At 48.2% G+C, this 55,452-nt stretch carries 40 protein-coding genes; 18 read left to right on the forward strand and 22 right to left on the reverse strand.

Annotated features, from left to right (window positions below; translation table 11 throughout):
* Window positions 1–670: 670 nt before the first annotated feature.
* Window positions 671–1,069 carry a MerR family transcriptional regulator gene (locus IQ256_RS10300; protein ID WP_193855464.1) on the forward strand — a complete coding sequence of 133 codons (399 nt, stop codon included), beginning with the start codon at window positions 671–673 and terminating at the stop codon, window positions 1,067–1,069.
* Window positions 1,044–1,436 (forward strand): carboxymuconolactone decarboxylase family protein, encoded by a 393-nt coding sequence (locus tag IQ256_RS10305; RefSeq protein WP_193855465.1) that lies wholly within the window; start codon window positions 1,044–1,046, stop codon window positions 1,434–1,436. Before IQ256_RS10300 ends, IQ256_RS10305 begins: the two co-directional genes overlap by 26 nt.
* A 213-nt stretch (window positions 1,437–1,649) precedes the next feature.
* Here the strand turns inward: IQ256_RS10305 and IQ256_RS10315 are convergent, their stop codons facing one another.
* The 11 genes from IQ256_RS10315 to IQ256_RS10365 all read right to left on the reverse strand — a co-directional run bounded on the left by IQ256_RS10315 (window position 1,650) and on the right by IQ256_RS10365 (window position 10,268).
* Entirely contained in the window at window positions 1,650–2,348 is a 699-nt protein-coding gene (locus IQ256_RS10315; RefSeq protein WP_193855466.1) for a nitrile hydratase subunit alpha, read from the reverse strand.
* A gap of 85 nt (window positions 2,349–2,433) precedes the next feature.
* Window positions 2,434–3,171, reverse strand: coding sequence for an SH3-like domain-containing protein (locus IQ256_RS10320; RefSeq protein ID WP_193855467.1), 738 nt, complete (start codon window positions 3,169–3,171; stop codon window positions 2,434–2,436).
* Between the two features lie 29 nt (window positions 3,172–3,200).
* The gene (locus IQ256_RS10325; RefSeq protein ID WP_193855468.1) at window positions 3,201–4,313 is read right to left on the reverse strand and encodes an ABC transporter substrate-binding protein; all 1,113 of its coding nucleotides are present in this window, start codon (window positions 4,311–4,313) and stop codon (window positions 3,201–3,203) included.
* Between the two features lie 4 nt (window positions 4,314–4,317).
* Window positions 4,318–5,142, reverse strand: coding sequence for an ABC transporter permease (locus IQ256_RS10330; RefSeq protein WP_193855469.1), 825 nt, complete (start codon window positions 5,140–5,142; stop codon window positions 4,318–4,320).
* A gap of 4 nt (window positions 5,143–5,146) precedes the next feature.
* Window positions 5,147–5,980: an ABC transporter ATP-binding protein gene (locus tag IQ256_RS10335; protein ID WP_193855470.1), complete on the reverse strand. Its 834-nt coding sequence runs from the start codon at window positions 5,978–5,980 to the stop codon at window positions 5,147–5,149.
* 3 nt (window positions 5,981–5,983) lie between these two features.
* Entirely contained in the window at window positions 5,984–6,643 is a 660-nt protein-coding gene (locus IQ256_RS10340) for a HupE/UreJ family protein (RefSeq protein WP_193855471.1), read from the reverse strand.
* A 40-nt stretch (window positions 6,644–6,683) separates the two neighbouring features.
* A complete protein-coding gene (locus tag IQ256_RS10345) occupies window positions 6,684–7,037 on the reverse strand; it encodes a nitrile hydratase accessory protein (RefSeq protein ID WP_193855472.1) in 354 nt (117 codons plus the stop codon).
* Window positions 7,038–7,071: 34 nt separating this feature from the next.
* Window positions 7,072–7,695, reverse strand: coding sequence for a nitrile hydratase subunit alpha (nthA, locus tag IQ256_RS10350; RefSeq protein ID WP_193855473.1), 624 nt, complete (start codon window positions 7,693–7,695; stop codon window positions 7,072–7,074).
* 100 nt (window positions 7,696–7,795) lie between these two features.
* On the reverse strand, window positions 7,796–8,551 hold the full coding sequence (nthB, locus tag IQ256_RS10355) for a nitrile hydratase subunit beta (RefSeq protein WP_193855474.1): 756 nt from the start codon (window positions 8,549–8,551) through the stop codon (window positions 7,796–7,798).
* A gap of 87 nt (window positions 8,552–8,638) precedes the next feature.
* Window positions 8,639–9,619: a GTP-binding protein gene (locus IQ256_RS10360; protein ID WP_193855475.1), complete on the reverse strand. Its 981-nt coding sequence runs from the start codon at window positions 9,617–9,619 to the stop codon at window positions 8,639–8,641.
* 142 nt (window positions 9,620–9,761) lie between these two features.
* Complete coding sequence (locus tag IQ256_RS10365; RefSeq protein ID WP_193855476.1) at window positions 9,762–10,268, reverse strand: DUF1097 domain-containing protein; 507 nt, start codon at window positions 10,266–10,268, stop codon at window positions 9,762–9,764.
* 575 nt (window positions 10,269–10,843) lie between these two features.
* Here IQ256_RS10365 and IQ256_RS10370 point away from each other — a divergent pair.
* The gene (locus IQ256_RS10370; RefSeq protein ID WP_228024751.1) at window positions 10,844–11,428 is read left to right on the forward strand and encodes an Lrp/AsnC family transcriptional regulator; all 585 of its coding nucleotides are present in this window, start codon (window positions 10,844–10,846) and stop codon (window positions 11,426–11,428) included.
* 33 nt (window positions 11,429–11,461) lie between these two features.
* Here IQ256_RS10370 and IQ256_RS10375 read toward each other — a convergent pair whose 3' ends face one another.
* From IQ256_RS10375 to IQ256_RS10390, 4 genes are all read right to left on the reverse strand, one after another.
* Complete coding sequence (locus IQ256_RS10375; RefSeq protein ID WP_193855477.1) at window positions 11,462–12,352, reverse strand: ABC transporter ATP-binding protein; 891 nt, start codon at window positions 12,350–12,352, stop codon at window positions 11,462–11,464.
* Between the two features lie 58 nt (window positions 12,353–12,410).
* The gene (locus tag IQ256_RS10380) at window positions 12,411–13,208 is read right to left on the reverse strand and encodes an ABC transporter permease (protein WP_193855478.1); all 798 of its coding nucleotides are present in this window, start codon (window positions 13,206–13,208) and stop codon (window positions 12,411–12,413) included.
* Between the two features lies 1 nt (window position 13,209).
* Window positions 13,210–14,256 carry an ABC transporter substrate-binding protein gene (locus tag IQ256_RS10385; protein WP_193855479.1) on the reverse strand — a complete coding sequence of 349 codons (1,047 nt, stop codon included), beginning with the start codon at window positions 14,254–14,256 and terminating at the stop codon, window positions 13,210–13,212.
* 332 nt (window positions 14,257–14,588) lie between these two features.
* Window positions 14,589–15,272 (reverse strand): cysteine hydrolase family protein, encoded by a 684-nt coding sequence (locus IQ256_RS10390; protein WP_193855480.1) that lies wholly within the window; start codon window positions 15,270–15,272, stop codon window positions 14,589–14,591.
* Window positions 15,273–15,434: 162 nt separating this feature from the next.
* Here IQ256_RS10390 and nthA (IQ256_RS10395) point away from each other — a divergent pair, with 162 nt between their 5' ends.
* From nthA (IQ256_RS10395) to IQ256_RS10410, 4 genes are all read left to right on the forward strand, one after another.
* Window positions 15,435–16,091 (forward strand): nitrile hydratase subunit alpha, encoded by a 657-nt coding sequence (gene nthA, locus IQ256_RS10395; protein WP_193855481.1) that lies wholly within the window; start codon window positions 15,435–15,437, stop codon window positions 16,089–16,091.
* Window positions 16,088–16,402 (forward strand): SH3-like domain-containing protein, encoded by a 315-nt coding sequence (locus IQ256_RS30355; RefSeq protein ID WP_193855482.1) that lies wholly within the window; start codon window positions 16,088–16,090, stop codon window positions 16,400–16,402. The genes nthA (IQ256_RS10395) and IQ256_RS30355 overlap by 4 nt, the downstream gene beginning before the upstream one ends.
* A 66-nt stretch (window positions 16,403–16,468) precedes the next feature.
* Window positions 16,469–16,837, forward strand: a complete 369-nt coding sequence (locus IQ256_RS30360) for an SH3-like domain-containing protein (protein ID WP_193855483.1) — start codon at window positions 16,469–16,471, stop codon at window positions 16,835–16,837.
* Window positions 16,838–16,840: 3 nt separating this feature from the next.
* The gene (locus tag IQ256_RS10410; RefSeq protein WP_193855484.1) at window positions 16,841–17,173 is read left to right on the forward strand and encodes a nitrile hydratase accessory protein; all 333 of its coding nucleotides are present in this window, start codon (window positions 16,841–16,843) and stop codon (window positions 17,171–17,173) included.
* Between the two features lie 955 nt (window positions 17,174–18,128).
* Here IQ256_RS10410 and IQ256_RS10415 read toward each other — a convergent pair.
* The 4 genes from IQ256_RS10415 to ssuD all read right to left on the reverse strand — a co-directional run bounded on the left by IQ256_RS10415 (window position 18,129) and on the right by ssuD (window position 21,993).
* Complete coding sequence (locus IQ256_RS10415; RefSeq protein WP_193855485.1) at window positions 18,129–18,848, reverse strand: ABC transporter ATP-binding protein; 720 nt, start codon at window positions 18,846–18,848, stop codon at window positions 18,129–18,131.
* Window positions 18,849–18,925: 77 nt separating this feature from the next.
* Window positions 18,926–19,621, reverse strand: a complete 696-nt coding sequence (locus IQ256_RS10420) for an ABC transporter permease (RefSeq protein WP_193855486.1) — start codon at window positions 19,619–19,621, stop codon at window positions 18,926–18,928.
* A 173-nt stretch (window positions 19,622–19,794) separates the two neighbouring features.
* Window positions 19,795–20,763, reverse strand: coding sequence for an ABC transporter substrate-binding protein (locus IQ256_RS10425; protein ID WP_193855487.1), 969 nt, complete (start codon window positions 20,761–20,763; stop codon window positions 19,795–19,797).
* A 120-nt stretch (window positions 20,764–20,883) separates the two neighbouring features.
* On the reverse strand, window positions 20,884–21,993 hold the full coding sequence (gene ssuD / locus IQ256_RS10430) for an FMNH2-dependent alkanesulfonate monooxygenase (protein ID WP_193855488.1): 1,110 nt from the start codon (window positions 21,991–21,993) through the stop codon (window positions 20,884–20,886).
* A 619-nt stretch (window positions 21,994–22,612) separates the two neighbouring features.
* Between ssuD and IQ256_RS10435 the strand changes: the two genes are divergently transcribed.
* From IQ256_RS10435 to IQ256_RS10460, 6 genes are all read left to right on the forward strand, one after another.
* Window positions 22,613–24,085 (forward strand): sodium:solute symporter, encoded by a 1,473-nt coding sequence (locus tag IQ256_RS10435; RefSeq protein WP_193855489.1) that lies wholly within the window; start codon window positions 22,613–22,615, stop codon window positions 24,083–24,085.
* 45 nt (window positions 24,086–24,130) lie between these two features.
* Window positions 24,131–24,619 carry a hypothetical protein gene (locus IQ256_RS10440; RefSeq protein ID WP_193855490.1) on the forward strand — a complete coding sequence of 163 codons (489 nt, stop codon included), beginning with the start codon at window positions 24,131–24,133 and terminating at the stop codon, window positions 24,617–24,619.
* Between the two features lie 41 nt (window positions 24,620–24,660).
* A complete protein-coding gene (locus tag IQ256_RS10445) occupies window positions 24,661–26,706 on the forward strand; it encodes a LysR family transcriptional regulator (protein ID WP_193855491.1) in 2,046 nt (681 codons plus the stop codon).
* A 69-nt stretch (window positions 26,707–26,775) separates the two neighbouring features.
* Window positions 26,776–27,315 (forward strand): NADPH-dependent FMN reductase, encoded by a 540-nt coding sequence (ssuE, locus tag IQ256_RS10450; RefSeq protein ID WP_193855492.1) that lies wholly within the window; start codon window positions 26,776–26,778, stop codon window positions 27,313–27,315.
* A gap of 77 nt (window positions 27,316–27,392) precedes the next feature.
* A complete protein-coding gene (locus IQ256_RS10455; protein ID WP_193855493.1) occupies window positions 27,393–28,715 on the forward strand; it encodes an LLM class flavin-dependent oxidoreductase in 1,323 nt (440 codons plus the stop codon).
* Window positions 28,716–28,803: 88 nt separating this feature from the next.
* Window positions 28,804–30,090: a 3,4-dihydroxy-2-butanone-4-phosphate synthase gene (locus IQ256_RS10460; protein ID WP_193855494.1), complete on the forward strand. Its 1,287-nt coding sequence runs from the start codon at window positions 28,804–28,806 to the stop codon at window positions 30,088–30,090.
* Between the two features lie 30 nt (window positions 30,091–30,120).
* On the opposite strand, the gene IQ256_RS10465 is transcribed toward IQ256_RS10460, so the two are convergent.
* Window positions 30,121–31,143, reverse strand: coding sequence for a YeiH family protein (locus IQ256_RS10465; RefSeq protein ID WP_228024752.1), 1,023 nt, complete (start codon window positions 31,141–31,143; stop codon window positions 30,121–30,123).
* 11 nt (window positions 31,144–31,154) lie between these two features.
* Between IQ256_RS10465 and IQ256_RS10470 the strand changes: the two genes are divergently transcribed.
* Together IQ256_RS10470 and IQ256_RS29555 are read left to right on the forward strand one after the other, a co-directional pair.
* Window positions 31,155–32,231 carry a LysR substrate-binding domain-containing protein gene (locus IQ256_RS10470; protein ID WP_370623407.1) on the forward strand — a complete coding sequence of 359 codons (1,077 nt, stop codon included), beginning with the start codon at window positions 31,155–31,157 and terminating at the stop codon, window positions 32,229–32,231.
* Window positions 32,232–32,568: 337 nt separating this feature from the next.
* Window positions 32,569–33,048 carry a DDE-type integrase/transposase/recombinase gene (locus IQ256_RS29555; RefSeq protein WP_228024753.1) on the forward strand — a complete coding sequence of 160 codons (480 nt, stop codon included), beginning with the start codon at window positions 32,569–32,571 and terminating at the stop codon, window positions 33,046–33,048.
* A 351-nt stretch (window positions 33,049–33,399) separates the two neighbouring features.
* Here IQ256_RS29555 and IQ256_RS10480 read toward each other — a convergent pair whose 3' ends face one another.
* Window positions 33,400–34,137 (reverse strand): dienelactone hydrolase family protein, encoded by a 738-nt coding sequence (locus IQ256_RS10480; protein WP_193855495.1) that lies wholly within the window; start codon window positions 34,135–34,137, stop codon window positions 33,400–33,402.
* A gap of 426 nt (window positions 34,138–34,563) precedes the next feature.
* On the opposite strand from IQ256_RS10480, the gene IQ256_RS10485 reads away from it, so the two are divergent.
* Both IQ256_RS10485 and IQ256_RS10490 read left to right on the forward strand, forming a co-directional pair.
* Complete coding sequence (locus IQ256_RS10485; protein WP_193855496.1) at window positions 34,564–50,043, forward strand: putative Ig domain-containing protein; 15,480 nt, start codon at window positions 34,564–34,566, stop codon at window positions 50,041–50,043.
* 194 nt (window positions 50,044–50,237) lie between these two features.
* Window positions 50,238–51,248 carry a hypothetical protein gene (locus IQ256_RS10490; RefSeq protein ID WP_193855497.1) on the forward strand — a complete coding sequence of 337 codons (1,011 nt, stop codon included), beginning with the start codon at window positions 50,238–50,240 and terminating at the stop codon, window positions 51,246–51,248.
* 245 nt (window positions 51,249–51,493) lie between these two features.
* Here the strand turns inward: IQ256_RS10490 and IQ256_RS10495 are convergent, their stop codons facing one another.
* Window positions 51,494–53,023 carry a hypothetical protein gene (locus IQ256_RS10495; RefSeq protein ID WP_228024754.1) on the reverse strand — a complete coding sequence of 510 codons (1,530 nt, stop codon included), beginning with the start codon at window positions 53,021–53,023 and terminating at the stop codon, window positions 51,494–51,496.
* 143 nt (window positions 53,024–53,166) lie between these two features.
* Between IQ256_RS10495 and IQ256_RS29560 the strand changes: the two genes are divergently transcribed.
* Entirely contained in the window at window positions 53,167–55,323 is a 2,157-nt protein-coding gene (locus IQ256_RS29560) for a pentapeptide repeat-containing protein (RefSeq protein WP_370623408.1), read from the forward strand.
* The last annotated feature ends 129 nt before the right edge of the window (window positions 55,324–55,452 follow it).

Below are 55,452 nucleotides of genomic sequence, written 5' to 3' on the forward strand. Positions count from 1 at the left end.
TCGCTCTGTTCTCTGCATTAGCTGTGGAGTTGAGCACGATAGAGATGAGAACGCCGCTCGTAATATCGAATCGTCTGGGCTGGAGTTAGCCCAAGACGTTAACTGAACGATGAACGCATGTAAGACTGGGTTTCCTAGCAGCGCGATTGCTTCGTTAAGCCAGCCGTACGGTAACAGCAAGTCTGTTATCTAGCCGGAGAATCCCCTTGCTTCAGCTAGGGGAGCATGTCAAAGGAGGTATCACAGGCTTGGCGTAGTGCTTCCCACCACTGCTCGATTGGCGCGAAGGCGATCGCTGACTCCAGCCCCCACCCAATCAGCGCTTCTTTGAGTAGCCAGCGACTGCCTTCTAGTGTGCCGCCGACCAGAAACTGTCCATCAACTAGCTATAGGCGAAACTCTGGCCACTGCCAAAATTGAAGTTCGATTTCCTGTGAAGCACAATCATTTCTGAGATCTTCTTGGGGTGATCTGTCTGGGGGCTGGTGCGGAACGGACATGACGGAAAGAAGCCTGGACTACTGTGCCTTTAGTCTATAGCGAGCAAGGCACTATGCATTGATGCTATGTGTAGCGCGATCGCCGAGTGCGACTGACCTATGACCCTGCCGTACAGCATCTGAAAATTTCTGCTTGACTTAGAGTGCGCTCTAACTTTTAAGGTGCAGATATGACCGCAGCCCTCACTATCAAACAAGTCGCCGAGAAAACCGCTCTTAGCGTTCACACCCTCCGCTATTACGAGCGTTGTGGACTGATTGCGTCAGTTGACCGCGCCAGCAATGGCCATCGACGCTACTCAGCCGATGATATTCGATGGATTAAATTCCTGAATAGGCTGCGTTTGACGGGTATGCCAATTCGCCAGATGCAGCAGTACGCCAAGCTAGTACGTCAGTATCCAGATGCTGCTTTTGGCGATCGCAGACAGCTCCTAGAAAACCATCGAGAAACCGTGACCAGGCAAATTCATCAGCTACAAGAAAATCTCGCCGTAGTCGATTGGAAAATTCAACACTACTCAGAATTAGAGGACAAACTCAATGAACACAGCAAAATCAATTCCTGAAGCAGAACAATCTGAGCGCTTCCAAAGAGGATGGATTCAGCTCAAAGCTATCGATGGCGAAGCAGGCGAACAGGTGATCGAAAGTCTAAAGGAGATAGCCCCAGATCTGGCTCGCTACGTTATCGAATTTCCCTTTGGGGATATCTACAGTCGCCCTGGCCTAGATCTTAAGTCACGAGAGATCGCCACCATTGCAGCGTTGACAGCAATGGGTAACGCTCGCCCTCAGCTGAAAGTACATATCCAAGCTGCACTCAATGTCGGCTGTAGTCGTGAAGAGATCGTAGAAGTGATGATACAAATGGCGGTCTACGCTGGGTTCCCGGCAGCACTCAACGGCATCTCAGTTGTGAAAGAGGTTTTTTAATCATGAAAACTAGGAAGCTAGGGCAAGAACTGACGGTTTCAGCCATCGGGCTGGGATGTATGGGTATGTCTGAATTTTACGGTGGTCGAGATGAGAAAGAAGCGATGGCGTAGCCCCTCCGGCAGAGAATCGCATCCCTGGATGACCTGATCGCATTAGAAAATATAACCCTAAATTAGACCACGCCAGCTAACCCCAAATAAAGCCATCAGCCTAACTAATCGCGTTCGATGTGTAACCCTCTGATGAACCGCGTCTAGGACTCCGCGTAAAGGAGACGCCAATCATACTGTCACGATTAATCAGCGAAATCAAGGATTCTTCACTCCAGCCCTCCGTGCCTCTGGGTCTAACCGGAATAACCAAATAGCGCGTATCAGCGGTACTGTCCATGACCCGCACTTCTACGCCATCGGAGATCACTGTGCCGAACTCTTCTTCTAAAACGCCGCGCGGATCGACGACAACACGATTACGATAGGCGGTGCTTTTATACCAAGAAGGCGGATGATACCCTAAAATCGCTCTGGGATAACATGAGCACAGCGTACATACAACTATGTGATGAACCGATGGTGTATTTTCAACTACTGCCAGCCGTTTAATTTCTACCGTATCGATATCTAACTCTCGGCAAGCAGCTTTGCCGTCTGCAAGTAAACGCGCCTTGAACGCTGGAGCTGTCCAAGCGCGGGCGACTAAACGTGCTCCTAACATCGGCGTGACCGAATCTTGCCGCTCAATTTCGCGCCTGACCTCATCAGCGGTAAAGTATCCCTTTTTCTCTAAGAGCATTTGAATAGTTTGTGTTTTTTGCGCCCAGTACGCGGCATCGTCATTAATTGGTTCATGACTGTGATTATCGGGGGCATGCTCATAATCACAGTCGTTCTGCTTACTAGAATGAGACATAATGATAAATGCGTATTTTCTGAGATTACTTTCTAGAAACTGGCACTTCTAAAACTAGCGCCTCTAGAACTGGTACTTCTGAAAACTATCCAGAGACAGGAGATAGCCACGGCCCGTAGATTTCCGCTGTAATTTTGTCACCTACGCATCGTTTAGGGCAAGCTGCCTGCCAAACTGTCTCAAAGTCAAACTCTACGAGATATAGCGGTAGCCGAGTCACCTGTTTTCTAAAATGTGCAACGTCTTCAGGATTGAGAAACATCCCTGAAAAGCCAATAATTTCACCCGTTTTACCAAGTAGATAGGCAGGCACTCGAACATGACCCGGCTTAGTTTGGGCTGCAACCTGTACCCAATCACCCATTGCAAAACTAGGTTCTGAGTCAGCCATCTCTTTAGTTTTCGGCTTGTAGGGTATTTCTGGGTCGTGACGCTGCACAGTTGGAGAATCTGTTGCAATGACATCTTCTGGCTTTTGCTGAAGTTCTTCTCGGGTAACGAATCCCAGTTCCCTGAAGACTTCTTCCACTGCCAGTACTCTACGTTCCCCATATTCGGGCTGTCTGCCTCGCAGAAACTGGGGAATATCTGTCGAAAACTGGTTAGTTGCAAACATACCATCCGCTTCTTCAGCGGCTCTGCGAATGGCATCTAGGCTAGGCAGATATCCCTTACCAAGCAGCAAACGATGAATGGAGATAATCTGCTTCTCAAAAAAGTCAACGTCTTTTTCCGTCGCTGGATCTACTGGCGCGATCACGGACGTATCCTTAGGATTATGCAAGATTTGAAGATGATAGTCTTTGGGCGGAACTTCTTTCATAAGAGTTACGGTGCTGTCATAACAGTCTATTAAACCAGTTCAGACTTATCTAACATAATGGCTTTAGCGCTCATCTCTTTATCTAGCACCTCTTCTGCCGAAAAGACATTAATAAACTTCTGGTAGGAGTCTAAATCTGTTGCGTCTAGGTCGTCAAACCGTTTGAGTAGCGGCTGAGCCACATAGGCAGCCTGAGCGGCTTCTAATGCCGTATATTCAGAGATAATAGGCCGTACCTGATTAAAGTCGTCATTGGCAATTTTAGTGGCTTCATCAATCACCTGCACCACTTTTTTAGCTACTTCAGGCCGATCGGTGAGGAACTTGGAAGTCAGCACTGCCGCACCTGAATAGAACGGATCGGAGATAAACATAGCAACCGGATTGACCATGGCTCGCTTACCTTGCTCTGTCGCTTCTGCGATAGAGCCGATGGGTTCTAAAGAAAGGGTGGCATCGACCGCGCCAGAAACAACAGAAGGTAGGTGTAGCCCTACCGCCATTTGTTCGATAGTGACGGTACTGCCGGGTTCTAGCCCGTTTTGCTTCAAGACATAAGAAAGAATAGTCTTCCACTGAATACCAGGAATGGTGCTGACGGTCTTCCCTTTTAGATCTTCAAAAGAGGCGATGGTTGAGTCGGGTGTCACAATCAGTCCATCGTTCATCAAGTTGCTTTTAATGCCGCCACCCTGCAAGCCAAAAACCTTAAAGGTGCCGGGTGCTTTGGCCTCTGCTAAAACGGTGATGCCAGCAGCCGTCCCCGGCGGACCAAAGTCAGCTCGCCCTGAGACTAGGGAGTCAATGATTTGATTGGGATTTTCAAACTTAACCGATTCAACTTCAATATCTGCCTGGTCAAACAAGCCTCGTTCTAAGGCAACGTAATAAGCGGTCGTTTGCATAATCGGTAGCCACGAGGCAACCACCTTTTCTTTTTTAACAATTAGCTCTGGGCTACCGCTCTCTGGACTGCCGCTACCAGAAGCCTCAGTAGCAGTGTCAGTTGTCTCTGTAGAAGGGTTAGCACCGCAAGCTGCGATCGCCCCGGCCCCCAAACTTAACGCGCCGTACTTAACAAACTTGCGTCGGCTGAAAGGTTGCTCACTCGAATTTTGATGATTTATGTTCTTTTTACGCATAGCTCTATTGTCCTTTCCAATGAATAAATTTGTTTTCAGTTAGTAAAAAAAATTGGTTTAGCCCATAGCCCATTACGCCTGTTGCGATAATTGAGGCGTACATGCCAGGCATATCAAAAACTTGCTGAGCGTCGATGATTCGCTGACCCATGCCGTTCGTGGAACCGACAAACATCTCAGCCACGATGATGACTACTAGCGTTAGCGAAACTGCTGTTCGCAAGCCAATGAAAGTCTGGGGCAGCGTTTCAAAGAAAATGACATCAACAAACACGCGCCACTTAGGAACGCCCATCACCTTAGCCGCCATAATGCGAGTTTTACGAGTGTTCATTACCCCGTAGGCCACATTAAAAAAGACAACCAGCGCCCCTGCAAAAGCTGCCACCGCTACCTTAGAAAAATCGCCGATGCCAAAGACAACTAAAAACAACGGAAACATGGCCGTTGCTGGCGTGGAACGAAAGAAGTCAATTAGAAATTCAAAAGACTTATACAGCTTCTCATTGGCACCTAGCAGCAGCCCCAGCGGAATGCCTAAGATACTGGCGATCACAAAAGCATACAGGGTGCGATAGAGCGTTAGCCAAAAATCCAACAGTAAATCACCGCTCGTAATTCCTGCCCAAAGCGAACTAAACGTTGCAATGGGTGTGGGTAATAGCACTGCCTGAATAATGCCTAGCGCTGTTACTAGCCACCATATAAACAAGAAAACAAGCGTTCCTGTGTTGGCAACTAGAAAGGGAGAGAGCTTGGTAGAGAAGTTAGAAAGATAAGATTTTTCTTGTATGGGTTGTTCTGTTGTTTGCTGTCTTGGATACTGCATCTATCTAGCTGGCCTCTCGACGAAAGACCTCTAGGCTATGGGCTTTAGTGCTCACAAATGCCGGTTCTGAAAGAGTCTTGAGTGTTCGAGGACGCTGCGCCTCAAAAACTACCCGTTCGGCCAGTCGAGTTGGGCGCTTGGTGAGTAACAAAATATGGTCGGCTAGATAAACCGCTTCTTCTAAGTCGTGAGAAATCATCACGATTGTGACACCTGTGGCAGTGAATACCTCTTGAAGTTTGTCTCGGATGGCTAAGGTGGCCTCATAGTCTAGGGCGGAAAACGGTTCGTCTAGGAAAAGAATATTGGGCTGAGTGGAAAGGGCGCGCATGATCGAGACGAGCTGCTGTTGCCCACCAGAGAGTTCATAAGGATATCGCGATAGATCAAAACCCACATCAAACTGATGAATAAGCGTCTCAACTCTCGCCTTGCGCTGCAGTCGAGACAACCCTGCGCTCAAAAGCGGGTATTCAATATTTTCAGCGGCTCTGAGCCAAGGAAAGAGCGCGTCTCGGTAGTTTTGGAACACGTAGCCAATCTTTACGGGTGATTCGTTTCGGCTGTTGTTTGTGCTGCTTTTCTGGCCTTTCTTTTGGATAGTTTTAGTACGGCCAGATGAGCGTACCTCTGTGCCAAATCGCATCTGGCCAGCATCTGGCGTCAGCAAGCCTGCCATCATATTGAGCAGCGTGGACTTACCGCAGCCATTTGGCCCAAAAATACAGGTAATCTTTCCACGAGCAATCTTAAGATCAAAATTCTCGTATAAAACTTTTTCACCTAAGTATTTAGTCAGTCCTGTCACTTCAATATCGACGCCCAATTTAGAAACCATGCTCTATCCTAGTAAGAGCGAAGAGAGAAACGCACCGCCTGCGCCACAGGCCATAAATCCGGCGTAGCGAAGCCAAGCCAACCTTTTAACAGGGCCAAGCAGTTTCTGTGCGATGCCAAAAGCCACTGCCATGATGGCAGCTTGAATAAGGGTAAATCCAGCTAGATAAGCAAGTAAGGGCGTCATTTCTGCTCCGACTACAGCTTCACCATAGGCATAGCCGTGAAAAATGCCTGCCATTGCGCTCAATATGACAATAGCGGTTAGGCTCATCTGACGCCCATAGGCAGCGATCACGCCAAACAAAACAACAGACAGCGAGATGAAAAATTCAGGGGTAGGTAAGTTTAACTCCATCAGATGAATTCCTGTACCCGCTAGGGTCGCGCCTAGAAATACCATCGGAACTACAACAGCAGGCTTGGATCTGATAGCGAGCAAGCCAACGATAATAGTAAACACAAAGTGGTCCGGCCCAATGATGGGATGGCCCAGCCCAGACAAGAATCCTTGAACCCAGCTAGTGGGCGTAGTGCCTCCAAAAGGGTGATGGGCTAAGGCTGGAGATGCGATCGCGAGCAGCCCAGCTGAGATAAATACAGGGATGAGCACGGGGGCAAGTGCGGTCAGGATCAACGGTGTTGATCTGTTCTTTAGTTTCATGATTCAGATATTGAGAGTACGTTTTTAGACGTAATGCTTGTCAGGTAGACGCTTTACAGTCAAGGACTTGGGCAAGCTGTTGTTCTAGCTCGCCGGCTTCTAGCACACCAGAGGCGATCGCGATTTTCTCTAAAGCACTGAGCCAGCATTGGTAATAGTCCCACTCAGGATCGTCAAGCTCGTGAGTAGATTCCCATTCGTCGATGGTAGCAATCAAAGTCTGGCGAAATTCTTCCCACTCATAGTGGCCTTGCTTAGAAAGGGCGATCGCCACACCAAACGCCAGCTTTTCCCAGTCTCGATCGAACTGCAAGTGACCATCTTGCCGAGGTGGTGCCTCTTGCGGTGATCCCATCAAACTGGTCGCCGCAAAATGTTCAAATTTAGTAAACATCGTTTAATTACATTTTGTTTAATTACATCTTGATCTACCCTTTCACGGTGGCAACGCCCATCATGGCCTCGGGGGTTAGCAGCGCGGCTAGCTCCTCTTCACTCATGTTCTCTGTGCCCTCAGGACGCATCGGCAGCACCCACCAGCGAATCTGAGCGCTCGTGTCCCAAATGCGAATTTCAACAGAATCGTCTAGCTCAACGCCAAATTCCGACAGCACGACGCGAGGCTCTCGTGCAACCCGCGCTCGAAAGGTAGGATCTTTAAACCAGTAGGGCGGCAATCCGAGAGTGGGCCAAGGGTAGCAAGAACATAAGCTGCACACAATCACGTTATGTACTTCGGGAGTGTTTTCAGCAATCCGCATATGCTCACCTTCCGCGCCAGACATGCCAGTAGGAAAGCCCAGCTCCTCGCAGGCGGCATTACAGTCTGCCAACAGCCGCGCCTTAAAGTCAGGATCTACCCACGCTCTAGCGACCAGCTTTGCACCGTTGAAAGGCCCCATTTTGCTCTCAAAATGGCTCAGCACCGTATCTACTGTCTGACCTGTGATAACTCCCTTTTCAATCAGTAAAGACTCTAAAGCTTTGACCTTGGCGGCACTGACAGTCTCTCGGTCTGCGTCATACTCGAATCCTGGATAATTACTGGGCATCGTCTTCTCTCCTAAAAGTCTTTTTGCTCCCAACGCATCTCTTTTCTCAGAAGCTGTTCTGAAAGTCTTCTCTACAAAGCTTCTCTAAGGTGCCTCTTCTCTACAGAGCTTCTATGTACACCTCAAAAATGTCGTTGTAATAAACCATATTCGGATCGGTCAAATCTTCCAACCAAATGTCTTTTGCTTGAAATGCCAAACTATAAACCGGCATTGGCGACCCTAAACCGTCGGCGGTTGGGAAAAAGTAAGTGAATGCATCCTCATAAACCTTGACCACTTCAGCGGCCTTACCTCTCAGATGACCAGGGAGCCGGGTGTGATCGCCGGGCTGCACATTTTTTACTTTGACGCGATCGCCCGCACTAAATTTAGGTGTCATATCAGAAGGGCGTAGAGGAGAATCCCCTTCTTCTAGGTATTTCATCACCTGCTCATCAATACCCATATTGCCACCTTTAGGCAAGTCGGCTAACGTCGCATCAGCTTGAGAATACTCGGCTAAGTACTGAGACGTGCGCTCGTCTAGCTCTGCCTGTGTGATATAGCCTTCTTCTACAAAAAAGCCAGAAATCCCGCCCAGCCATTTCTCGTAATAGCGGAGCCGAAAATACTCAAAAGGGTTCAGCGATTCAGCGCCCATCCGCAGGTGCCCCCAAGTCCAAAAGCTCTTGAACTCAGTAGGCACCTGATCAATTTTGTAATCGGGCAGCGAATCGCCCAGATGGTTACTCAGTGCCATCATAGCCGTATGAATGCCAAAAATGCGCTCTTCCCAAGGTTCGACAAATACCCTGGTTTCAAAGTTGATGGGGTCTAAATTTTCGATACCCCCAATATTGTGCTGTAGCTTCATAAGAATAAGTGTTCTTCAAAAAGATGTACGTAATCGGCAGAAATTAACAGAAAGTATGGCCATTAACTCAACCAGCGCGGAAAGGCACTATGCATACGCATAAACCTGATTGAAACAACTTATGAATCCTTCGCGAAGCGCCATTTCGTCAAGGTTTCTCCCGATAAAAACCACTTCACTACGACGTACTTCATCAGCCTGCCAAGGCTTACCAGGCCGTCCGTCCAGTGTCATATGTACACCCTGACACACAAATCGTCTTGGCTCATTATCAACATCAAAAATACCCTTCATCCGAAAAATATCTGTACCTTTGGCCTGCACAAGCTGGTACAACCAGCGGTTGAGCTTGTCACTATCGACAGAGCCGATTTCCGATAGGGCAATAGAAGAAACTGTGCTGTCATGCTCGTGAGCATCCTCATCTAAAAGCTGCGGATCAATGCTCAGCGCCTGCTGCAGGTTAAACGCTTGAATGCCTAACACTCTGTTGAGATTAATATCGCAGTTTTGAGTAGGGTGGATAGCCGCGATTGCATTTAATCCTCTCACCTTAGTCGTCAGCGCCTCCATTTGCTCAGCCGTGATCAAATCCAGCTTGTTCAACAGCACCACATCGGCAAAAGCAATCTGCTCTTGCGCTTCATCACTGTCCCAATGTGAGTCAATATGTTGGGCATCTACCACAGTCACCACCGCATCTAGCTGCGTCTGCTTGGCCATGGTCTCATCGACAAAAAACGACTGGATAACCGGTGCAGGGTCCGCCAGTCCCGTCGTTTCAATCACCAAATGGTCAAACTTATCAGTGCGAGCCATGAGATTGCTGATGATGCGGATTAGATCGCCTCGCACGGTGCAGCAAATGCAGCCGTTATTCATCTCAAAGATCTCTTCATCGGTGTCAATCACCAGCTGATGATCAATGCCTACCTCTCCAAATTCATTGACAATGACCGCTATTCGCTGACCGTGCTCCTCGGTCAAAATACGGTTAAGCAGCGTTGTCTTCCCCGCACCTAAGTACCCGGTAAGCACCGTGACTGGAACTTTTTGAATCAATCCCATAAGCCTGATATTTCCTCTACTAAACGTTAGATCTGCGCTGTCGCTATCTATAAGTGAATAGCTGTCAGCAAATATCTGTTATTGACTTCTGTTGTTAGTTGCCTAACAACAGGCTAATTACGCCAAGCCTGTCAAGCCAAGCTTACTGAGGACTAGGAGAGGGAGAAGTCGTCATTGCCTTGCCCCATGCTTCTGAAAGATAGCCAAAGATAGCACCCAAAATCATCGCTGCGATCGCAATAAAAACAGGATTGTTAGGTAGTCCTGCTGTAACCGGCAACCCAGTAGCAGCAACTGTTCCCACCGTTTGAGAAAACCCCAAAACAATTGCGGGCGTAATACCATGGGTAAACGGTAGCTTAGACGCTTGAACCATGGCTGCACTGCCAATACCCACACAAATGGCAGCGGTTAGGGGGCTGCCGCCTAGCAAGTCAATAGCCCATAGAGACAACGCCGCAATAATGATGCCAGTAATGTTACAGACCACCGATTTAACAAAACCTCGACTACCGCCACCTACAATAAAGAAAGAAGCCCATGCGGTAAAGGTCACCCAAACCGGCACGAGAATAACGGTCGCGGTGAGAAAAACATCGACGCCACCTAAAACACCAATACTAATCGTTAAAGCCTCAGATTGTTTCACAAGATAATGCTCTCCTCAAGAGGATAGATCCAGTCACCGCTATGCAATCAACACAAAATACTTTCCAAAGAAACTCTCCTAAAACCCACTTATAAAATGTACGACTAAAAGCGCTCTCTAAAGCTGGGCTTCAATCTCTTGTAGGCTCTTATAGCTTTCTCACGAGAAAGGTTTCTCCTAAGAAAGCGCTTTAGCTCAAAAAGCACTGTAATAAAGCTTAGCTAGACTAGTCCCAATCTTCGACGGGTGCCCTTATCACCAGCCTTAAAACAACAAAATACTGTGGCGATGACTACCTCTGACAGTCGCCCATAAAGCTGCTTTCTTACTTAATAGCTTGCGCTTTCTAGTGACCCAGATCTCTATTAATTCAAAATCTGGAGCAATGGCCATAAATTCATCTCCAATTACGTAAATCTATCACTCATAAAAAACAAAAACAGTCAATTTCAACACATTATGATTACTCAAATCGTTAAAACATGCAACGGCTATAAGGAATTCGCAGTTGTCTCTATGCAACATCTTTTGGTTACGAGCGAACTATAGCCTCGGCTTGGAGCAGACAATACCTTATGGGAATCAAATTTTACGGACTGGATAACAGCTATGATGTTGAAGGTTGTTTATCTCATAGCGTTCATCTCATCCTATCGACAAAACACATGGAAGTAATCCAAAAGGAGTCTCCTTCAGAGGGCATCAATGGATATGAAATCGATCAGCTGGACCTCAAAATTATTGGCATGCTGCAGAAGAATGGACGGCTGGCCTACAGCGACATAGCTCGCTCCATTGATGCACCTGAAGCTACTGTACGTTATCGCGTTAAGCGACTGCTAGATGAAAAAATTATTAGTATCAGTGCTTTTCTCAACGCTGGTAAAGTAAGGCATGAAACTGTCGCCTATATCGAGCTAGATGTTGATCCTATCTTTTTAGAAACGCGCCTTCATTTGCTCATTGCAATGGAAGAAATTAGCTATATCGCTTCTGTGACGGGTGAGTTCAATATCATGCTGGAGTATATTTACAAAGACAATAACGACTTGCTTAACTTTCTAAATTCGCTTAAGCGTGATGCTAGCGTCACGCGATTAACATCCAAAACTATCTTGCAAATCCATAAGGCTCAGTATCCAGCCAAGGTTCGCCCCTAAAATATTTTTATGCAGATTGTGGCTCAAATAGGCTTACAGAGGATTAACGTCTCCTTCTATGACAGTTTCTAAATGGCGCTGCAAAGAGAGGAATTGAGAATCGTAGCGATCGCGAAAATGCGCTTTAGAAATATCTACCCTTTCAATAATTTTTCCCGGCTTACTCCCAATAACGATAAGCTGCTGACCGAGCAATATCGCTTCTTCCACATTGTGCGTCACCAGCACCATTGTAGTACCTGTCTCTTGCCACACCGCATACAAGAATAACTGTAGACGTCGCCGTAGCTGGACATCTAAGGCGGAGAAAGGTTCATCTAGTAGCAATACATCTGGCTTTACCGCAATCGAGCGAGCGATCGATACCCGCTGCTTCATCCCACCAGAAAGCTGATACGGAAACAGCTTCTGAGCCTGTGCAAGCCCTACCTTTTCCAAAACTTCCTGCACTTGAGCCTTGTATTGAGCGGGCTTTTTCCCTTTAATCTTAAATCCAAAGCCAATATTTTGGGCTACCGTCAGCCATGGATACAGCGTATTCTCCTGAAAAACCATGCCAATTCTGGGCGTAATGCCCTTAAGCGCTATTCCGTGGAAGAGCACATCTCCCTGACTAAGCGGCATAAATCCGCCCAGCAGCTTTAGCAAAGTAGATTTACCGCCCCCCGACTGACCCAAAATAGTCACAAAATCTCCCGCCGCGATATCTAAATTGACATCGGCCAAGATTGTTGAAGTGTGTTTGCCTTCGCGGAAACTTTTAGATAGATTACGGCAAGCCAAGATAGGAGAAGCCGAACCATAGTCCGAGGCAGACGAGGCAGAAAAGCGCGAAGAAGTGGATAGAGAAGAAGGCGCAGAAACGGTCACAGAAGAAGTCGTAGAAGAAAGCGCAGAAGCATTTGGAGGCCGCGCTGAAGGCATTGCGTTCAGCCAACGCTTCCAGAAAAACATATTAGCGCCCATCGTCAAGCCCCTCTCTTTAAACCTGCCACCAAAAGAATCTTCGCTGGATCATCAGCAGTAGCCTATCTACCGTAAATCCGGTAATACCAATAATACAAATTCCTAGCAAAATAAGATCACTGTTGAACAGATTTCGCCCGGTCATCACAACTGTACCTAAGCCGTCTCTCAAGCCGGTCATTTCAGCCGCCAGCACCGCCATCCAAGCCGCAATAAAGTTTAGCCGCAGCAGCGTAAACACCCCTGGCAACACCGCCGGAACAATCACCCATCGCCACCGATTAAAGCTACTGCCGCCTAGATTTTGAGCCGTCATTAACAGATTCTCTGGAACGCGCTTAATTTCAGCCACGGTGGCGATTGTCAGCGTAAAAAACACGCCCATAAAGACAATAAAAATAGCCGTTAAGTTACTTACTCCAAACACAACTAAAGCCAGTGGCACCCAGGCAATCGGCGCGATCGGTGCAATTAAGCCCAACAGTGGCAATATAAACAGCTCTGACCATTTGGAAAGGCTGATTAAAAGACCGCATAAGATAGAACCGACAAAGGCGATCGCCATTCCCACAGACACCCTTATTAGGGTCACTGCCACAGATTGATAGATCGTTGCCGACTGAGCACCCAAACCAACTTTAAAGTCACTTTCTAATAAAACTGGCAAAAACTGGGAAGGCGGCGGCAAGACCTGAGTGATGGCATTGGCCGAGTCTCGCCCAACGATTTCCCAAACGCCGATAAACAAACCGCATGAGAGTAAGCCACAGCCAATCGGCAATAACCAATGACTCAAGTTTTCGCTGTTTGCCATACTACTCTTCCAGTCCTTTCACGAGCGTCACATCGAAGATATCTTTCGCAGGAACATCCGCTTCAATGTAGTCAAGCTCCACCATCTTATCGACCACTGTTTGCACCGTCTCTAGATCTGGCGTAAAGGTGATCGGCGAAGGTTGAGATGTAAATGCTGTAAGCAATACATCATCTTCAACCCGGTAGTAATTACCCTCCGTCAGCAGGGAGACGGCTTCTTCTGGTTCGCTATTAATAATCTCAGCCGCGCAGTGCAGTCCTTGAATATAGGATTCAACAACTTCTGGACGCTCAGCTAGGGTTTTATCTAAAACGCTGACAACCGTGTTGGGCGTCGTCGGTGACCATACTTCAGCATTATCTGTAAGGACTGCAGCCTCACCACTCGCGACAAACTGAGTAGTATAGGGTTTGATATGGCTGAGTATATCCACCTCCCCAACTCGGAAGGCATCCACCATTGCTAACAAATCATCGAAGTACAGCATCTCAAAAGCATCAGGAGAAATCCCTGCATTTTCAAACGCATCAACCAAAATTAGCTCTAGCGTATCGCCTCGCAGAGTAGCAATTTTCAGCTTTTCATCTGGATTTTCATCCACAAAAGTACTCAGGTCCGAAATAGATTCAACCCCATATTCGCTGTTGACAATCACCTGCATCACGCCCCAGCCACCAGCTGCCGCCACTGTTTTGATAGGAACACCACTATTAGCAGCAAAAAATGGCAATGTAAATGGATTGGTGCTGAAGTCAATTTGTCCCCCTGCTAGGGCAGCGTTGTTGTCACCTGGATTGGTAAATAGCACTGTTTCGACGGCTAATCCCGCTTCTGCAAAGCAGCCCGACTCAACCCCAACAAACAAAGGTGCCATATCCAACGCTACTAAGTGCCCTGCCTTGACAGGAATCAGCTCGGCCTCAGAAGCTACTGCTGTGGACGCTGCGGTTCCTGAATCGCTCTCGGATGTGGGAGCCCCAGACGTTGTACAGGCCGCGAACAAAAAGCTGCTCGCGGTGATGGCCAGTATCTGTTTTCGCAACATGAGAGATAAACCTCCAGGCGTTGGCTATTTGAGCATTTGCTGTTGATTGTTTGCCATCAAGCACTTTCTAGTGGGTCTTCTATTTCAGATGGAGCAACTAAACTATTCGACAACTGCCTGGTGAACAGTTGTCGAACTAGGCAATTGTTGCTGGCTGTTGGCGGCTTAGTAGCCTCAAAAACCTAAGTAGAGTTAAGTACTTTCAACAGTAAATGACCAAAATCGTATTTTTTGTAGCCGAAGACACATTCTTAGTAAAAATAAAACTTATTACCTGCTTTAATCGCAAATTTTTCATTCACTCTTGCGAATTCGACAAATAAAACCAGCTTTCAGTATATGGCCTTGTTCTCTTTGGCTTCATATAGCTGAGAGGAGTTGGCAACCCATCCTAGTACACCGCCTTCTGATTGCAGGATGTGTACTGTTGCCTCGTGGTCTTTAGGATCAAAGGCGGCGCAGCAGTCATCTAATAGCAGACAGTAGTAGCCTAGGTCACTGGCATGGCGATAAGTCGCCAGCACACAGCATTCCGTGGTTACGCCCGTTATCAGGAGGTGGGTAATACCCTCTGCCTGCAGGTACTGATCTAGCAAAGTATGAACAAAACAAGAGTGCGCTGGTTTGTCTAGCTGCCACTCTTCCGGCAGCGGCTTTAGCTCTTCTATAATGCTAACGCCAGCTTCTCCTCTAACCAAAAAGCGACCCATTTTACCCGCCTGCCCAATCGGGGAGCCTGCATTGGCGTAGCGAGCTCTTTTACTTAGCGATAAATCCGACAGATCGGGCCGGTGGCTTTCTCGCGTAAATATAATCTTGATCCCAGCCTGTCTGGCCCAATGTGAAAGGGTTTTGATCGCAGGGATAATAGCACGTACAGCTGTTAAATCTAGCCCTAGCTCGCTGCCGTTGAACCCATCAGGATGGCAGAAGTCATTTTGCATATCAATAATGAGTAAAGCCGTTTTCTCTAAGGGGAGAATAAAGGGATGGGTGTAAGTGTTAACTGTTGTCATAGGCACTGCCCTCGTAGGTCACGTACTCTCTACAAATAGCGCTTCAGAAATAGCGCTTAAGTAAACAAAACAGATCATTCTCTAAATAAAACAGATTATCCACCGATATTTCTGTGAGATGTGAGCTATTGTATCTGAATAAAGAAGATTGCCTGAGGTGTTATGACAGCTTATCACCATCACGCTGGGTCAGACCCTAAATCATCCTCTGATTCAAACATTGCTTCAGACATCGCTCTACGGGTTAAAGCGATTGAGGCCCTTTTGATTGAAAAGGGAATTGTAGATCCAGCAGCGCTCGACACCATTATTGAGACTTATGAGACCAAAGTGGGACCTCATATTGGTGCGCGTATCGTAGCAAAAGCATGGGTTGATAGTGAGTTTAAGCAAAGGCTATTGGCTGATGGGACGAGTGCGATCGCTGAACTCGGACTAACTGGCTTCTCCAGTGAGCACATGATTGTTGTTGAAAATACCTCTGAGATTCACAATCTTATTGTCTGTACGCTGTGCTCCTGCTATCCGTGGGCAATTTTAGGGCTACCGCCTACTTGGTACAAATCTTTCGCCTATCGCTCTAGGGCCGTGATTGAGCCACGTGTTGTACTGAAAGAATTTGGATTGGAGATTCCTGAAAATGTCGAAGTGCGCGTATGGGACAGCACCTCAGATCTACGCTACTTAGTGTTGCCAGAGCGTCCCGAGGGAACAGAAGGCCTCTCAGAAGAAGAACTAGCGAAACTTGTGACACGTAACGCCATGATCGGAGCAGCAAAAGTAGACCTGACAACAGTTCCTTCAGAGGTATCGCAGTGAACGGCCCTCACGATCTTGGTGGAATGCAAAGCATGGGAGCGATACCAATTGAGGAAAATGAGCCGATCTTCCACAGTGAATGGGAGGCTAAGGTGTTTGCAATGAGTTTCGCAACCTTTGGCAATTTTTTTACAGTTGATGAAACGCGCCATGCATCGGAGCGAATGCCACCTGGGAAGTATTTGAGTTCTAGCTATTACGAACGATGGTTGTTTGCTCTAGAATTGTTGCTTACTGAGCACAGCTTAGTTTCATCTGCCGAAATTGAGGAGAAAATAGCTGAGCTAAGTCAGTCTAATGAGCTAAGTTAGTTGAATAACAAGATGGCTGAATAGGATACCTAGGCATTAGAGGAGCTAAGCAGAAGAACAAGGACTATGGCGATTGAGACTAGCAACGAATGCATGAGCGCTGAAGCCGCCCGAGCAATACTCGACAACGGGTTAAACTGTAGGGTGAATTGCGATATTCCCCCACAGTTTCAAGTCGGAGAGCTTGTTAGGGCAAAAGTTACACACCCTAAAACCTACACACGCCTACCCCGCTACGTCAGAGGCAAAGTGGGCAATATTATGAAGGATTATGGAGTTTATGTCTTTCCAGATACAGTAGGCCAACGACTATCAACCAAACCACAGCACGTCTATAGCGTTCGGTTCGCCGCTCAAGAAGTTTGGGGGAAAGAAGCGTCTGCCAATGATGCGCTATATGTCGATTTATTCGATGACCATTTGGAGAAAGTATAAGACATGCTACCTGCCCGTAACTCTGATTTATCACAGAACAATAGTTTAGGGAACGGCGAAAGCGAACCTGTGTTCCAAGCTCCCTGGGAAGCAACCGCCTTCGCTATTGTGAATCAACTTGCTGCGACAGGACAATTCACCTGGGGGGAATGGACAACCCAACTCTCCAAAGGAATCTCGTTGGCTGAAGCGGAGTCACCGGAAAATAGCTCGTATTACAAAAATTGGGTCAGCGCCTGTGAAAAGATTTTGATTTCTAAAGGGTTACTGGAACCAGATGTGATCGCACAGAAAATCGAAGAAATAATTGCTGAAAGAGAGCAAGATCATCATTAATCTGCATGAGAGAATTCGCCAGGATTGAGTTTAGATGTCAATTCATCGAGCTAATTATCTGTTTTATGTCGTAAGATCGCCGCACGTACTTCAGTCCCTAACTAGCCGTAGAGCAGATGATTGTCAAAGAGAATAGGATGCATCCCACCCACCTTATATATTGTGTAATTACATCATTGTATAACCACACTTTCAGTCATCAGCTTTTCAGCAGATGATTGTGAAGAGCTATTCGTGTTACTTTTTAGAGATGCAGATAAGTAACACGAATAAAAGGATAGTTGCTGACCATTGCCTCTAGCGCACAATACTGAGCTCATTATTTCTAGCGTTGGCGGACATGTTGATCTAGGTGAAAACGAATCTTCAAAAGGCGCGTCGTCCCTTCAATCTCTGCTGCACCAAAGAGGGCGTGTTTTGTTTCATCTCGAGAGCAAACGCTTCGGCTTCACGAAGATGTTGTCGAATTTCTTCTAATGCTGTACTGAAGCTTCACCAAAGATTGCTATCCACTTTTTCTCCGAGCCAGGGCTTCAAGATATTTCTAGCAAAGATCACCTGGTTCGGCTTCGGGGTGGGCATCTTCATAGCTAAAAAAGCGGTCGGGGACGGGATGGTTCAACTTCCAAGGCATTAAGGTAACACTTTCACAGCAGCCCGAATTTCTACAGCCTTCTCCTGACAGTGATTTTAGGCTATAGCGTCAAACTGGAAGTGTTACCCGCCGTTGAACCACACCAACACTTTCATCGTAGCCCAAATCTCTACAGGCTTTTCCTGACAATGACTTGAAGCTGTGATGCAAAACTAAAAGTGTTACCTGCCGATGAACCACGCCGTTTTACAGAGCGCTGTTGGCAGAGATCGCTATGCATTGAGTCTGATCGTTCAGTTTGGTGTGCGAAGTGTGATCGCCTTTGTTTGTTTGTTCTTGTAAGCTGGTGTGGGATCTGCGTCAGGCTATACCTTCTTCAACGTGATAGGCTTTCTCCAAAATCTGAGTTCTAATGTCGAGAAACCGCTGACTTGTTCGAGACCTGGGACGTTCGAGATCAACAGAGATAACATGGCTGGTTGAACCAGGTTGCTGCGACATAATAATAATCGTATCGCTTAAGAAGAGCGCCTCTTCAACATCATGGGTCACCATTAAAGTGGTGGTTCCTTCGTAGCGAACAATCCTCTCTAGCTCCGTTTGCATTGATATCTTTGTATGACTATCCAAAGCGCCGAACGGTTCGTCGAGCAAAAGAAGATCGGGAATGTTTACCAAGGCTCTCGCTAGGGCTACCCGCTGGGCCATGCCTCCCGATAGCTGATTAGGCCAAGCCTGGTTAAATCCATCTAACCCAACCAGATGAATTAGCTGCTTTACATGTTCAAAAGATGATTTGTTCCGGGCAGTTTTAGGAATGGCAAACTCAATGTTTTTTTGTACGGTCATCCAGGGCATTAGCCTGGGTTCTTGGAAAATCATTCCTCGATCAAGCCCTGGCCCTGTAATGGGAGCTTCTCCTAGGAGAATTTTTCCCTCAAAAGCCATATCTAACCCAGCGATCGCACGAAGCAAAGTTGATTTTCCGCACCCGCTTTTGCCCAGTATTGAGGCGAATTCACCGCTGCTGAGCCCAAATGAATTTTGTCCTAAAATCCTTAGACTTCTGAACCCAACCATGACATCCTTATGAAAAATATTAACGTCTAAAGGCTTTGACACGCGCCATCTCCCAGGGTTTTAAATATCTTTATTTCTCAAATGTCTCTATAGGTTTGACGCCAGCTCGTCAATCGCTTTTCTAGAAAAACGATGAGCGTATCGGTGGCTTTGCCCAGTAGGCCAACAGCAACCATGCCCGCGATCATCGCATCTGGCCGAGCAAAATTTCTGGAATCCCATATTAACCAGCCCAGCCCTTTAGAAGATGCAATCACCTCACCACTCACAAGCAGCGTCCATGACAATGCCATCGCCACTCTCATGCTGGCAAGAACAACAGGTAAGCTGGCAGGAAATAGCACGTTTAATAACGTACTGAAGCCATCTTTTTCGAGCACATAGGCAACTTCAATCAGGCTTTTATCAGCGCTTCTGATCCCGTACGCAGCATGGATAAACAACGTACAAAAGCTGCCGATAGAAACCAAGATTATTTTTGACATTTCTCCAATACCAAAAATAATCACCAGCAAAGGGATCCAGGCAACGGGGGGAACGGGTATGAGCGTCAATATCGTCGGCTCCAATATCCTGGCAGCATTTTTAGAGTAGCCAACCAGTACGCCTAGGAATACACCCAGGCTGCTGCCCAGGCAAAAACCACTCAACAGCCGACCCAGACTGACCAAGGAATTGTCTATGAGGCGGTAGTCAACAATCATCGAAAAGAAGGTATTGACGACCTTCGTAGGCGTAGCAATTAGCGTACTGGGTAAAATGCCCACTCTCACGCTGATCTCCCAGATAATGAGCAGTGTTGCGGGTAAAAGAAACGATTGAACAACGTTTAAGGCGCGAGACCAGCTTATGAAATGTTGTGCGATTTTCCTCGGTGACCTACTGAGTAGGTGCCTGAGCGATGCTGATTTTTTCATGGCATTGGCATTCGCGACGGTAAAAGAGTCTATGGCGAGAAAGCGGTGTCAACCAGCTCTTTAGCATTGACTGAATTTTGGATAAAGCCATTTTGGCTAAAGAAATCAGACTTCAATTGGATATCTTCAATAATGTCTTCTGTAATTTGGGCATCCCATTGATGGCGCTCCCAAGCTTTTTCAACGGCTTCAAGGGGAACGTCTAACTCCTCGGAAACGATTTGTTTGGCTTCTTCGCTATTGCTTTGTATCCACGTTTTAGCGGTCTGAACAACTTCCAAAATTTGTGTGAAAACCTGTGGGTATTGCTCAGCAAATTTCTCTCGGACAACGACAACGCTATTAATATAGGCATCTCCTCTTGGGAGAACACGGCCTGTTCCACTCAGTTCTGCTTGCTCAACAAAGGGCGGCCAAACAGCCCAAGCATCTACCTGACCACTATCAAAAGCACCTTGAGCATCTGGTGGGACCAAGTCGATAATTTCTACATCCCCAGCACTTAATCCTGCTGTCTCCAAAATATTAATCAATCCGTAATGAGAGCTGGTGCCAGCGAGAACGGCAATTTTCTTGCCCTTTAAGTCAGCCGCTGACCGCGCCAAGGAAGTAGTAGGCACAAGAATTTCTTGAACAAGCACGCAAGATATATCGGCAATTTTTACGCCAATACCCGCTGACTTAGCAATGATGGCTGGAGGTTCTGCCTCAAAAACGACATCGACTCGGTCCGTGGCAAAAGCCTCATTAATAGGGGGCAATGACTGAAAAGTGACATAGTTAGTTTCAATACCTTCTTTACCCAAGGCTTCTTCAAACCAACCTTTATTTTTAGCGATTAAATAGGGCGCATAGTCAACGGCTACTGAAAAGCTCCCAAAGTTAACTGCTGTCGGTAATTGTGTATTCTCACTAGCGCTGGCCTGCTCATTAGCAGACGGGTTGCTGGCACTATCTGGCGCAGACTTTGCACAGGCTGCGAGTACGCCTGCCGCCAATCCGAGTGACGTATGTTGAATGAATTTTCGACGACCACAGCTACGCATTGTATTTACCGTATAAAGTGAAGAGCTAACGTGAGGAATGGTTCAGTTTTGTGGGATGGTGAGCGATTAGGATTACCATCCACCGGGAATGATAGGAACTTTGATCTGCTTGAGTATCGGATCACTGTTGTCAACAATAGGCAGCAGCGGAAATAACAGATCGGCCACTCTGTAAGCTTCTTCTAAATGTGGATACCCCGATAAGATAAAAGACTCAATGCCAATGTCTGCATATGCTTGAAGGCGAGCGGCCACGGTTTTGGGATCGCCTACTAGGGCCGTTCCCGCACCGCCTGTTACCAGCCCAACACCCGCCCAAAGATTGGGACTCACTTCTAGGGCATCTCTTTTCCCCTGGTGCAGCGCGATCATCCGCCGTTGGCCTTCTGACTCAGTCCGAGAGAGAATTTTTTGAGCGGCGGCGATTTTATCTTCATTCAGGTAGCGGATGAGCTGATCGGCTGCTTGCCAAGCCTGCGTTTCGGTTTCTCGAACAATAATGTGAAGCCGGATGCCAAACTTGATTTTGCGACCTTGTGCTGCGGCTAGTGCACGCACTGATTCAATTTTTTCTGCAACCTTCTCTGGCGGCTCACCCCAGGTTAAGTAGGTATCGATATGTTCGCTGGCTATTTTTTTTGAGGTGGGTGACGACCCGCCTAACAGAAGCGGTGGGCAACTATTATCGATGGGCGGAAAGGCCAATTGTCCTTCTTTGATAGAAAGATATTTACCCTCGAAGTTTGTATTTTCTCCCTGCATCAGGCTTTTCCAGATGTGAAGAAATTCATCTGTCAGCGCATAGCGCTCACTGTGGGTTAAGAACACCCCTTCGCCAGCAAGTTCAACCGGATCTCCCCCTGCTACCACGTTTACACTCAGCCGATTGCCCGACATTCTATTAAAGCTGGCGGCCATCCGAGCTGCGATCGCAGGCTGCATAAGTCCAGGGCGCACTGCCACAATAAAGCGTAATCTCTTTGTCATCGGAATTAAGGCGGCAGCAATAATCCAAGAGTCTTCACAGTTTTTTCCGGTGGGCACTAGAACCCCCTCATATCCTAAATAATCTACCGCCTGAGCAATTTGAGACAAGTATGTATGAGTTGCTGCCCGTGAACCGACTTCTGTTCCGAGATAGCGGCTATCTTTGTGGGCCGGTATGTACCAAAAAATCTTCACTTTCTGTCGCTCCTCTATCTTTAGGCGAGTGCACTAGCTCAGCAGAAAAGCCCAAGAGGACGCTTTATCTGGATGCCTTAGATCTGTTCCACCTAGCCAGAACTATTTAGCTAATAACCTTAAATTGAATGCAATATCTCAATGTGACTGAAGTGCGACTGACTCAATGTGACTGAAGTGCGACTGAAGCATTCTCTCCAGAAGCATTCTCTTTTGCGTTTGTGCGGTTCACGGACACGGGAGTTTTCAAAACAGATGTCCTTGCCAACAACATAAAAATATTTTTCAATGTAATTTGTAGCTTTAGATACAAGAACAGACTTAATTGAATGAACTTTGATTAACCCAATTGCCTGTTAAACAGGCTTATTGCGCACCAAACTAGTCAATATTCCATATCGTAATAGCTGATGGCTGATTGTGTGATTTCCTACACAGCACACCTAGTCACACCTGATAGTGTGTTGTTGAAGGCGGTAAGAATCTCTCTATTTATTGTTGCCTTTTCGCGTAATCTTTTTTTCACTAATTTTGTTAGTAAGTGGCCAGACGATGTGGCCTCTTAGTAGACGATCGCCAAGCTATTAAACCTGTCTCCATAGGAACCTTTTGAGAAATTATGCTGGATATAGAACTGGTGCCAAACCCTTCCTTAGCCCCAGCTCAGGGCGTTTTGATGATGCTGTTGCTGGGTGCAATCTCGCTGGGCGTGGCCTTTTACGTTAAGTCGAAGTTAGTAAAGAACACCCACGACTTTATTGTTGCGGGCCGCAAGCTCGGCTTTGGCTTTGGTGTTGCCGGGCTTATCTCTGTTTGGACGTGGGCGATGGCTGTCATGATGTCAGCAGCGATGACCTATAACTTTGGGCTCTCTGGCCTATGGTGGTTTACCGTGCCGAATGGACTCGCTGTGATTGCCGTGATTCCTTTCGCGAAGCAGCTAAGAGAGAAAATGCCCCACGGCTACACGATGGGAGAGTTCGTTAGCTCAAGATTTGACAATGCTAAGCTGGCCCGAATTGTGGTCACGGTCGGTTTGATTTTTGGCTCTCTCATCGAGATTATTATTAACTTGAAGGGGACATCGCTGGTGATTTCGACCGTGTTTGGCATGTCACAAACAGCCGTTGCTATCGTTGCGATCGCAATTGTGTTGGCCTACAGCATGTTGGGTGGGCTGTGGGCTTCCATGTGTACGTCCACGCTCACGACGCTGTTCATTACGGTGCCTGCTTCGGTCGTGCTCATGGCTGTTTTGAGCTATTTGGGTGGGCCGACGCCCCTTTGGGAGGCCGTTGCTGACAAGGGGCCTGAACTACTATCGGTGACCCGAGCAGATGTCCCTGCGGCCTTTGGTATTACCCTCGCGCTAGGACTGCTCACCGCGACCCTGGCCGGTCAATCATTTTGGCAGATTGTGTGGGGGCTAAAGGCAAAGGAGGTGGGCCGTAGCTTTTTATGGGCAGGTGCGTGGTTCTATCCGATTCCTATTTGTTTGGGCATTTTGGGGCTGGTCGGGATTGCGCTCAATGTTGATTTAGCCACTAATCTCAACAATGATGCCGCAGCGGTCGGACCTTTTGTTATCTCGCACATCGGCTTGCCTAGCTGGCTGGTGTATTCCTATGTATTTGTCATTCTCTCGGCGTGCTATTCCACGATGGATGGGGCCCTAGCTTCATTGAGCTCCTTAGCCGCTATTGATGTGATTAAGCCGATTGCGCCGCAAATTCAAGAGAAAAGTCTGTTGAAATTCACGCGTACTTCTATGCTGATTGCAGCGGTGATCGCCTTAGGCGTTGTTATTTCAGGGGTGGATTTTGTCACGATTGTGCTGACAACCTATGCGATTCGCACCGCTATTTTGGTGCCGCTCATGCTGGCAATTTTTTGGCGAAAGATGACAGCGGGCGGGTTTATTTGGGGAACCGTTGCGGCGATTGTGGTAGGAATGCCCCTGCGTATGGCGCTGGGCGAACTGCCCGGCACCTTAATTATCCTGGCGATTAGCACGGTTGTTCCCATCGTCATGAGTCTGCCGAATACCCGTCTGTTTGACTACGATTCGCTCAAACAGGTCAAAGATCTCTAACCGTTTCTCAACTAATCTTTCTCAACTTAAGGACATATAACGATCATGCAAGCTTTCAAAGATTTTCTGGGTAAAGGACAATATTTTGTGATCGGTGCTTTAGCGACTGCGATTGCCTTAGCCTTTTCCTCTGGTGCTCGGGCCGTTGATGATGGAGCCGTTCCCAGGAATGCCCTATCGCCTATTACAATTATGTTCATCATTATTGGGCTAGTAGTGAGTATTTTATATCTCAAAGCAATGCTCACTGTCTTAGACGAAGCTGCCGGTAGCTATCACGAAACAGAAGAAGAAACCACTGGCTCCTACTATGCGGCCCCTGCCTGGGGTGCCCTTTTGGCCGGTATTGCTGCTGCTTTTGTGATTTGGTCCTATGGCGTTAGCCCATCGCTTCTATATTTAGGACCTGTTTTTGCCATGATTAGTCCGATGGCGATTGTGTATTGTATGGCGCAGGACATCAAAAACTTTAAAGCTGCTCATGCCCAAACACAAGAGCATCCTGCTAAACCGCTAACGAGCATCCGCAGCTAGTATTCACAGCTGGTATTTCATAGCTAAAAGAGCTGAGCATTATGAAGCTGGAAGATATCACTTTGAACCATCTCAAGATCTTGAAGACGGTTCATGACCATCAGAGCTTTTCTAAAGCGGCTGAGGTACTGGACTGTAGTCAGAGTCTCATTAGTAAGAAGGTAAAACAGCTGGAAACTTACTTTGATACTCGCCTGCTGAAGCGATCGCCCGGTGCTATTAGCCTTACTCACAAGGGTGAACGGCTGGTGTCAAAAGTTTATAGCGTTTATGAAGACTTTGAAGGGCTCTTTGAAGAGTTTCAAAGCGAGATTTTTGATCCGGCTAGTCAAGAGATTGTCATTGGCACAACGTCACTGTTATCAGCCCTTTGGTTCAAGCTATATCTCTATCGGATTATGCTGTGCTTTCCCGACCAAAAAATTCGTCAGACGGTGACTAGCACCAATGATTTTTCTTCCTCGGAAAGAGAAAACTTGCATATGTTGATCAATAGCTCATCGGCTTACCAGAGTCAGCATTGCTGTAACCGCCTGCAAACTCATCAGCTGTTTCTGGTGGCGTTTGGGTCTACGAATCAAGCATTGAGATCTCAAAGGTCGGGGCAGACTGCGCTTCCTAGAGAAAAGATTGATTTTGAGCAAATCGTTTTACTCGAAGAAGTGTATCGAGACCTTTCTAAAAGTCTGCCTTCTCAGCCAGAGGCTCTCAATTTAGCTCAGCTTGTCAGCAGTTACCAGGACTTAATCAACACGCTTGTCAACACTCATAAATCCACTATTCTGCCGAGCTTTTGCCTTGCCCCAATCCGGCAGAAACATGAAATTTCAGCGCTTCCTATCCAGGGCGTTCGGGACTATGGCATTTATATTCATGTTCCAAATACGAGTGAATTATTAATTCTTTCAGAGAGCTTAGTCAGAAGTTTTCAGCTAGAACAAGATGCCTTAGAGCCGCAGCCTAAATTTTACTTGTCGCCCAACAGGTCGTTCAACCAGGCAGCGGCGGCGCTGCGGATTGGCATGCAGCGAGACTCTATTGGCCAAATTATTGCTGGGCACGGGGTCAACTACATTTCCGAACAGCTCCGGCGTTCTCCACCTGACGCTCTCGATTTGCCAGAAGCCGGTATCGATAAGCACTTGGATCTACAGGTGAGCCTCTTTTCATCTGGCGATTTAATGACTCGCCAAATGAAAAGAGATGATATTGATATTTGCATTTTGGACGATATGTCTCTGTTGAGAAACGGCTCAACTTTTTTTGATCAGCTAGGATTTAACTCGAAGCTAATTGGCATTGCTTCGTACAACATTGCGGGTGAAGATATCAGTATTGTGTTGCCAAAGTCCTCAAAAATCAAAACAGTGGCTGAGCTAAAAGGCAAAAGAATTTCTGTTTTGCTGGGTACTAATGCCCATCGATTTATTGTTACTTTGTTTGACTCATGCGGCTATGATGTCAAGGTGGACTGTACGCTAATTGATGAAGACTCTCGTACGGCTAGCAACAGTTTGGCAAACAGCAGCATTGATGCCCATATTTGCTGTACAACGTTTGCACGTCAGCTAGAAGAACATAATTTTTCAAGGACGTTGGATCAGTCGCAAACTTCAACCATTAGACTACCCTCCCTACGAGGGATTGTTTGCCGGAGTGAAATTATTCGCGATCACCCCCAGGCGGTGATAACGTACTTGTACTATCTAGTGCTTGCGAATTCCTGGTTTTTATCCAATCCGGATCAGGCCGCTCACAAGCTCTCTCAGTTCGCTAACTTTCATCCCGCTCAAATTTTTGATTTCTTTGCTATCAGCTCTGGAAACCGGATCGATCCAACCCTGAAGCCTCAGTGGTCATGGCTCCTTAAAACGTTGAATCGACGGCTTGAAAACCGCTACGACATTTCCAAATTTGATGTTGATTTTTGGATCGATGACTACTTTTTGCGGCTAACCTACAGCCTCTTGGGCCTTGACTATCACTTCCAACAAGTTTCTTTGGCCAGCGAGTTTTCGAACAGCTACTTTGTTGATGAAAAATTCAGCAAATATATAGCCTTTCTCAATGCCAAAATAGCCGCTTAAGCGAGTCTTTGGCCCTAGATACACCTGATATATCCAATCCCTATTCCATACGTTAAGAGTGCTTAATCCATGCATGATATTCTTGCGATCGCAGGCAGTCCCTCTGTCTCTTCTCGCTCATCTGCTGTTCTTGCCCATTCAACAGGACTGCTCGAAGCACAGGGGCTTCAGGTTGAAACATTCACGATACGAGACATTAAACCAGAAGACTTAGTCTTTGCGAATTTTGAGAGCCCAGAACTCCAAAAATTTACCACCTTAGTCGCAGAAGCCAAAGGTATCATGATCGCCACCCCCGTTTACAAGGCTACCTACACAGGCATTTTGAAAGCCCTCTTAGATTTGCTTCCACAGTATGCCTTTTTAGACAAAATTCTCTTTCCTATTGCGACTGGCGGCACCATTACCCATTTACTCTCACTCGAATACGCTATGAAGCCGCTGTTTGCCGTCCTAGGTGCAACCCACATTGAGAGGGGTCTATTTATTGTGGATTCTCAAATGCAGCGACTCGATGAAGGCGGTATTCAGCTAGATGGTGACATTGAAACTCGCCTACAAGATTCGCTGTTGGGATTCGCCTCAGCCATCAAAGCTAAGAAACCATAGCGAGTAAAACCGCCGATCTAAACATCCTTTAATCACCCCATCCAAAACACCCATCAAAGCCGTAGGAGCGATAGACCATGTCAGCTAAGAAGAAAATTCACCTGTTGGGATTCCTTCAGCACGGATTCAACAGTCATGCCATCGGTATGTGGCGATATCCCAAAGACAAAATTAATTGGAACTGGAGCGGCCCTGAATACTGGCAGCACATGGCACGGACTATGGAGCGTGGCATGTTTGATGGCATGTTTATTGCCGACGAGCTAGCCCCTTACAACAACTTTCAAAATAGTTCTGATGCCTGCGTGAAGTGGGCCGTTCAGTGCCCTACCCACGAACCTTCAACCATCGTGCCAATTATCACAACCGCGACCAAGTATCTCGGCGTTGGGGTAACGCTATCAACCGCTTTCGAGCATCCTTATTCAATGGTTCGCCGCCTGTCGAGCTTGGATCATTTATCAGGCGGGCGGGTTGCGTGGAACGTTGTCAGCTCTTATTCTAGAAGCGAATGGGACGCCTACGGCGCTGCAATGACGCCCCGCGCAGAGCGCTATGACCGGATGGAAGAGTACATGGAAATTTGCTATCAACTCTGGGATTCTTGGGAGCCGGATGCCATTATTGCGGACAGGGAAAGCGGCATTTTTGCCGATCCGGCCAAGGTGCATGAAGTCGATTACCAGGGCAAGTACTTTAGCTGTAAGGGCCGTTCTTTTTGCTATCGCTCGCCTCAAGGAAGGCCGGTGCTCTGGCAGGCGGGTGCTTCCGATCGCGGTCGTGATTTTGCTTCCAAACATGCCGAAGCTATTTTTGCAGTGCATCCTACGGTCGACAGAATGCGACAGTATTCCGACGACTTAAACGATCGGCTTCAAAACCGCTTTCAACGACCTGCTGGTAGCGTTAAGCTGATATACGGTTTGCAATGTATTGTGGGTGAGTCTCACGAGCATGCCAAGGAGAAATATGAACAAATTCTCAGTAATATTCCGCTAGAGGGCGCACTGGCCTGGATTTCGGGACACTTCGGTCCCGATTTTTCAACCTACGATTTAGACGAATATGTTCAAGACATTGAGATTCCTGGTATTCAGGGTCTTTTTGAAAGCATTATTTATGCCAAGGGTGGAGCCCCCATTACGGTAAAAGAGGCCGCGCTGTACTACGCGATGGGCATGGGGATGCCTGTTTTATATGGAACAGCTGCTGAGATTGCAGATAAAATCGAATACTTTGTTGATGAAGGGGGCGCGGATGGTTTTATGCTAATCGCCTCTTATACACCTGGGTGCTACGAAGAGTTTGTCGATATGGTGGTTCCTGAATTACAGCGTCGCGGCAGATATCGCACGGAGTATACAGGCAGCACGTTACGAGAAAATCTTTTAGCCTATTAGTGGAAAAATGCTTCCTACGTTGAATAAAAGTTTAAAGAAGAGTGATGGCAGGTCGGTCGCAACAGACTATAAGCCAGTTTGTACTGCCTTGTTTAGCACTGTTGAAGAAGCCCTGGCAGAGATGAAAGTGGGCCGCTCGGTGATTGTTTTTGATGACAAATCATGGCGGCAATCGGTCTATTTAATGTGTGCCGCTCAATTTGTAACGCCAGAGAGGGTTGAGTTTATGACCACTCAGGCTAGGGGCTCACTGTCCGTAGCACCTTTGCTTTTAGCGATGGAACAGGCTCGGCTACAGGCGTTAGCGTTGCCGAGCAAGCCGCTAAACGGCATTCCCTCAGGCTGTAATGAGAACAAAGTCCGAGAATTGTCTGCCGGAATCCGGCTCAGCTTATCTGTTAGCGGTGCTTCAGCTAAAACAGCTGCTGAGGGTCAGGCCCGAACCGTTCAAGCCTGTTTAAATCCTCAAACAAAACCAGAGGATCTACAGCAGTCGGGAAATATTTTTCCAGTGGGTGCTCAAACAGGTGGCGTGCTGGCTAGGGCCAGATACTCCGAAGCTGCTGTAGATCTCGCTCGTTTGGCCGGATTATATCCGGCGGGGCTGGTTTGCGGGGTTAAATCATCCGGTCATGCGAGAAGTGATGCTAGCGGGAAGCAAAGGGACGTTGCCTTGGCCTATGCCAAGCGGCACCATCTCAAGGTCATTCGTATGACAGATCTGATCGCTTATCGGTTGAGTTGCGAGACTCTTGTTGCTTGCGAAGCGGTTACTCAGCTGCCGACTGAATTTGGCGCTTTTAAGGTGCAGGCCTATCGGAGCTTAGGCGATCGCTCTGAGCATCTGGCTATCATCAAAGGCAATCCCATGAGCGCTGGGCCTGTCAGAGTCTATTTGCATACTGAATGTTTAATTGGAGATGCTTTTAGTTCACTACGCTGTAGCTGTCGTAATCAACTGTCTGCGGCCATGGGAATGATAGCTGCCGCAGGACAAGGTGTGATTGTTTATTTACGACCCGCAGACCATGGCCGTGGACTAGTGGATCAGCTAAAGCGCTATGCCTCAAAGGATACAGGGACAGATACTGTCAAAGTCCACGACGGACAGTCGATCCAGTTAGCGCCCCAGACTGTTAGTCTTGCGGCACAAATATTGGAAGATATTGGTATTCACGATCTTCTTTTAATCACCCGTCATGCTTATGAAGAGGGTACTTATGAAGATGACGCCTACAAAAATAGTGCTTACAAGAACGATTTTAATCTGGCCAATTTCGGAATTAATGTTGTCAACTATATACCACTGGTTCCTGACATCAATGCTAACAGTAGTCACCTTTTCCCTAGCTTAGTTCGGCAGCTTTCCGAGTAACCCACAACTGGCCATTTACGCGGCCATTTCCTAGTGAGTCAAGCCTAAAAACAGAATAATGCCTAGCGAGCAGAGACTGACGATAATCCATAGCACAACGCCTTGTAAAATAGGCTTCCAGCCAACTGATTTCAAGGTTTTTGCCGATAGTCCAGCGCCAATTAAAAAGAGTGCTAGCTTTAGGCCGATTTTTGAAAACTGCGTGATTGTAGGCGACCAGTCAGCGATCGCAGGTATCACGGAACGGGCCACAGAGGCGAGTAAAAATAGGCAGATAAACCACGGCACTTGAACGGGCTGAGAGAACTCGCCTGATCTGGTTGCAGTATCGTGAGGCCGAATCAATCTTGAAAAAAGAAGAGATACGGGGAGAATCCAAAGCGAACGCGCGAGTTTTACAGCAGTCGCTGTATTCAGAGCCTCGACCCCAAAATACGAAGCCGCACCCACAACACTCGAAATATCGTGAATAGCCACCCCTGCCCACAGCCCAAACTGTTCGGCACTCAGGTGAAAGGTATGACCCAGCAGTGGAAACAGATAAAGCCCTACCGCATTGAGTAAAAAAACAGTGCCCATCGCAATGGAGATTTCTTGTTCAGCAGCCCCAATGACTGTGCTAATAGCAGCGATTGCAGATCCCCCACAGATAGCCGTCCCTGACGAAATCAAAATCGATATTTTGTGCGATATTTTTAGCCGTGTGCCTAGCCATTGCCCCAATAGCAGAGTCATCCCAATGGTAAGAATCGAAAATAGTGCGCTGCTGCGACCCACTTTTAGCACAATGGCTAAATCCATCCCAAAGCCTAGCAACACAACACAACCTTTCAACACTTGACGCGAAATTTGTTTGCTTACTTGCGGAAAAGGATTGCGAACCGTCAGCGCGATCGCCAGCCCTAATGTAAGCGCAAGTGGAGCTGTTATAAGCGGGGTGAGACACACAAACGCCAACCCCAAAAAGATAAGCTGCTGTAAGTTGAAGGTCAGCGTAACAGAGTGGTACAGCAATCTACTCAGCATCCCAACGCATCGAGGTTTTTTCAACATCTTTATAATTTGTGGCGAAATTAGGTCAGCGAAATGAGATATCTTCCCTCACTATAAGAAAGCTGGTTCGTTGCAACAAATGTTTCTTTCCACCAAAACAATCGATAAAATCGATTAATCTCTTTATCGCCAATTTTCTAGCCATGGGTATGACACTTGATCAGTTACGAATCTTTTTGGCAGCAGCAGACCATATGAACTTTACCCGTGCCGCTGAAGCCTTGTACATGACGCAATCGTCAGTCAGCGCCGCCATCCATAACTTGGAAGACCGCTACGATATGAAACTGTTTAATCGTATCGGTCGCCATATTGAAATTACAGAAGCTGGTAGATTGTTGCAGGTTGAGGCCCAAAAAATACTAGGACAGGTCACCCTCACGGAGCGTGGCCTAGGAGAGTTAAGTGCATTACGACGGGGTGAGCTTCACCTGGGCGCTAGTCGGACCGTGGGAAATTACTGGTTACCTCCAAAAATTAGCCGATTCAAGCAACAATATCCGGGTATTCAAATTTACTGTACGCTGGGCAATACTAAAGAAATCAGCGCAGGCATAGCTAACAGAAAGTTTGACTTGGGCTTCGTAGAAGGCGAAATTGAACCGACCATTTGCAAAGTACTGGAATTAGAGACCGTCGGTAGCGATCATTTAATTATTGTCGTTGGCAAGCACCATCCCTGGTACAAGTCAGCAATGATTTCGGCATCGGAATTACTTACGACCACTTGGATTATGCGAGAGCAAGGGTCAGGCACACGGTCTATGTTTGAGCGGGCTCTAGGACGGTGGGGAATTGCCTGTGACCAGTTAAAAATTGCGTTGGAAATGAGTAGTGGTGAAATGGTTAAGTCTGTTGTCGAAAATGGGGAAAGTGCAACAGCTATTTCAAAACTAATGGTAAAAAAAGAGCTGCGGCTAAAAACCCTATATGAAGTCCCAATTTACAGGTTAGCAAGGCCTGTTAAAATTTCTCGTTGTTTTTTTAAGATCAGGCATCGACAATGCTTTCAGACAAGGAGTTCTCATGCGTTCTCAGAAAATTTTGTAGATCAGCCGAAACCGTCAGATGTGAGTAGCCAAAGATGAATGCTGGGCATCTTGCTGGTAGGCTTGGGACTTCCCTCAAGCCCTGCCTTGTTTATCTCCTACGGACTGCCCTCGCTGCCAATCAACTCGCGTTTCGGTTTTGCAACGTAAAACCAGTCTGGGCTATGACATGTTTCGGTGCAAGGACTGTCGTCGGACTTTTAATGAACGGACAGAAACACCGTTCAACTTTATCGAAGTCCCGGCCGATATTATTTTCCAGGTAATTCTCTGTCGCGTACGCTATAAGCTCAGCTATCGGGATATCACCGAGTTCTTCCTGTTGCGAGGCTTCGAGTTCACCCATGAAATGGTGCGGTTTTAGGAAGAACGATTTTTGCCCCATCTTACCGAGCAGATACGGAGGAAGCGGAAAGGAAAAGTCGGCAAGGTTTGGCTAGTGGACGAAACTTTTGTAAAAGTCCACGGGCAGTGGTGCTATCTCTATCGAGGCATTGATGAGGATAGCAACTTGGTGGATGTCCGCCTCAGCAAGACTCGTGATATGGCTGGGACTAAAGCTTTCTTTGCCCAGGCCATTGGTCTTCACAAGGATGCACCCGAGAAGGTGGCAACCGATGGATTAGCCTCCTATCTACAGGCGATTGGAGAAGAGTTAGGCAAGGAAGTTGAGCACGAGGTACGTCCCTGCACCGATAATCCTGTAGAGCAGAGTCATCGACGAATCAAGCATCGCTATGACCCGACGCTTGGATTTGGCGAGTTTGATGCTGCTCAAAGGTTCTGTCGGGCGGTCGATGAAGTGGGCAACTCTGAGGCCACAAAGTCGGATGGCAGAATTCGTCTGTCTGAGTGATCGCAGGGAGCGATTTATAAAAGTAGTAGAGGAACTGGGAGTCTTATTCCAATCCACTTAAGCACAAGCAGGACGGGGGAAGGTTGACTTGGAGAGTGATCTAATTTGGCTACCCAATCCTGACAATTTCGGAACGAGAGCTGCTCTGCTGTAGTTGGCATTAATAATGGCTGCGGTATCCAGTCACCTGCGTAGCTGCCGCTGACAGTGACTAGCGTTTCGACAGACCGGCGATCGCACTAAAGTCTTCGCAGGTTCCTTCTGTCAGGCCACAGGGATAGATGCCGCAGACGATGTATGGACTGCTCTCGAAGTATTGGCAGCGATCACACACCCTTTCTATGCGATCGCTCAGGCCAGCACTCGGCTCAGGAATTCAAGACTCTCGCCCCATGCCGCATCTGTTGCGACTGGATCATAACGATAACCATCATCTCGCATGAACGTATGATTAGCTTCATACAGCAATGTCTTATGAACAACGTTTGCCTCATCCAAAGCCTGCAAAATCTGCTGGCGGCTTTCTGATGGTACGTGAGGATCTAAAGTTCCAAATACTGTGAGTATTTCAGCGTTCAGCTTGCTGACACGTGCAATCGTATCGGCAACGCCTCGGCCTAGCTTACCGTTGTGAATACCTGTGGGATAGCAACAGACTGCGGCCTTTACCGAATCCTGGAGGGCCGCTCGAAATGCTAGGTGGCCACCAATGCAAAAGCCGAAGGCTGCTATTTGGTCGGACAGTACGGTTTCTTCAGCCTGAAGCCACTCTAAGACAGCTCGGGTATCGGCATCGTAATGTGCAATTTCACTGCGCCTAGCATCATCATTTCCTCGCAGTTTCCCTAGCTCATCTGGCTCAATCACTGTACCTATCGGCTCTAGTCGATGAAAAATCTCCGGCGCTGCTACAACATAGCCGTACCCTGCTAGGCGATCGGCTAGGCGCGTAATGGGGCTACCCAGTTGATAGATATCTGAATAGAACAAAATCCCAGGATACTGACCTGCCGGTTCTGGAGCCGCGACATATACCCGCATCAAGCTGTCATCTACCGTTAAACCAATGTTTCGCTGGGTGATCTGCACAGAGTGGAGCCCGCCTATACGTTAGGTACTTGTGATTAATTCATCGTTTACTCTATCGGGCGGTTCTGATGATGACAAGGCATCGTTGAGTACACAAGTAGGTGTTTACCCATATAACTAATCGCAGGGTGTGGGGTAAGTGGGCATCGTTTGTATCCCACGTTCGTACCTCAGATATGATTATTCCTTCACTTTTACAGCAAAGTCTTCATAATCGCCACTAGCTTTGAGCATTTTGCAAAGTCAGTATGAAGTCGGTAGCGTGTATCTTTTTTTATACAGAAGCACGGGCAGTCTTTGTCTACAGGAATAGACTACTATCCTTTCTGCTTCGCCCCCAGAACTTTCCCCTAACTCAACTACTGCCAGTGCCGCAGCAGCTATGCTGCTGCGCTACACCCTGCTGCTCAAAAACGCTACAAACTTATGCTAGGTAACTCCAACAGCGGTGCCTTCGAGTCCACCTCCTCACAAAGTTCTGCTATCTGGCAAAGCGGCTGGATAGATGAGCTGTGGAATCAGCTAGAAAACGGCACGTTCAACGGCATTGGTAACGTAGTCATCGATGAGGACGTCACCCAGACGGAACAGCAGATTCTCTCGGACTTAGCCGTCATCGACCGAATGCTGGTCGGCAACAAAGAGATTCAGCAGCTGCTCTCAGACGTACGAGACTTTGCCGATCAAAAACACACTGCGTTTGGCAACTACCTAGGCAGAAATCCAGGCATAGATACACTGACCGGTAGCAGATTCGCGTCCCCGGCCTACCAAGCGGCAACTTCTCTGACAGAAGTGATGCAGTACGTACAGTCGCAAGGGTTGCCAGATCTAAGCGCCGAGGTGAGCACACCTACCTTCGATGAAGTAGCTCTGCCTGGAGAGAAAGCAAACCTGTCGATCACGTTGAAGAATCAAGGTGGGCTTCGCACCCGGCATCCCGTTACCGTCAAAATATATGCACAGGCACAAAGCGGAGCGGGTAGCAGCGAGAACAGTCCCCTCGAGATCGGAGCGCTTAACTTTGATAACCTCAAGCTAAAACCCGGCCAAGATAGACGGGTATCGACTAGCGTCCAACTGCCCGATAACCTTGCTCCTGGTGACTACAGCATCTATGTTGCAGTCGATAGCAACAACAACGTCCCCGAATCCAATGAAGCGAACAACATTGTTGTAGCTGCCACCGACCAAACCGTAGCCTGGCAGTTCGGTAACCTCGGCGATGAAAACAAAGTCCTCACGCTAAGAGATGAAGACGGCGATCTCATTCGCTTCCAGCTAAAGGGCGACGGCTACGGCGAAATTACAGAGCAACAAGGCGTCAGACAGCTCACGTTATATGGCACCACCGAGCGTAGCGAAGTGGTGATCAAAAGCAGCGGTAATGGCCACGTACTCGGTGGTGTGGTCGTTAATGGTGACTTAAAGCGTCTCGACGCGCAAAACACCGACCTAGAAGGTAACTTGACTATCACTGGCGCGATAGAAAAGCTAGAGCTAGACGATGTTAGCAACGCTCAAATCACAATTGGTCAAGGCTCAAACTCCAACCGTCAGGTAGACATTGCCTTAGGTGAGGTCACTAACACTAGCTTGCGCTCAGATGTCAGTATAAAAGGACTAAAGGCAGCCACTTGGACAGCGAGTCCCGATGCAGCCGCGCTGCTGGTTGCGCCTGAGATTAAAGAATTAGACATTAGGGGAGACTTCGATACTAACCTAGCGGTCGCCGGCAGTATCAACACAATCAAAGTAAAAGGAACCGCGTCAGGTATCTGGAGGGTAGGGCAGAACAACCGTTTGACCAGGCTAGAGTCATCAACCACCTCAGACTGGTCGCTATCGGTAGGCGGCTCGCTCAACTACCTCGATGTGCAGGCTGACTTACAGGGAACGGTTGCCGCTGCTAGCATGAAGCGGGCCTATGTGCGCGGGGATGTCAGCGGTGCGAAGCTTCTTATCGGCGCTGATCTAGGTGCCGATGGTGTCGTTGGCGGCGATGATGATACCTATAACGAGGGTGAACTCAAAGAACTTATTGTCGGTGGCAGTGTTCTATCTTCTGTGATTGGCGTAGGCTTAGATCCGCTGACAACCAACTTCACCAACGGCGATGGGCAGCTGATTACCACTGGCAAGATCGGCCTGGTTGATGTGAAAGGAACGGTCTCAGACGACTCACTGTTTGCCGCAGAGCACTTTACGCAAGATATCGAGATTGGCGAGCAAACCGTATCGGCTGAAGTAGATAGTCGTTTTCTCCTACCGTCTAAAGTCACAGTGGATGCTTCGGACAGTTCCAGCGAAGACGCGCTCTCGCTTGATACTACAACCAGTACAGCCGATATTCGCCAGGCGAAGCAGCAGTCAGAAAAGCTCTGGAGCTTTGAGGCCAGGGCTGGCGGAATTACAACATACGAGTTTGCCATTGGCCCCAACGGTGCTCAGACAGATCTTCATCAACAAGCAGAACATGTTTGGGAGAACGGAGAAGAGATCGCATGGTCGCTACAGGTAGAGGAGCAGACCGTTCAATTTGTGATTGATGGTCAGCTGCTGACGTATCCGGTCGAGGAGGCGCTATCGTTGAACGCGCTATCGCTCTACACCAAGGTCAACACCACCAATGAGAACAAGGTAGGCGAAGGCACCGCTATGGCCTTGGAGATTCACTCAGTGAACCAGAGCCAGTTAGAGAGTCCTCTTTTACTGAGTAGCGAAGGGCCAAACGACGGCCAGGATCTAGACCAGCTCTTTGTCTCTAAAGATGGACTGATATCGTCTGTATCAGGCGTGGCTCGCATGAGCTGGCCAGAAGATGCACCCGATCCGCGTCTGAAGAATAGTCAAGGACGAGTCACCTTTTATATCACTGGCTACGACTACGAACAGACGACAGGTGGCATTGTTCTACAGGAAAACGAAGACTTCTCACCTACCTACACTCAGTCAGTTACGGTTCCAGACGATCCTTCTAGCCTCAGCTTTACTTTTGATGCTGACTTTGACACGGCTTCGATTGGTGAGATTCGAGACGCCTTTGAAGTCGCACTGCTAGACCAAGATGGCCGTTCTCTGGTGCATACGGTCGGCAGCAACCAGGACGTCTTCTTCAACCTCACAGAGGGTGTCGCTCAAGAGAGCGCGGCAGGCGTTAGTATCGATGGCAATCGAATCACCTTGGATGTTTCTGACCTAGCGCCTAGAACAGAAGCTCAGCTCGTCTTTCGACTGGTCAACAACGACGATGACACGCAGACGACTGTTCGTATCAACTCTATTGAGGTGAGTAGCGAAAGCGGTGGCGATCTAAGCATTACGCCTTCCCGAACTGGCGCTGTAACTCAGGCGGTAGATCTTACCCGCTTAGAAGATGTATCGGGCTGGCTAAGACCGGCTTACGGGCAAACCAGCTTCAATGGTGATACTGCTGAGTTACTAGTAGAGGTTGCGGCTCAGAACGTTTCGGCCTATCCAGTGCGTGACCAGCTGGTGATGGTGGTAGAGAGCATCAGCGACCCGAGCGTTAGTGTAGTCAAGCCCGATGGACGGACGCCTGAGGGGAAGGCGTACTTCAACCTGTCATCGTTGCTAGGTGATGAGGTATTAGCGAGTGAAGAGACAAGTGAGTTCTTGCAGCTAGTATTTCGCAATCCGAACCAGGTGCAGTTTGACTATGAGCTGAGCTTTTTGAGCGAGCTGAACGATGCGCCAGAGTTTGTTAGTGCGCCCAACCTGGAAGCGCTAGTCGGTAAGCCCTACCGCTATGACGCGGAGGCGACCGATAGCAACGGCGATACGCTAAGCTACTCACTGTTTAGTGGACCGGAGGGACTATCGGTTGATAGTGAAACCGGCGAGCTGGTTTGGAATCCGACTGAGACTGACCTTGGCACAACGCAGGTCACCATTCAGGTCGACGATGGACAGGGTGGCGTAGATGAGCAGACCTATACGCTGAGCGTCAAGGACAATGTGCCGAATCGCCCGCCTATCATTACAACAGCACCAGTTGTTGATGCACAGGTTTCTAAGCCTGGGTCTACAGAGATCTTTGACTTGTCCACATGGACGGTCGAGCAATATGACTTCACCAATCGAGACGTTCCTGGAGACTGGGTTGTAAGTGCTGACGGAACAGTAGTCGAACAGCTTAATAACTCCAATGCCTCTATCTTTCTAAGTCCAACAGAATTTTCTAATGAAAGGATTGAAGGAACATTCCGTACCAATACGACAGAAGACGACGACTTTATTGGATTCGTCTTTGGATATCAAGACAATCAGCACTATTACTTGTTTGACTGGAAGCAGAAGCCTCAGAACGCTCCGTACGGCCCTTCTGAATCAGGAATGCATGTTCGGGTAGTAAATTCAGAAGCGCCTCTAGATGGAGAAGACTTTTGGTTGAGAGGTGAAGACAATGAAAAGATTAAAACACTGTATTCCAATGACATTGCGTACAGCGATCAAACCGATTATCAGTTCTCTATAGACCTAACCCCAGGTGCCTTCACGATTACCGTTCGTGAGGGTGATAGAGTTGTCGACTCTATCACAGTTGAAGATGATACCTTTGCTGCTGGCAAATTTGGCTTCTTCAACATGTCTCAGAAAAACGTCTTCTACAGCGGCTTTCAAAGTAGTGAGGTGCCCGCGAGTAAATACACATATGACGTAGATGCTATAGATCCTGACCAAGATGAACTAACTTACAGCCTGGTTGATGCACCTGAAGGTATGTGGGTTGAGCCGACAACAGGCATCATCCATTGGCAACCGACGATCGACGATCTCGAACCGTCAATTCAAGGGAGGAAAGATGAAGCTGATGATCTTCCGCAGGTCAGTGGTTTTGATGTAGACGTTTATGCAAGCGTTACCGATCCTGTTGAATTAGCCTTTGCACCAAACGGTGTACTCTACGTTGGCCGGGACAACAGGGGTTCTGGTGGTGGAATTTTGGATCCTGTCAAAATTCATCGAATTTCACGCAATAGTACTGAAGTTAGGGAATATGGAAGCCGATCTGTTGACGACCCCGATACAGTTTTGTTCGATAGGTATGGTTCCATATCAGGGTTCCCTGGAACTGTAATAGTAGGTGGCAGAAGAAATAATAGCTACAGTTCAGGTAGCATTCAGTCCATCTTAGAAGATGAACAGATTGTCAATCTCTTTGGACCGTCTTCTACTCTCGGCAATGTATCAACTTTAACGTTAGATAACAGCGGTCGACTATTATTCACTAATTCTAATTTCGGGAAGGCGCTAGTCAGTACAGACGGTGAATTTCCAGAAGAGCTATTCACGCATCCTGGTAGATTAGAAAGCATCGCCATCGACTCGCAGAACAGAATATTTACTGCTGGCGCTGAAGACGGCACAATTAGAATCTACAGCGCCAATGGAGAGCTGCTCAACGATACTTTTGCTACTGGCCTAGGCAGTCACCGAGTAGCTTTTGGTCAAGGGGGTGTTTGGGGAAGCTCCCTATACGCTGTCAAGTTCGATACTGGTGAGCTGTTAAGGTTTAGTGAAGATGGTAGCGCAGATATCGTGGGTACTGGCTTCTCAGGTGTCTTCGATTTTGCCTTTGGTCCCGATGGAGCTATGTACGTCAGTGAACTTGAGAATGACCGAGTACTGAGAATCTCACCTGATCGAGAAAGTTTGGGTTTAGAAGATGGTGAACATCAAGTACAAGTTGCTGTTGATGATGGCAACGGTGGAGTTGACATCCAAAAGTATGTTGTCAAAGTTACCCCTCCAAAAGACAACCGCGCACCTATTATTGTCAGCAATCCAGTCACAGCTCTCAACGCAGCTCAGGAAGAATTCGCATTAGGCTCGAGGGGTGCGAGTATCGTATCTGTGTCATCTCAGTATGATTTTTCAGAAAATCTATCATATACTCCAACTGCAAATGGGCTCATAACAGCTCAGGAAAATTTGTTATCTACAGCGAAAACGCCTTGGCTGTCCAACGGAGAAGCAGGATTCGCCTTCAAGCGAGGAGATTCAGATCAAAACCTTGTTCTAGATCTTGGAGGAGAGCGCCTAATTGACCAAATTGGTGTAAATTACTATCCCTATCCTGGTGATAGAGAAGTTTGGGACTTCATTCGTATAAGTGTATCTACAGACAACGAAACCTACGTTGAGTGGGGTAGTATTGGCTCTGAAGATGGTCGTGTTGATGTGACGACAGCGCCTCTTATCATCAATCAACCTGACCAATTCGTACGGTATATCAAATACGAGTTTGGACCTTCTTCGTTTGACTATAGTCGCGGCGGTTCTCGAATTACGGACCTCTACGCAAACCAAACGGGTGCTAATTACTTCTATGATGTAGACGCCATTGACCCGGATAAAGATACTTTGACCTACAGCCTGATGGATGCTCCTGATGGAATGACCATTGACAAAGACAAAGGGTTCATACGGTGGGATTCAGCGTCAGTAGAAGCTTACAAAAGCAACATTGGAGAAGAAGCGAATGTTACCGTTCGTACAGTCGATCAATATGGTGCGGAAGATACTCAGAACTATACGATTTCACTATCATCTCCTGATGAAGAACCGGCCACTCACGATTTGACTATTGATGATGTCGAAGCAGGCGACTTAGTCTTCGACGGTCAACTTTTGTCTCTAAGCGGAAATGTCTCGGCGACTATCGCTAACGAAGGATCAGAGGACCTTACCGATTCGTTCGATGTCGTGTTCTTTGAAGATAGTAATCAGAATCAGGCTTTTGATGCTGATACCGATAACATCTTAGGGCGGGAAACAGTTGTCGATACCTTGCTATCAGGTCGGAGCCGCTCTATCTCGACTAGTCTCTCTGGGTTTGTCAGTTTCTCTGGTGTCCCTATCTGGGGTGTAATCGACAGCGAGGATAGTATCAGAGAAACGGACGAGTCAAATAATACAGACTTCAGCAGCCATGACTGTATCGCTAAACCCGTTGGTGAATTTAATCCTGTTGTTGAATGGAACAAGCGGTCTTTCTCCGTGGCGTCGTCCTCTCACCAAGTAATGATGACTCCGGCAGTTATCGACTTAAACAAAGACGGTACGCCAGACGTCATTTTTACGACGTTCGCAGGAAGGCAGTACCAGCAGAACGGTAAATTACGCGCAATTAGCGGAGATGAAGGTCGGGAACTTTGGACGGTTACTAACTCCGCGTATGATCTGTATCCAGGCAGTGGCATTGCTGTCGGAGACATTGACAACGACGGATACGCTGAGATTATTGGTAACCATGAGGATGGCTCAGTCATCGCCTTCGAACATGATGGTAGCTTCAAGTGGAAGAGTACCTGGCAAGGAGCAGAAAGCGGAAGTCCTGCTATAGCTGATTTGGATCACAATGGTTCACCAGAAATCATCTTTCGTAATATTGCATTGGATAGTGAAGGCAATCTTCTCTGGCAGGGTGATGAGTCCGGTGGACTTGGCTCCGGGAGTGGATGGTCGGCCGTTGCAGATCTAGACTTAGACGGAGCTCCTGAAATTGTTGCAGGAAGAAGTGCTTATCGTGCCGATGGCTCGCTGTACTGGAATGCTGCCATCAATGATGGCTACTCAGCTATCGGTAACTTTGATTTAGATCCTTTCCCTGAAATTGTTGTAACAGGAGGGTATGGGGGTAATGAAGTTCATCTACTAGAACATACAGGTGATATAAAGTGGACGACTACATTACCTACTACAGGAGGAGGTAATCCTACAGTTGCTGACTTTGATGGTGACGGTTTGCCCGAAATTGGTGTTGCTGGTGCGAGTCGGTATGTCGCAATAGAAACAGATGGTTCTATCAAGTGGGCAAGTGCAACACAGGACACTAGCTCTAGAACAACAGGCTCATCAGTATTCGATTTCGACGGTGATGGTAGAGCTGAGGTTGTATACGGTGATGAACGCTATCTAAGAATTTATGACGGGACTGACGGTCGTATCCTGTTTCAGTCTCCTAAAACTTCCGGGACCTTGCGAGAATTACCAGTCATTGCTGATGTCGACGCTGATGGGAATGCAGAGATTGTAGCAATCGCGAACGACTACAGCCGTGGTACCCAGCAACGAGGAATCATCGTCTACGGAGATCTCAACAACACATGGGTTCCTACTCGCCAAATCTGGAACCAGCATTCGTATCACATCACCAATATCAACGATGACGGCTCTATTCCAGCCTATGAAGAAAATAGTTGGCAGCTATACAACAGCTATCGCTTGAACCTTCAACCGGGTAGCAATCCTCTAGCCGCTCCAGATTTGATAGCCTCCTACGTCAGAGTTGAAGAGATTGCTGGTGAGGCCACTATCACAGCGCGTGTCGGTAATGGCGGTGCTAAGTTTACTAGTGCTGGTGTGAACGTAGCCTTCTACGATGGCAATCCAGAGACAGGTGGACGCCTAGTCGGCGTCACTCAAACCACCACTCAACTCATCCCAGGTGCCTTCGAAGATATCTCGGTCACAGTACCTGCTGGCTCAGTCGATGATGTTTGGGTTGTTGTTGATGACGACGGGACTGGTCATGGCAGCGTTCTTGAATGCCATGAAGATAACAATGCATACAGCCCTGGTATCAGCCTGCAAGCACTTAACCAGCGCCCAATTATCACTACAACAGCTCTTACAGAAGGTGCAGAAGGCGAGACATATCGCTACGACGTTGATGCGACCGACGCAGATACTGCTGACCAACTGAGTTTCTCTCTAAGAGTTGCACCAGAAGGGATGACCGTTGATGAAGAAACAGGTGTCATCGAGTGGACACCGTCTGGCACCGATGCTGGTACGCACGATGTGCAGGTAATGGTGAGCGACGACAAGAGCCGAGACATTCAGCTCTTCACAATTGATGTGGCTGATTTGCTCAATGTTGCTCCAAACATTGACTCGAATCCCGGCACGAGTGCTGTCATCGGTAAAACCTACAGATATGACGTGAATGCATCAGACCCAGAAGGAGATGCCTTGACCTATGAACTGACTCTGGCACCAAACGGTATGGTAATCGAACCTGCAACTGGAAAGATTGCCTGGAAGCCATCGGCTGAGCAGCTGGGTAGCTACGATGTGATTGTCAAAGTTCACGATGGGCGAGGGGGTATCGATTTACAAGCCTTCACGCTGGCAGTTGAGACTAATAATGAAGCTCCAATCATTACTTCTCCACCGGCTTTAACAGCCATCATCAATCTGCCCTACGAGTACCGAGTACGGGCTCAAGATGCAGATGGTGAAGTGGTTGGATACCGTCTGCAAAATGCCCCCGAAGGTATGACCATTGATGAAGCCACTGGCGTTGTTCGTTGGATGCCCGCAGTGGAACAGCTTGGTTCGGCAGTTGTAGAAGTCATTGCCATTGACAACAGAGGCGCTGAGACACAGCAGCAATTTACCGTAGGTGTAGTTGCAACAGCAGAAAACGAGATTTCTGAAGTCACCTCCAGTCCACGCACTAGCATTCGGGTGAATACGCAATATCTGTATCAGATAGCAGCTGAAGACCCCAACGGCGATCCACTGAGCTATCGCGTTGTAGAAGGTCCAGAGGGTATGGCCGTCGATGAAGAGGGCTTGGTAAGCTGGACTCCGAGCGTAGAACAACAGGGCGTCAACACAGTCCAGTTAGAGATCAGCGATGGTCGAGGTGGCGTTGTCATTCAACAGTTTGAGGTAGCGGTCAGCAATGTTAGCGTCAACAGTGCGCCTGAGATTACGTCCACACCAGAAGGCTTTGGCGCAACTGTAGAGCGACCTTATCGCTACAGTGCAAACGCCTTTGATGCGGATGGTGACGTGGTACGTTGGCAGCTCGTCGATGCGCCTACAGGTATGAGCATTGACCCAGAAGCCGGTACGCTACATTGGCAACCTACCGCCGACCAGCTGGGCCGACATACGATAACGCTAGAGGTGATTGACAGCAGAGGGGCGTTCACTGGTCAAAGCTTCGAGCTGTTTGTTAGAGGGACGAACCTAGCGCCCCTAATCTCTTCAACTCCAATCACGGCAGCTTACGCAGACCAGGCATATCAGTATCAGGTGCAGGCGACAGATGCTGAAGGGGACACGCTGAGCTACAGACTGGTTCAGGCCCCTGAGGGAATGAGTATCAATTCGCAGACGGGACTCATTGACTGGCAACCAGACCCTGGGCAAAGCGGTGCTACTGAAGTCACGGTGGAAGTCAGCGACGCGGCTGGCGGGAGCACGGCTCAAACCTATCGAATCGAGGTTAGTGACGTTGCACCGAATGAGGGTCCTGCAATTACCTCTCGGGCAGTTAGCTTTGCCTCACCAGGCGATCGCTATCGCTACCAGGTTATCGCAGAAGATCCCAACGGTGATGCGCTAACCTACGATCTAATCGCAGGCCCAGATGGAATGAGCATTGACAGTGCAACGGGTGAGCTGATCTGGGAGCCGACAAGTGATGATGTCGGCAGCTACACCGTTGTTGTAGGCGCTAACGACGGTCAGCTGGGGAGCGCACAGCGCTTTACTCTACAAGTAGCTGTCAACGATGCGCCTGAAATTCTCTCTAATCCTGTGTTGACTGCGCTAGCAGGCGAAACCTACAGGTATGATCTGCGCGCTCGAGATGCTAATGGAGATCGCCTCTCGTATGAGCTGGTTGAAGCACCTGAAGGCATGACAATCGACCAGTACGGTCGCATCCGCTGGACACCCAATGCTGTCGGTGGTGCTGATGTAGAGATAGCTGTTTCTGATAGCTACGGTGCAACTACCCTTCAGCGCTATAGCTTGACGACTAAAGGCGATGAGATTGCCCCAACCGTCAATATCTTCCCTAGCATTGCGCCTGCTGATGTTAACCAACCGCTGTCTGTCTTCGTCCAGGCCACTGACAACGTGGGTGTTGTCAATCAGACCCTGACGATTGACGGTACACCCGTTGCACTAAACAGCGGAGCCTATCGCTTTACGCCAACCGAGGCGGGCGATGTCACCGCGATCGCCACTGCCACTGACGCGGCGGGCAACACCACCACCACTGAAACCATCCTTGAAGTAAGAGACTTCAGCAACAGCGGCATTGCACCAACGGTCTCTCTAGATCCGCTGACAGGCCAGACGCTGACAGGGCCAACAGATATCCTCGGCAGCGTTCAGGACGACAATCTTGTTGCTTATACGCTTTCGCTAGCTAGGCTAGGCAGCACCGACTTTAGAGAAATCTATCGCGGTACCAACACAGTAGATGATGGCGACTTGGGTCAGCTGGATACTTCACTATTCCAAAACGACAGCTACACCCTACGCCTGACCGCAGAAGATGGTAACGGCAACGTCGTGTTTGTTGATGAGACCGTCAATATTGGCGGTGACCTGAAGCTGGGTAACTTTACCCTCAGCTTCACCGATATGGAACTGCCGGTCTCTGGTATCCCAGTGACGGTGACACGCACCTACGACAGCTTGAACGCGAGCGAGACAGACGACTTTGGCTATGGCTGGCGCTTAGAGTTCCGCGATACGGATCTGCGTACCAGTCTAGGCCGGGATGAACAGTACGAGACCTTCGGCATTCGCTCTCAAGCCTTTGACGAAGAAACGAAAGTCTACATCACCTTGCCCGGTGGCCAACGCCAAGGCTTTACCTTCGCACCGAAAAAAGAGTTTATCTCTAACTTCTTTCCGGCGATTGGCGGTGGCGATCCTAGTCTGTACCAAGCGGCTTTCAAAGCAGATGATGGGGTGACTAGCACACTGAGCGTAAGAAGTACGCAAAAGCTGTCGCGTCGAGCTAACGGTAGCTTTATCGGCTTACAGGGCAGCGGTTTCAATCCCGAAGATCCGCTCTTCGGTGGAGTGTACGTACTCACCACCAAAGAAGGAATTGAGTACGAGATCGATGCCAGCACGGGTGACTTGCTCACTGCGAAGGATCTGAATGGCAATACAGTAACGTTTGAAGATAGCGGCATCTACAGCGATAACGGTACGCAGATTACTTTTGGCCGCGACGTGCAAGGGCGAATCACCTCGGCGACTGACCCGGCTGGGCAGTCTGTGACCTATGAGTACGACAGCAACGGCGATTTGGTTGCGGTACGCGATCGGGGTGGCGACACCACCCGCTTTGACTACAGCGATGAGTTTGCCCACTACCTCGATGAGGTGATCGACCCACTTGGCCGCAGTGGCGTACGCTCTGAATATGACGGGCAGGGTCGTCTAGTTCAGATGCTCGATGTCAATGGCGAAGCCGTTGAGCTGGTTTACGATTCAGAGAATTCTCAGCAGACGGTGCTAGACGTCTTTGATAGACCGACGGCATATATCTACGATGCACGCGGGAACGTCCTCACTGAAATTGACGCAGTCGGAAAGGTTACCAAGCGGTCCTACGACGACAACAACAACGTGTTAAGTGAAACCGTCATCACTGATGAGAGTGGTCCTGACGGATGGACTACCACTTACACCTATGATGCCAATCGCAACCAAACCAGCATGACCGACGCGCTGGGCAACACGACTTACTACAACTATGGAGAGAACAGTCGCCTGCTAAGTGAAACCGATGCGTTAGGCAATACAACAACTTATGCCTACGACAGTCGCGGCAACATGCTGACTACAACAGATGCTGCAGGTCAAACAACTGAGATGGACTACAGCGGTAGCGGCAACATTCTTGCCCTAGAAGATGCCCTAGGAAACAGTAGCCGCTTTAGCTACAACCTGCGACGTGACGTGACTAGCATGACCGATGCCGGGGGCGATGCGACCGCTTACGAGTACGACATCCGAGGGAATCGTACAGTTGAGACGCGCACAGTCACTACAGAAAATGGCACCGAAGAGCTGGTCACGCGCTGGACGTATGACGGTGAAAACCGTGTCCAAACGATGACCGATGCGGCAGGAGGCGTCACAACCTATGAGTACGATGATAACGGCAATCAAACCGCCGTTATCGATGCGCTAGGTAACCGCACCGAGATGCGCTACGACGAGCGCGGCCAGCTCATCGAAACTATCTATGCTGATGGCACCCCTGATGACCTAAGCGATAACACTCGCACCATTGATCTCTATGACCGAGGCGGTCGCCGCAGGGCTAGTATCGACCAGGCAGGACAAGTTACACATTTTGTCTACGACGCGGTAGATCGATTAATCGAAACTATTCATCCAGAAGCAGGCGAAACCTTAGCACAACTCCTGACTGCGATCGCCCCTGGAGAAACGCTAGAAACGGTGGACTGGACGCAGGTGGTCTACTCTGACCTCCCGCCCGCCTATCTCAGCGATAACGACCGGATTCAGACCGAGTACACCAAAGACGGTCGGGTTAAGGCCAGCATCGACGAGCGGGGCAATCGCACTGAGTATCGATATGACGCGGTAGGTCGTCTGATTGAAACTATCTATGCCGATGAAACGCCTGATGACCTCAGCGATAATCCTACGATGCAGGTGGACTATGACGCGGTGGGTCGTCGTCTTTCTGAGACCGACGCCCTGGGTCGTACCACAAGCTACGTATACGACAATGTAGGCCGCGTGGTAGAAACCATCTTCCACGATGGTAGTAGTACTCAGGTTAGCTATGACGCTTTGGGACGAAGAGAGAGCGTCACTGACCAAGCGGGTAAGGTGACCGAATACATTTACGATAATGTTGGTCGCTTGGCTGGCGTACGCGATGCTGAAGGCTTTTTGACAGAGTACCGCTATGACGAACTCGGTCGCTTGATTGAAGCCGAAGATGCGAATGAGCAAGTAACTGAATACACTTACGACAAGCTAGGTCGGCGTACGGCGGTCGAGCTACCTTTGGGACAGCGTTCTAGCAGTACTTATGATGCGGCTGGAAATCTGCTGACCTACACCGACTTCAATGGTGAAGTTACCCAGTTCATCTACGATGAGCAGAACCGGCTGATCTTCAAGGACTACGAAGATGATGCCGATGTCAGCTACACCTACACAGCTAACGGTCTGATAGAAACCATCACTGATAGCCGGGGTGTGACGCGCTATGACTATGATGAGCAGAATCGGCTGCTCTCTCGTACGGACCCAGATGGGCCAACCCTAGCGAGCGGAGCCACAATTGAATACAGCTATGACGAGGCAGGCAATCGTGCCAGTGTGATGACGCCGAATGGTAGTGTCACCTATGACTATGACGAACGTAATCGTCTGACGACTGTCATCGACGCGGACTACAACCTTACTGCCTACGGATATGACGATGCGAACAATCTAATTCGTACTGAGTTTGCGAACGGTGTTGTTGAGACTCGTGAGTATGACGACTTGAATCGTTTGACAGTGCTAGAGAACAAGGTCGGTGACACTGTCATCTCTGGCTATCGCTATGAGCTGAATGCAGCGGGCCATCGCCTATCGGTGACTGAAGCCAGTGGTAGACAGGTGGGCTATACCTATGATGACCTGTACCGGTTGACTGAGGAGAATATTAATGACGGGGAAAGAACTATTAGCTATGTCTATGACAATGTGGGCAACCGTCTAACGCGCGATGACTCGGCTGAAGGTGTGAGCAGCTATACCTACGATGGCAATGACAGGCTCCTGACGGAGACATTGACCAAAGATGGGGTGACGGTCGATAGCATTACCTATGGTTATGACGACAATGGCAACCTGACCGAGCGGGTGAAGAATGGCACGGAAACAACAGCCTATGTTTGGAATGACGATAACCGCTTAGTCAGAGCAGAGCTACCCAATGGCGATGTGGCGGAATATGCCTATGACGATGAGGGTATTCGAATTAGCAGTACGGTGAATGGTGAAACAACAAGCTTCCTACTAGATAAGAATCGGTCTTATGCACAGGTGCTAGAGGAGTTTGCCAGTGATGAGCTAGCGGCTTACTACGTCTATGGTCATGACCTGATCTCTCAAGAGCGAGGAGATGAGACTTCGTTCTATCAGGTAGACGGTTTGGGCAGTACGAGAGTGCTGACTGACGAGCTAGGTACTGTGACAGACACCTACGACTATGATGCGTTTGGCAATCTGATTAATTCGAGTGAAGAAACCAATAACAGCTATCGATTTGCTGGGGAAAGGTTCGACAACGAAACAAAAAACTACTATCTTAGAGAGCGTTTCTATAGTCAAGAAAACGGTCGATTTATCAGAAGAGATACATTTGAAGGTTATCGAACTCGGCCCGTGACAAGAAACCATTACTTGTATGCAAATGCTAACCCGGTTACGTACGTAGATCCTAGTGGATTTATCAGTATCAGTGAATTATCAACGGCACGAAAAGTACAAGACATTCTCGGCAATACATTTGCCAACTCGCTCAGAATTGGTAACAACTTCTTAAACGCTCTTGATAAAGTCAATGAAACCGTTTCCCTCTTCCAATCTTTACAGCAAGCATTTAATCTAGCTTCTAATCCAACAGGGCTGTTACCCAATCTAACTTCCTCAGCCCTAGAAGAACTGCCTAGTTTCGAAGAGGCTGCTAGTTCTTTACGTGCTAACGCGGGTAAGATATTTGCCAGCGTAGTTGGGCTTAAGATCCCTAGAGAACAAGCTCAAACTGCCAAATTCCTAAATAAAAAAACATCTGCGTTTCTCTTCTTTCTCCCATCTTTATTCCAAGCTCCATCGGGAACTAATATTCGTACGGGGCTTAGTATTCGAGATAAGCCCGTACATTTAGGAAGTAATTCAAACCGAAATCGTCTTTTCGGCGTAGGGATGCAGCTAAAGGCAAACAACGCTTCCTCGCCGAGAATTCAATTTTTCAGAATGGATCATGGATCCTTCAACCATGTTACGGGTGAAGATCGTCGTAACCATAATACTTGGCAAGATGGAGATTTCCACTATCACGTGCCAAAAAATGGTTAAATTTCTTCGGAAGGAAAACCTTGCATTCACAGATCACTTTCTATGAATACCATCGAACGTGAGTGGCTAAAATAGAGAGTTCGGTAGACTAATAAGCTAGGATTAGTTACTCAATCTTCTTCTTGTAGGTTCTCACTTGGATTTTCAAGAATATGACTTGCATAACACAATGTAGAGTGGTACGGCATTTACCTATGAACAAAATCATCTTTTTTTGGGATTCACATTTAGTAAGGAGAGGAGGAGTTGTAGACTTTTTACTAAATCAGTGCTCTGAGGCTTGGCTCAGCAATAACAAGGGAACTAAAAAGATACAATCCCTTGTTGATATATTATATGAACCAGAATATTGGCACCGCGAATCTTGGTACATAAGTGGAAGCTATACAGAGGGAGATAACCAAGAATTAGCGGTAGGTTCGTTATTTCAGAAGGAACCTAAATTTACAGCTACTCTAGAAGATATTAACGCTAAGATTAGTTCTTTTTCCAGAGGTCGAAAATGGGTTTTGTTCCCATGGGGAGGGATGCATCCATTCTCCGCTTTTGGATTTTTATCTGCTGACGGAGATATTTTAGAAGGAGTTACATCCCTCTACATTCACACAGATAAAAGCTGTAGTCTAATCTCCAGTTATGCTTTCGATAGCTTGAATTTCACTCGTTCTATTCGTTCTATACTGATGGGTGGCTATCATGTCTCAGCTTATCCTCTGTGGAATATAAAGGGTGATGACTCAAAAACATTATGGATGGCTACTGATTTGGTTATCAGCGATGATTTCTCTGTATTTGATTGGTGGGTTCCGAGCGGATATGAGCTAGTAGAACATTTACCTGCGGAGACATCAGCACAAAAGGGGTTAAATATATATGAAATTTCAACTGAAGATTCTTTTAGAGCAATGTGCTACCTATCATCTCAGGAGCCAAGAACATTGGTGTTTTTGCCATCCGATACGAATTCTATATCATTAAGAAGATTGCTCCGCAAAACAGAAAGTTACAGCAGCTCATCTGACTTGATATCTTCTGACTTAATATCTCTTGAGGACATTCTCAGAGATAGTGAATGGTTTCTGGGTCTAGATAGGGATAGAATAGATTACGGATATTCGTTTTTAGTAGCTAGAGACAACAAACTGCTCCATAGGTTTAGCGCTGCTTCACAGAGCTATGACTTTAGACTCATAGCTTGCTTTTAAGAGCAAAAGAGAAAATGATAAAAGCTACGCATTGTATAGATAAAGCTTGACTATGTACAGGACAAAAATCGCAAAGCAAGCTGAAAGACTAGATGGCCTGCGACACTGATTCTACAGAAAATGGAGACCGAAAAAAGTGTAGGGTGCGATTCGGGCTTGGTTCAAAAAGTGCTAATTTAAGGTAACATTCGCAGCACAAAATAGACCGTCATCTAGACGGCCTAGCGCACTGATCTGAGCAGGTTCTACGCTCTCTGAAATCGTTTAAAACCGAGCAGCTCCAGCCAGTGTGGATGCGCCTTTCCAGTCAGCAATTGCTTTGGACTTTTGCCCACCCGTTCTGGCTTCATGGAGCGTATGAACTGTCGGTGATTGAGGAAGAACTGCAACAAACTCAGATAGTCGTCACCAAGGCTGCGGCGTAGAAAGAAATAATTGCGCAAACGAGAGTTGAGATTCTCCACCATAGAGCTGGCCCTGGGCGTCTCTTCGAGCGCTTTCTCCACGGCTTTCATGACCTCGTAGAACTTGTCAGATAGCTGAGAGTGCAACTGATTCCACCTTTCCCAATAGGCATTTGATGTCTTGTGCTTGCGATGCAACAAACAGACTTCTCGAACCGCCTGAAGTGGCAGCTCAAACGCGGCCGCAATGTCCGCTAGCTTCTGGTCAATGACACCAGCAAACGCCAGTAGCTGCTCGCGTTGATTCCGCAGCGCCTTTCTAAGCTTGCGGATGGCAGGATAGCGTTCGTCTTCTCGCTGTCTCAGTTCGCTCACGATGAAGTCGAAGAGTTCTTGACGCACCGCCAGCGGTGGCCCAGCCAAAGCCATCACATCATGAGAGAACCAGCCCAACAGCGTTTTCACATCCTGGGCTAGACAGATGAGTGCCTGCTCGTGTTGTTCAGCTAGCAACTGTTGACTGAGCAGTTGCTGCGCCACAATCTCCTTCAGGCTGGCTTTGGACATTTGCTGCGCCTGTTTCAGCAGCCGTGCTGGCCCGCCTTGAACACGACGGATCAGACCATTGACCACTTGCTCAGACTGCTGTTGGATATGGAACACATCCCCGTGACAGGGCACCTCTGGCATCGCTGCTTTTTGGCCAGCTCTCAGGCCACTGCCACCATCAGCAATGGTGTAGTCTGGGTTGAATCCTTGACTCATGACATCCAGCAGATGATAGCCCCAGGTGTCTTCATCCCGGTGGTCTACACACTTCAGGAGATAGCAATAAGTGGAGGCCGCATCAACGCCCACCAATACGGGCTTGTCGGATTGAAAGATTTCATCCTGAAGACCCACGGTAATGCCAGCAAGGTCTTGTGATTGGTTAATCTCAGCTGCTTGCTCTGCTGTTTCCTGAAGCCGATTGTGGACAGTGCCGATGCTGATCGACGTATCGAACAGGTCGCGTAAGAGTTCCACCACGCCGCGATACGAGCTGTGGCAGATCAGCACCAAGCCCAGTATCAACTGGAACAGCCAATTTTTGGTCACGGGTAAATGAAACAGAACATCATCGTCACCTTTAGATGGTGCAAACGTTTCATCCAGCGCTTGCTGTGCTTTATCGCCCTGCTGGTACACAAACTTCCGACTGACCTGGTGCATTGAAGCAATGTGGCTGATGGGCTCTGTGCGAGCAAGCACCTGAATCCCGATATCTTGGCGAATGTCTGGAGATAGGCTGGCGGCGATGGAGAGGGCTGAATGCATAAGGGGCGATGGCGATCCCGCTGGTGGCGATCGCACGCTGGAAAGGACAGCCACTTAGCCTACCTGATCCTAGCGAAAGTGTAACCCGCACTTGAACCAGGCCTGCAATTCGAGTAATTAGCGGAGGACCCGGTGCGGGGAAGTCATCGTTTGCGAAGATCTTTGCAGCTCGACATGCACGACAAGGTGAGTTTCCAGTGCTGTTCATACCACTACATCAGTTTGATCCAACAGGCGACTTGGTGGCAGCAGTCGGTGAGTTTATTCGCTACGACCAGTACTTGAAAGGCAACCCGCTTGACCCAAACGATAGTAGCTTGAGGCTGCTGATTATCTTTGACGGCTTAGATGAGCTAGCGATGCAGGGAAAGGTGTCAAGAGAAACGGCTCAAGCCTTTGTTCAGGAAGTGAAAGATAAGGTGAGTCGGTTCAACTTTCGAGGAACGCGCCTTCAGGTGATCATCACAGGAAGGGAAGTTGTCGTTCAAGAGTCTTTCCCGGAATCACGTCAAATCATTTATGCTACGCCGTATGTTTTCTCTGTAGAAGAACGTTACAGAAGAACAGAGCAGTATGTTGATGCCGATAACCTGCTATGGAAAGACCAGCGTCATGAGTGGTGGCAGAAGTACGGGGTGGCAATACAGAAAAACTATCCTGTGATGCCAGATGAGCTTCAGGTAGAGAGCTTATTTGAGATTACGGCACAGCCCTTGTTGAACTACCTAGTTGCACAGAGCTATGTGTCTGGACGTCTGACCCTTCCAGAGGAGAGCAATCTAAACACGCTCTATGCAGACCTGCTGAATGATGTTTATGAGCGGGGCTACGAAGGCAGCAACCGCAGACACCGTGCTATTGCTGTGATGTCAAAAGAACACTTTGTTCGAGTTCTAGAAGAGATTGCGCTGGCGGCATGGCACGGTGATGGTCGGACAACGACTGTTGAAGAGATTGAAGCGCACTGCGAGCGCAGTGGTTTAAAGCGGCTGCTCAATGATTTTGAAGAAGGCGCTGAAGTGGGTGTGACACGAATGCTCGCAGCGTTCTACTTTCGACAGGGCGGCAGACGCAGTGAAGAGAAAGCCTTTGAGTTCACTCATAAGAGCTTCAGAGAGTACTTATCAGCTCGTAGAATCGTCCGAGCGATGGACCGTATTCAAAGAGAGTTAGAGCGGCGTGAAGAAGATATGGAAGCGGGGTGGGATGAGCGAGACAGCTTACATCACTGGGCGGAGGTGTGTGGTCCTACTCGTATGGATATCTACCTGTTAGATTTTCTACGGAATGAGGTAGCTCTATGCCCCTTAGAACAAGTTGCTAAGTGGCAGAGAACATCCAGTAACTTGATTGGTGTGATGCTCCGTCAGGGAATGCCGATGGAAAAGGTTGAACCCACATTGAAGTTTCATGAGGCGAATCGAAGGGCAGTCAACGCGGAAGAAGCACTGCTGGCAGCTTTGAGTGCTTGTTCTTGGACCACTGAAGCCATCTCCACTGTGGAATGGCCTTCGCCCGAATCATTTGGCGGATGGATTGCACGGTTACAGGCTCAAAGAATAGACGAGGAAAACGTGGTTTCTCTGTACTGCTTAGAACGCTTGGAATTAGCTTCCTTAGTTCTTATTGCACGAGACTTTTTCGGAGCCAACCTGAGCGGGGCCAACCTGAGCAGAGCAGACCTGAGCAGTGCCAACCTAGTCGGAGCCGACCTGAGCAAAGCAGACCTGAACGGAGCCGACCTGAGTGGGGCAGCTCTGATCAGAGCTAACCTGATTAGAGCTGCCCTAAGCGGAGCCAACCTGAGCGGAGCCAACCTGAGCAGTGCCAACCTAGTCGGAGCCGACCTGAGCAAAGCAGACCTGAACGGAGCCGACCTGAGCGGGGCTAATCTGATTAGAGCTGCCCTAAGCGGAGCCAACCTGAGCGGAGCCAACCTAATCAGCGCCGACCTGAGCAGAGCTAACCTAAGCGGAGCCAACCTGAGTAGATCTGACCTGAGCGGGGCCAATTTGAGTAGAGCCGACTTGAACGGATCTGACCTGAGCGCGGTTAATTTGAGCAAAGCTGACCTGCGTGGATCTGATCTGGGCGGAGCCGATCTGCGCCGAGCGCATCTAGGCTTTATCAGTCTAGGTAAAGCTAACCTAAGCGGAGTCAATCTGAGCGGAGCCAATTTGGTCAAAGCCAACCTTAGTGAAGCCAACCTTAGTGGAGCCAACCTTAGTGGAGCAAAGAACATCGGAAGAGATCAGCTATTACCTGCCCACCTATGCAGAACATGCCTACCTAAAGGGATTAAGTTGGATCCTAACCGAGATTGTGAGCGGCTGAGAGAAAGGCAAGCGCCATAGTTTGAAGTGAACCCCTAAATTTGGACAGTAAAATCAGGTGATAGAAAGTCTAGACTTGTTCGTATCACCTTTAGACGATTACTGCTCCTTCCTCCACTTTTCTTCAAATTCACTAGGCGTCAAATAGCT

The sequence above is a fragment of the cf. Phormidesmis sp. LEGE 11477 genome, assembly GCF_015207105.1.
GTDB lineage: Bacteria > Cyanobacteriota > Cyanobacteriia > Phormidesmidales > Phormidesmidaceae > Phormidesmis.

Excerpts from the sequence above, each read along its gene's own strand:
- IQ256_RS10300 (WP_193855464.1), top strand. The coding sequence starts at position 671 with ATGACCGCAGCCCTCACTATCAAACAAGTCGCCGAGAAAACCGCTCTT.
- IQ256_RS10305 (WP_193855465.1), top strand. The coding sequence starts at position 1,044 with ATGAACACAGCAAAATCAATTCCTGAAGCAGAACAATCTGAGCGCTTC.
- IQ256_RS10315 (WP_193855466.1), bottom strand. The coding sequence starts at position 2,348 with ATGTCTCATTCTAGTAAGCAGAACGACTGTGATTATGAGCATGCCCCC.
- IQ256_RS10320 (WP_193855467.1), bottom strand. The coding sequence starts at position 3,171 with ATGAAAGAAGTTCCGCCCAAAGACTATCATCTTCAAATCTTGCATAAT.
- IQ256_RS10325 (WP_193855468.1), bottom strand. The coding sequence starts at position 4,313 with ATGCGTAAAAAGAACATAAATCATCAAAATTCGAGTGAGCAACCTTTC.
- IQ256_RS10330 (WP_193855469.1), bottom strand. The coding sequence starts at position 5,142 with ATGCAGTATCCAAGACAGCAAACAACAGAACAACCCATACAAGAAAAA.
- IQ256_RS10335 (WP_193855470.1), bottom strand. The coding sequence starts at position 5,980 with ATGGTTTCTAAATTGGGCGTCGATATTGAAGTGACAGGACTGACTAAA.
- IQ256_RS10340 (WP_193855471.1), bottom strand. The coding sequence starts at position 6,643 with ATGAAACTAAAGAACAGATCAACACCGTTGATCCTGACCGCACTTGCC.
- IQ256_RS10345 (WP_193855472.1), bottom strand. The coding sequence starts at position 7,037 with ATGTTTACTAAATTTGAACATTTTGCGGCGACCAGTTTGATGGGATCA.
- nthA (WP_193855473.1), bottom strand. The coding sequence starts at position 7,695 with ATGCCCAGTAATTATCCAGGATTCGAGTATGACGCAGACCGAGAGACT.
- nthB (WP_193855474.1), bottom strand. The coding sequence starts at position 8,551 with ATGAAGCTACAGCACAATATTGGGGGTATCGAAAATTTAGACCCCATC.
- IQ256_RS10360 (WP_193855475.1), bottom strand. The coding sequence starts at position 9,619 with ATGGGATTGATTCAAAAAGTTCCAGTCACGGTGCTTACCGGGTACTTA.
- IQ256_RS10370 (WP_228024751.1), top strand. The coding sequence starts at position 10,844 with ATGGGAATCAAATTTTACGGACTGGATAACAGCTATGATGTTGAAGGT.
- IQ256_RS10375 (WP_193855477.1), bottom strand. The coding sequence starts at position 12,352 with ATGCCTTCAGCGCGGCCTCCAAATGCTTCTGCGCTTTCTTCTACGACT.
- IQ256_RS10380 (WP_193855478.1), bottom strand. The coding sequence starts at position 13,208 with ATGGCAAACAGCGAAAACTTGAGTCATTGGTTATTGCCGATTGGCTGT.
- IQ256_RS10385 (WP_193855479.1), bottom strand. The coding sequence starts at position 14,256 with ATGTTGCGAAAACAGATACTGGCCATCACCGCGAGCAGCTTTTTGTTC.
- IQ256_RS10390 (WP_193855480.1), bottom strand. The coding sequence starts at position 15,272 with ATGACAACAGTTAACACTTACACCCATCCCTTTATTCTCCCCTTAGAG.
- nthA (WP_193855481.1), top strand. The coding sequence starts at position 15,435 with ATGACAGCTTATCACCATCACGCTGGGTCAGACCCTAAATCATCCTCT.
- IQ256_RS30360 (WP_193855483.1), top strand. The coding sequence starts at position 16,469 with ATGGCGATTGAGACTAGCAACGAATGCATGAGCGCTGAAGCCGCCCGA.
- IQ256_RS10410 (WP_193855484.1), top strand. The coding sequence starts at position 16,841 with ATGCTACCTGCCCGTAACTCTGATTTATCACAGAACAATAGTTTAGGG.
- IQ256_RS10415 (WP_193855485.1), bottom strand. The coding sequence starts at position 18,848 with ATGGTTGGGTTCAGAAGTCTAAGGATTTTAGGACAAAATTCATTTGGG.
- IQ256_RS10435 (WP_193855489.1), top strand. The coding sequence starts at position 22,613 with ATGCTGGATATAGAACTGGTGCCAAACCCTTCCTTAGCCCCAGCTCAG.
- IQ256_RS10440 (WP_193855490.1), top strand. The coding sequence starts at position 24,131 with ATGCAAGCTTTCAAAGATTTTCTGGGTAAAGGACAATATTTTGTGATC.
- IQ256_RS10445 (WP_193855491.1), top strand. The coding sequence starts at position 24,661 with ATGAAGCTGGAAGATATCACTTTGAACCATCTCAAGATCTTGAAGACG.
- ssuE (WP_193855492.1), top strand. The coding sequence starts at position 26,776 with ATGCATGATATTCTTGCGATCGCAGGCAGTCCCTCTGTCTCTTCTCGC.
- IQ256_RS10455 (WP_193855493.1), top strand. The coding sequence starts at position 27,393 with ATGTCAGCTAAGAAGAAAATTCACCTGTTGGGATTCCTTCAGCACGGA.
- IQ256_RS10465 (WP_228024752.1), bottom strand. The coding sequence starts at position 31,143 with ATGTTGAAAAAACCTCGATGCGTTGGGATGCTGAGTAGATTGCTGTAC.
- IQ256_RS10485 (WP_193855496.1), top strand. The coding sequence starts at position 34,564 with ATGCTAGGTAACTCCAACAGCGGTGCCTTCGAGTCCACCTCCTCACAA.
- IQ256_RS10490 (WP_193855497.1), top strand. The coding sequence starts at position 50,238 with ATGAACAAAATCATCTTTTTTTGGGATTCACATTTAGTAAGGAGAGGA.